Origin of the sequence: Methylocystis sp., assembly GCF_051062815.1 — a bacterium.
In the GTDB taxonomy this organism is placed as follows: Bacteria; Pseudomonadota; Alphaproteobacteria; order Rhizobiales; family Beijerinckiaceae; genus Methylocystis.
Map to the genome: position 1 here is coordinate 1 of NZ_JBPFDU010000059.1, position 57,209 is coordinate 57,209.

Annotated in this window: 49 protein-coding genes, 1 tRNA gene and 2 pseudogenes (1 of these 52 running past the window's edge); 24 read left to right on the forward strand and 28 right to left on the reverse strand. The window is 63.0% G+C overall.

Going from position 1 to position 57,209, the window contains the following annotated elements; all coding sequences use genetic code 11:
- Positions 1-382: pseudogene (locus ACR65W_RS08800) on the reverse strand (ISL3 family transposase); the annotation flags it as partial.
- An 84-nt stretch (positions 383-466) separates the two neighbouring features.
- Positions 467-1,594 carry a glycosyltransferase family 4 protein gene (locus ACR65W_RS08805; protein ID WP_434500876.1) on the reverse strand — a complete coding sequence of 376 codons (1,128 nt, stop codon included), beginning with the start codon at positions 1,592-1,594 and terminating at the stop codon, positions 467-469.
- 149 nt (positions 1,595-1,743) lie between these two features.
- Between ACR65W_RS08805 and ACR65W_RS08810 the strand changes: the two are divergent.
- The 8 genes and pseudogenes from ACR65W_RS08810 to ACR65W_RS08845 form a co-directional block, all read left to right on the forward strand.
- Positions 1,744-1,947: pseudogene (locus ACR65W_RS08810) on the forward strand (transposase); the annotation flags it as partial.
- 185 nt (positions 1,948-2,132) lie between these two features.
- The gene (locus ACR65W_RS08815; RefSeq protein ID WP_434500877.1) at positions 2,133-3,506 is read left to right on the forward strand and encodes a hypothetical protein; all 1,374 of its coding nucleotides are present in this window, start codon (positions 2,133-2,135) and stop codon (positions 3,504-3,506) included.
- Between the two features lie 762 nt (positions 3,507-4,268).
- A complete protein-coding gene (locus tag ACR65W_RS08820; RefSeq protein ID WP_434500878.1) occupies positions 4,269-5,201 on the forward strand; it encodes a hypothetical protein in 933 nt (310 codons plus the stop codon).
- A gap of 17 nt (positions 5,202-5,218) precedes the next feature.
- Positions 5,219-5,974: a hypothetical protein gene (locus tag ACR65W_RS08825; RefSeq protein WP_434500879.1), complete on the forward strand. Its 756-nt coding sequence runs from the start codon at positions 5,219-5,221 to the stop codon at positions 5,972-5,974.
- A 153-nt stretch (positions 5,975-6,127) separates the two neighbouring features.
- The gene (locus ACR65W_RS08830) at positions 6,128-6,556 is read left to right on the forward strand and encodes a hypothetical protein (protein ID WP_434500880.1); all 429 of its coding nucleotides are present in this window, start codon (positions 6,128-6,130) and stop codon (positions 6,554-6,556) included.
- Positions 6,557-6,635: 79 nt separating this feature from the next.
- Positions 6,636-6,992: a soluble methane monooxygenase-binding protein MmoD gene (gene mmoD / locus ACR65W_RS08835; protein WP_434500881.1), complete on the forward strand. Its 357-nt coding sequence runs from the start codon at positions 6,636-6,638 to the stop codon at positions 6,990-6,992.
- 10 nt (positions 6,993-7,002) lie between these two features.
- Complete coding sequence (mmoC, locus tag ACR65W_RS08840; RefSeq protein ID WP_434500882.1) at positions 7,003-8,037, forward strand: aromatic/alkene monooxygenase hydroxylase FAD-binding subunit MmoC; 1,035 nt, start codon at positions 7,003-7,005, stop codon at positions 8,035-8,037.
- 119 nt (positions 8,038-8,156) lie between these two features.
- On the forward strand, positions 8,157-8,285 hold the full coding sequence (locus ACR65W_RS08845; RefSeq protein WP_434500883.1) for a hypothetical protein: 129 nt from the start codon (positions 8,157-8,159) through the stop codon (positions 8,283-8,285).
- Between the two features lie 311 nt (positions 8,286-8,596).
- Here ACR65W_RS08845 and ACR65W_RS08850 read toward each other — a convergent pair whose 3' ends face one another.
- The 6 genes from ACR65W_RS08850 to ACR65W_RS08875 form a co-directional block, all read right to left on the reverse strand.
- On the reverse strand, positions 8,597-9,592 hold the full coding sequence (locus ACR65W_RS08850; RefSeq protein WP_434500884.1) for a polysaccharide deacetylase: 996 nt from the start codon (positions 9,590-9,592) through the stop codon (positions 8,597-8,599).
- Positions 9,589-10,701, reverse strand: coding sequence for a hypothetical protein (locus ACR65W_RS08855; protein ID WP_434500885.1), 1,113 nt, complete (start codon positions 10,699-10,701; stop codon positions 9,589-9,591). The genes ACR65W_RS08850 and ACR65W_RS08855 overlap by 4 nt, the downstream gene beginning before the upstream one ends.
- A 118-nt stretch (positions 10,702-10,819) precedes the next feature.
- Entirely contained in the window at positions 10,820-11,407 is a 588-nt protein-coding gene (locus ACR65W_RS08860; protein ID WP_434500886.1) for an Isoquinoline 1-oxidoreductase subunit, read from the reverse strand.
- Between the two features lie 45 nt (positions 11,408-11,452).
- Entirely contained in the window at positions 11,453-11,953 is a 501-nt protein-coding gene (locus tag ACR65W_RS08865) for a (2Fe-2S)-binding protein (RefSeq protein ID WP_434500909.1), read from the reverse strand.
- A gap of 11 nt (positions 11,954-11,964) precedes the next feature.
- A complete protein-coding gene (locus tag ACR65W_RS08870) occupies positions 11,965-14,790 on the reverse strand; it encodes a xanthine dehydrogenase family protein molybdopterin-binding subunit (protein ID WP_434500888.1) in 2,826 nt (941 codons plus the stop codon).
- Positions 14,791-15,060: 270 nt separating this feature from the next.
- Positions 15,061-16,296 carry a M48 family metallopeptidase gene (locus tag ACR65W_RS08875; RefSeq protein ID WP_434500889.1) on the reverse strand — a complete coding sequence of 412 codons (1,236 nt, stop codon included), beginning with the start codon at positions 16,294-16,296 and terminating at the stop codon, positions 15,061-15,063.
- 340 nt (positions 16,297-16,636) lie between these two features.
- On the opposite strand from ACR65W_RS08875, the gene ACR65W_RS08880 reads away from it, so the two are divergent.
- From ACR65W_RS08880 to ACR65W_RS08890, 3 genes are all read left to right on the forward strand, one after another.
- The gene (locus ACR65W_RS08880) at positions 16,637-17,038 is read left to right on the forward strand and encodes a DUF423 domain-containing protein (protein ID WP_434500890.1); all 402 of its coding nucleotides are present in this window, start codon (positions 16,637-16,639) and stop codon (positions 17,036-17,038) included.
- Between the two features lie 32 nt (positions 17,039-17,070).
- Positions 17,071-17,508, forward strand: coding sequence for a response regulator (locus ACR65W_RS08885; protein ID WP_434500891.1), 438 nt, complete (start codon positions 17,071-17,073; stop codon positions 17,506-17,508).
- Positions 17,509-17,707: 199 nt separating this feature from the next.
- Entirely contained in the window at positions 17,708-19,516 is a 1,809-nt protein-coding gene (locus ACR65W_RS08890) for an AsmA family protein (protein WP_434500892.1), read from the forward strand.
- A 10-nt stretch (positions 19,517-19,526) separates the two neighbouring features.
- On the opposite strand, the gene ACR65W_RS08895 is transcribed toward ACR65W_RS08890, so the two are convergent.
- From ACR65W_RS08895 to ACR65W_RS08905, 3 genes are all read right to left on the reverse strand, one after another.
- Entirely contained in the window at positions 19,527-19,820 is a 294-nt protein-coding gene (locus tag ACR65W_RS08895; protein WP_014892642.1) for a hypothetical protein, read from the reverse strand.
- Positions 19,821-19,916: 96 nt separating this feature from the next.
- A complete protein-coding gene (locus ACR65W_RS08900) occupies positions 19,917-20,123 on the reverse strand; it encodes a hypothetical protein (RefSeq protein ID WP_434500893.1) in 207 nt (68 codons plus the stop codon).
- A 159-nt stretch (positions 20,124-20,282) separates the two neighbouring features.
- Positions 20,283-20,353, reverse strand: a tRNA-Cys gene (locus ACR65W_RS08905).
- A gap of 101 nt (positions 20,354-20,454) precedes the next feature.
- Here ACR65W_RS08905 and ACR65W_RS08910 point away from each other — a divergent pair.
- From ACR65W_RS08910 to rnr, 3 genes are all read left to right on the forward strand, one after another.
- On the forward strand, positions 20,455-21,180 hold the full coding sequence (locus ACR65W_RS08910; RefSeq protein ID WP_434500894.1) for a ZIP family metal transporter: 726 nt from the start codon (positions 20,455-20,457) through the stop codon (positions 21,178-21,180).
- Positions 21,181-21,290: 110 nt separating this feature from the next.
- Positions 21,291-24,212 carry a type I DNA topoisomerase gene (topA, locus tag ACR65W_RS08915; RefSeq protein WP_434500895.1) on the forward strand — a complete coding sequence of 974 codons (2,922 nt, stop codon included), beginning with the start codon at positions 21,291-21,293 and terminating at the stop codon, positions 24,210-24,212.
- A gap of 143 nt (positions 24,213-24,355) precedes the next feature.
- Positions 24,356-26,644: a ribonuclease R gene (gene rnr, locus ACR65W_RS08920; protein WP_434500896.1), complete on the forward strand. Its 2,289-nt coding sequence runs from the start codon at positions 24,356-24,358 to the stop codon at positions 26,642-26,644.
- A 70-nt stretch (positions 26,645-26,714) separates the two neighbouring features.
- Here the strand turns inward: rnr and ACR65W_RS08925 are convergent, their stop codons facing one another.
- Positions 26,715-27,710, reverse strand: a complete 996-nt coding sequence (locus ACR65W_RS08925) for a hypothetical protein (protein ID WP_434500897.1) — start codon at positions 27,708-27,710, stop codon at positions 26,715-26,717.
- A 369-nt stretch (positions 27,711-28,079) separates the two neighbouring features.
- Here ACR65W_RS08925 and rpmG point away from each other — a divergent pair, with 369 nt between their 5' ends.
- From rpmG to ACR65W_RS08950, 5 genes are all read left to right on the forward strand, one after another.
- On the forward strand, positions 28,080-28,247 hold the full coding sequence (rpmG, locus tag ACR65W_RS08930; protein WP_014892635.1) for a 50S ribosomal protein L33: 168 nt from the start codon (positions 28,080-28,082) through the stop codon (positions 28,245-28,247).
- A 459-nt stretch (positions 28,248-28,706) separates the two neighbouring features.
- Positions 28,707-29,120 (forward strand): hypothetical protein, encoded by a 414-nt coding sequence (locus ACR65W_RS08935; protein WP_424375773.1) that lies wholly within the window; start codon positions 28,707-28,709, stop codon positions 29,118-29,120.
- Positions 29,121-29,124: 4 nt separating this feature from the next.
- On the forward strand, positions 29,125-29,871 hold the full coding sequence (locus ACR65W_RS08940; RefSeq protein ID WP_434500898.1) for a 3-deoxy-manno-octulosonate cytidylyltransferase: 747 nt from the start codon (positions 29,125-29,127) through the stop codon (positions 29,869-29,871).
- Positions 29,868-30,731: a prephenate dehydratase gene (locus ACR65W_RS08945; protein ID WP_434500899.1), complete on the forward strand. Its 864-nt coding sequence runs from the start codon at positions 29,868-29,870 to the stop codon at positions 30,729-30,731. The genes ACR65W_RS08940 and ACR65W_RS08945 overlap by 4 nt, the downstream gene beginning before the upstream one ends.
- Before the next feature lie 168 nt (positions 30,732-30,899).
- Complete coding sequence (locus ACR65W_RS08950) at positions 30,900-31,334, forward strand: HIT family protein (protein ID WP_434500900.1); 435 nt, start codon at positions 30,900-30,902, stop codon at positions 31,332-31,334.
- A 66-nt stretch (positions 31,335-31,400) separates the two neighbouring features.
- On the opposite strand, the gene ACR65W_RS08955 is transcribed toward ACR65W_RS08950, so the two are convergent.
- Both ACR65W_RS08955 and ACR65W_RS08960 read right to left on the reverse strand, forming a co-directional pair.
- The gene (locus ACR65W_RS08955; RefSeq protein ID WP_434500901.1) at positions 31,401-32,999 is read right to left on the reverse strand and encodes a DEAD/DEAH box helicase; all 1,599 of its coding nucleotides are present in this window, start codon (positions 32,997-32,999) and stop codon (positions 31,401-31,403) included.
- Positions 33,000-33,240: 241 nt separating this feature from the next.
- The gene (locus tag ACR65W_RS08960; protein WP_434500902.1) at positions 33,241-33,597 is read right to left on the reverse strand and encodes a hypothetical protein; all 357 of its coding nucleotides are present in this window, start codon (positions 33,595-33,597) and stop codon (positions 33,241-33,243) included.
- Between the two features lie 267 nt (positions 33,598-33,864).
- On the opposite strand from ACR65W_RS08960, the gene clpS reads away from it, so the two are divergent.
- Positions 33,865-34,224 carry an ATP-dependent Clp protease adapter ClpS gene (gene clpS, locus ACR65W_RS08965; protein WP_434500903.1) on the forward strand — a complete coding sequence of 120 codons (360 nt, stop codon included), beginning with the start codon at positions 33,865-33,867 and terminating at the stop codon, positions 34,222-34,224.
- Between the two features lie 9 nt (positions 34,225-34,233).
- Positions 34,234-36,672, forward strand: coding sequence for an ATP-dependent Clp protease ATP-binding subunit ClpA (gene clpA / locus ACR65W_RS08970; RefSeq protein WP_434500905.1), 2,439 nt, complete (start codon positions 34,234-34,236; stop codon positions 36,670-36,672).
- Positions 36,673-36,783: 111 nt separating this feature from the next.
- Here clpA and uvrA read toward each other — a convergent pair whose 3' ends face one another.
- Complete coding sequence (gene uvrA, locus ACR65W_RS08975) at positions 36,784-39,816, reverse strand: excinuclease ABC subunit UvrA (protein ID WP_434502519.1); 3,033 nt, start codon at positions 39,814-39,816, stop codon at positions 36,784-36,786.
- A 436-nt stretch (positions 39,817-40,252) separates the two neighbouring features.
- Here uvrA and ACR65W_RS08980 point away from each other — a divergent pair, with 436 nt between their 5' ends.
- The 3 genes from ACR65W_RS08980 (at position 40,253) to ssb (ending at position 42,882) form a co-directional block, all read left to right on the forward strand.
- The gene (locus ACR65W_RS08980; protein WP_434502521.1) at positions 40,253-40,675 is read left to right on the forward strand and encodes a type II toxin-antitoxin system VapC family toxin; all 423 of its coding nucleotides are present in this window, start codon (positions 40,253-40,255) and stop codon (positions 40,673-40,675) included.
- Between the two features lie 181 nt (positions 40,676-40,856).
- The gene (dctA, locus tag ACR65W_RS08985) at positions 40,857-42,167 is read left to right on the forward strand and encodes a C4-dicarboxylate transporter DctA (protein WP_434502523.1); all 1,311 of its coding nucleotides are present in this window, start codon (positions 40,857-40,859) and stop codon (positions 42,165-42,167) included.
- A 211-nt stretch (positions 42,168-42,378) separates the two neighbouring features.
- Positions 42,379-42,882 carry a single-stranded DNA-binding protein gene (gene ssb / locus ACR65W_RS08990; RefSeq protein ID WP_434502525.1) on the forward strand — a complete coding sequence of 168 codons (504 nt, stop codon included), beginning with the start codon at positions 42,379-42,381 and terminating at the stop codon, positions 42,880-42,882.
- A 23-nt stretch (positions 42,883-42,905) separates the two neighbouring features.
- Here ssb and lpxB read toward each other — a convergent pair whose 3' ends face one another.
- The 13 genes from lpxB to tsf form a co-directional block, all read right to left on the reverse strand.
- Positions 42,906-44,045 (reverse strand): lipid-A-disaccharide synthase, encoded by a 1,140-nt coding sequence (gene lpxB, locus ACR65W_RS08995; RefSeq protein WP_434502527.1) that lies wholly within the window; start codon positions 44,043-44,045, stop codon positions 42,906-42,908.
- Positions 44,042-44,842, reverse strand: a complete 801-nt coding sequence (gene lpxA / locus ACR65W_RS09000) for an acyl-ACP--UDP-N-acetylglucosamine O-acyltransferase (protein WP_434502529.1) — start codon at positions 44,840-44,842, stop codon at positions 44,042-44,044. The genes lpxB and lpxA overlap by 4 nt, the downstream gene beginning before the upstream one ends.
- A gap of 136 nt (positions 44,843-44,978) precedes the next feature.
- Complete coding sequence (gene fabZ, locus ACR65W_RS09005) at positions 44,979-45,443, reverse strand: 3-hydroxyacyl-ACP dehydratase FabZ (RefSeq protein WP_196401663.1); 465 nt, start codon at positions 45,441-45,443, stop codon at positions 44,979-44,981.
- A 54-nt stretch (positions 45,444-45,497) separates the two neighbouring features.
- The gene (lpxD, locus tag ACR65W_RS09010; protein ID WP_434502532.1) at positions 45,498-46,568 is read right to left on the reverse strand and encodes a UDP-3-O-(3-hydroxymyristoyl)glucosamine N-acyltransferase; all 1,071 of its coding nucleotides are present in this window, start codon (positions 46,566-46,568) and stop codon (positions 45,498-45,500) included.
- 82 nt (positions 46,569-46,650) lie between these two features.
- On the reverse strand, positions 46,651-48,972 hold the full coding sequence (gene bamA, locus ACR65W_RS09015; protein ID WP_434502534.1) for an outer membrane protein assembly factor BamA: 2,322 nt from the start codon (positions 48,970-48,972) through the stop codon (positions 46,651-46,653).
- A 414-nt stretch (positions 48,973-49,386) separates the two neighbouring features.
- On the reverse strand, positions 49,387-50,541 hold the full coding sequence (locus tag ACR65W_RS09020) for a M50 family metallopeptidase (RefSeq protein ID WP_434502536.1): 1,155 nt from the start codon (positions 50,539-50,541) through the stop codon (positions 49,387-49,389).
- Positions 50,542-50,596: 55 nt separating this feature from the next.
- Positions 50,597-51,844 carry a 1-deoxy-D-xylulose-5-phosphate reductoisomerase gene (dxr, locus tag ACR65W_RS09025; RefSeq protein WP_434502538.1) on the reverse strand — a complete coding sequence of 416 codons (1,248 nt, stop codon included), beginning with the start codon at positions 51,842-51,844 and terminating at the stop codon, positions 50,597-50,599.
- An 11-nt stretch (positions 51,845-51,855) separates the two neighbouring features.
- Positions 51,856-52,734 (reverse strand): phosphatidate cytidylyltransferase, encoded by an 879-nt coding sequence (locus ACR65W_RS09030; RefSeq protein WP_434502540.1) that lies wholly within the window; start codon positions 52,732-52,734, stop codon positions 51,856-51,858.
- Complete coding sequence (locus ACR65W_RS09035; protein ID WP_434502542.1) at positions 52,731-53,510, reverse strand: isoprenyl transferase; 780 nt, start codon at positions 53,508-53,510, stop codon at positions 52,731-52,733. The genes ACR65W_RS09030 and ACR65W_RS09035 overlap by 4 nt, the downstream gene beginning before the upstream one ends.
- A 51-nt stretch (positions 53,511-53,561) precedes the next feature.
- Positions 53,562-54,122, reverse strand: coding sequence for a ribosome recycling factor (gene frr, locus ACR65W_RS09040; protein ID WP_014892614.1), 561 nt, complete (start codon positions 54,120-54,122; stop codon positions 53,562-53,564).
- A gap of 170 nt (positions 54,123-54,292) precedes the next feature.
- Entirely contained in the window at positions 54,293-55,021 is a 729-nt protein-coding gene (gene pyrH / locus ACR65W_RS09045) for a UMP kinase (protein ID WP_434502544.1), read from the reverse strand.
- A 206-nt stretch (positions 55,022-55,227) separates the two neighbouring features.
- Entirely contained in the window at positions 55,228-56,217 is a 990-nt protein-coding gene (locus tag ACR65W_RS09050; protein WP_434502546.1) for an SDR family oxidoreductase, read from the reverse strand.
- 114 nt (positions 56,218-56,331) lie between these two features.
- On the reverse strand, positions 56,332-57,209 hold the 3' portion of the coding sequence (gene tsf / locus ACR65W_RS09055) for a translation elongation factor Ts (RefSeq protein ID WP_434502548.1). 49 nt of this gene lie beyond the right edge of the window; the window shows 878 of its 927 coding nt (coding positions 50-927); its start codon lies off the right edge, out of view; the stop codon is at positions 56,332-56,334.

Consider the following 57,209-nt stretch of genomic DNA (forward strand, 5'->3'; position numbering starts at 1 on the left):
TGAGCTTTGTGATCTGACCTTCGGTCTGTCCGTTCGACCAAGCGGATATGATTGCGGCGCGCACAGCAGCCCTGTCTTTTATGACGCCGTTAGCCAAGGACGCGACGAGACTCAATTTTGCGTGCTCAATCCAGGCGTCGAACTCCGCATCATGCTTCTTTCGGATCATGGCGTGGAAAGCTGCGATGACGCTTCGCGCTTCGACGAGCAGCGGGACGCCGCTTTCTATCGCCACAATCGTTACGGATTCTGACTTGGAGAGCATGTCGCGACCTGTCGTCATCAGCCGCGCAATGGTTCTGGCGGAAGGGACGCGGCGCAAGCTTGAAGTATCAGCTTTCTCGGCCCGACGCCGCCGTCCAGCCCATTCGGAAACAACCCGCAAAAAGCTCCCCTTGAGACGCCCGATCATAAAAGAATTACTCCTGTCGACGGCATTCGTTTCCAAGCAGCGGGATGGTGAGCGTCAAACATCACCACTATAGGTGTCCGGTCGGCAAAGACTGCGCCCGCAAACGATGCGTTGCGACTCGTGGCAGGAAAGAACGCGGATGTGCTCTGAAACGCGGGAGGCGAACGCTGAATAGCGGAAATGTTTCCGCCATCGTCGCCGGCCAGCAGCGCCCATTTCGGCACACTGGGTCGGATTTCCAAGCAACCGCGCCAGACGATCGACGAGCTCGGCCGGCCGATCGAGATCGACGTTGAAGCCGGTTTCGTTGTCGACGTTCACTTCTTGTCCGGCGTCGTGCCGCGAAGCGATGACGGGAAGACCACGCCGCATCGCCTCGATATAGACCATACCAAATCCTTCTTGACGGCTCGGCATGGCGAGTAGATGGGCTTGACCCCAGACGCGGTCTATCTCCGCCTCAGGCACGTAGCCCGTAAATTCGATCTGTCGCGATGCAAGAGATCGTCCCGCGGCCGCCTCAAGATTCGCACGGCCCTTGCCGCCGCCAACGACAAGCAAACGAGCATTCGGGATACGGGCGAGCACGTACGGCCAACATCCAATGAGTTCCGCATGGCCCTTCCGCCCTTCTTCTTCCCACATACGCGCGAGAATGAGCGCGGTGGGCGGACCGGCGAATTCTGGCGCAGCGGGCTCATCATCATCCTCCGTACCGAGCCAACATACCTGTGCCTGCGGGAGCGGGCCTCGGAGAGCCTCGAAGCGAGCCAGAGCATAGTTTGAGATGGCGAGCACGAGATCCGCGCGTCTCAACGCCCTATCGATCTCAGGCCGGATGCTCTCGCATGCCTCCAGCCCAGCCAACCAAACCGCATAAGGGCGAGAAATGAAGTGCGGATGAGCACGGGCGACGCCCGGACAATCATAGACGAAATGTGTCTTCGATAGTGCGGCCATTTGACAGTGTAGCCAAAAACGCAGCTTGCTGCCGCGCGCAATTGTTGCGGAGCACCCCATAATTTCTGGCGCCTCATAATCGCCTAAAGACAGCAATCGAACGTCGGCGCCGGTATCCAGCAGTGCTCGCGCGGTCAACCGACCGACGCGCGCAATGCCCCCATTTCCCGCACGCAGTGTTGCGGAGCCGAGTAGAAAAGACGGCGGAATCTGCTTCAGCATAGGCTCCTTGTTTTCAACAAGGTTGAAACGCCATCGCGCATCGCATTGGAATTCATCGACGCTCGCCAAGGCGACATTATGCTACCCAATAACGCAGCGAGGTCAATGAAGGCCTCATTGAACTCCGCCTTCAACATCGTGGCATTGCGTGGTGTTGGCGCACCACATCCGGCGCTCGGCTGTTCCCCCCTTTCACGCGCTTTCCCAAGAGCCAGGGATGTTCGATTTGCACCACGAACGCCATGGAGAGGCTGCGCGAGGAGTTCAAGCGCAGGATCAAGAGGCAAACCGTGTTGCCCTGCGCGAAAACCGCAGCAATGGGCCTCTTGGTGCTTCTCGCCTTCGGCCTAATCACCAATGCAAGATCGAGCGATCGGAGGCTTCGCCGAGAAGCCTTCCGATCAGTTCATTGACCTCGCAGCGTGATCGGATACTCTCATGTAGCTCGGAGCCTCATCAGTCAACTCCAACACAAATCGCGACGGCATCGAAGTTTATTTGATTGGCTTTGAATGTTGACGGGGACGAAGATGTCACTATGCAAGATCAGCAACGCGTAAATCTTGCCAGTGAGACGCTGCTCGGCGCGCTGATAGTGGGCGGTGGACCAGCGGGAGTAGCCCTTTTACTGGCTGCTCGGCGCATTGGTCTGCTGCGCGATCTGCTTTCCGCCGGCCTAATAATAATCGAGCGAACCGCCGCGGTGGGACCAGGCGAAATCGGCAATTATGCGATCCGATCGGATAGCCTCGCCGACAGTTTCTTAGCGCCCGTCACCCTCGAGATCGCTCCGCCTCTGCAGCACTTATTGGAAAGTCCTGCCGGTAAACGGCTCAATGCAATGCGCGGAAGCGCCGTAGAGCTCACCCTCGTTGCGGATTTCCTCGCGGACTTGAGCACCGAGCTTCAGCGTTGGCTTGTGGGCAATGAGGTCGACCCATTTGTCACTTGCACGGAGGCGCGGCATTCGCGCCGCCAGCGGGATGGCACTTGGGTTACCGAGTGCTGGAGAGCCAATAAGGGCGTACAACTGCTTCACTCGCGAACGCTCGTTCTTGCGACTGGCGCAGAACAGCCGATTCGACGGCTATTCGAAGAGGAGGTAGCCGGTCTACCTCTGCTGCCGCGCTTCGTTGACAAAACCATACAATCGGGAGAGCTACTCGGTCATGGAGGTGCAAAGAAGATCGCAAGCGCACTGAGTGGTCGCTCGTCTCCCAAGGTAGCAATCGTAGGCGCTTCTCATAGTGCGATTGCCAGCGCGCATGTGTGCCTGGAATCCAGCGGCGTCGAGTTTGGACCTTGCGCGGTCACAGTGCTTCACCGCGAAGATTTTCGCCTGACCTATGGGTCGCCGGCGAAGGCGCTGGAGGATGGCTATCACGCGTTCGGCGCCCTCGACATTTGTCCAAAGACGGGTCGTGTCTTTCCACTAGCAGGCTTACGAAGCGATTCCCGTGATCTCATGCGCCGATTCTGGGGGCTGGGTGGATTAGCACCTGAATGTCGTCTGCAGCTTCTCAAGCTGGAAGAGAGCCGGTATGCAGAGGCAAATCAAATTCTGGAAGAAGCGCATCTCATCGTTGCAGCACTCGGCTATTGTCCACGCGCCTTGCCCCTCTTCGACCAGACAGGCGAAAAAATCCCGCTACTTATTGATCTGAAAGGTCCCCTCGTCGATGGGCACAGTCGAGTTCTCGACGCCGCACGACGTCCGGTTCCCGGCGTGTTCGCCATGGGCTTGGCCACCGGTTACCCGCTTGCGAGCACTCATGGCGAGCCCAGCTTCGCGGGCCAGGCCAATGGAGTGGCGCTATGGCAGAGCGACGTCGGCGAAGAACTCATATTGCGACTGCTGGATGAGATTGGGGTGGCGCACGGTTATCTGAGACATCCAGCTGCCGTGAGCTGAACTTGGTCGCCGCGGCGCCTCGGGGCTAGCGAAGGAGACTCCTACGAGTTCCAACAGGAGAAGCGGCTTTCCGTTAAGCGCAAAACATCGGCGGGACGCGGCTCACGCGTGGCGAGCCGTTGGCGGCCTCGAAACAAATGTCCAAATGACTCCATTTGCTGCTTTACGGGCGCGAGCGCGACGAGTGCGACGAAGAGACATGGCGCCAACCGTGACGAACAGGCGAAGATTCAGAGACAATCAATCTATTGCTAAAAAATCGCAGGACATGTGATTGGAGCGCGATCGTGGCGCAACTTTAGTCCGCGCGCCACGCCGGAACGCTTCAAAGCGATTTTGGCCGAACGCGCCGCGTGACTGTCAACATTCCGCATTCGCGTGTTCGACATTTACAAAAACGTTGAGACTTGCCCCTTGAGAGTGCGGAGGAAGCGCTTGGCCGCGCCATCGCCTTCCGGCTCATGCATGAACGATGGCGAGGCGTCGTGTGGGGTGAATGACCTTCGATTCGAACGAAGAGCACATCTTGCTTGATCGAATTCCGGAACGCTATAATCGGACATGGCTCGTCAGTCGACATGGATTTGAAATGCCGGCCGCCGTTAGAGCGGCTCAGGTGGAAGCACAATCCATGGTTGACCCAATTATCGCGGTGAGTCGACCATTCGCGGGCTGAATAGTCGCAGGCAGGTTGTCTCAGAAGCGTGCTGCAGTACAGCTCAGCGCATGAGGCCTAAATGTTGAAGCGCAGCGGAGCGGAGAATGCCATTCGTTACTGTCACATCGGAACTCACAAAGGGGCGGGCCCTCTTCAATCACATCGACGAGTCAATGCCGTATAGATCCGCTCGAGCAATTCGTGATCCGAAGGTCATCGCGTTCCTACAAGAGATAGATGCACAGAGGCTCCTGCTCTCTTCGCTGGAGAGCGCCGATATTTGCATCAATTTCTTGCGCGCCTTTCCGAAGTGGCTGCTCTCTTCCAAAGAAAATCATCTCGAGAATCTAGACAAATTTCGATTTGTTTCATTTACACATGGTACGATTCAGTCCTTCGACGCCTTTTACGCGGAATACCGCGATCGACGTTTTAGGTGCTTCAAGGGCGAGTTCATGTATCACCGCGCCGCTTGGCGTCACGGGTATTCCCACGCTTTCTTAGAGGACGCAGAAGTCGAGCGGAATGATGCTGTCGTTATCTCTTTGCCCTTTTCTGACAACGGCGGCCGGCACCCTCTCATGGACGATGTTATATTTGCATGTAACCAGTTGAGTGTGCCAGTATTGCTCGACTGCGCTTACATGAATATTGGTACTGGAATTCATTTCGACTTCGATCAACCATGTGTGAAGGTGGTCGCGTTCAGTCTTAGCAAAACTTTCTATGGACTGAACAAGATGCGTATAGGCGTACGATTTAAAAGAGAATTCGACGATGACTTTATCGACGTCTTCAACGCGGCCGGTATGGTCAGCCAGTATGCCTGCGCTTGCGGCTTAGAATTTATTGAGAAGTTTGACGTTGACTACAACTATACGAGGTATCGGGAGCGGCAGCTGGAGGTGTGTCGGCGATTGGACATAGAAGCAAGTAACTGTGTGATTTTTGGTTTAGGAAACAAAGAATGGGCGGGCTATAACCGCGGCGGAAAATATAACCGACTTTGTATCAACAGTCTCCTTGAGCAATTTTAATCCGGGAGTATGGTGTTATGGATAAGCCATGGTTAAAAAGGCACACTAAAGCTCTTGATAGAATTATGGACGAAGAATTGGCGCAATGGCATTTCGATCCTACGAAGAAGGTAACTGAATATATTGTTGTTGGTAATATAAAGAGCGCTGTCGGCCCCGAATGGGATAGAATTGTTCGTTTTGCATATGATATGGATTTGACAATTGAGAAGAGTTCAATTTTTGATTTTACGCGCTCTGAAGATGAAGATGAAGATATTGAGATAATTCATAACACTGATATTATTGAATTAATGGGGTATGACAAGAGCAGCGCCTCGCAATTCAAGACATACTCGGATATTTATCCAGATTTATTTTATCCAATTCTAAGAGAGTTCGACTTAGATGGCCCCACCGGGAGCATTATACACCAGAAACCTGGATGGGTGTGCCCGTGGCATTACGATATGTTCAATTTCTATGTTCGCAAATACCGCGTAAGCGATCCAAAATTGGTCCGACGCTATCTGATCTTCATGGAAGATTGGATTTGGGGTCACTACTTTTTAGTCGGCAATTCGGTTGTGCATCAATGGCGTGCTGGCGACGTGATCACCTGGCCTTACCGGATGCGTCACGTCAGCGCCAACGTAGGGCTGACCCCCAAACTTACGCTACAGGTGACCGGCGTATGCCGCGAGGATAGCGCTGTGCTCACAAGGTCTGCTTCGCTTGCCGGATGCCCCGCTTCGCCGGACCCCGCAGATGGGGATGAAAGTCCGTCGAGGTAAACTTCAGCTGCGCTCTGGCATTCGGCAGGGCGTTGGAGCGATTGATTCACAATCGACTCACATGCGTCCTCTTCGGTGGGCGATTTCCGAAAGCGGAGGCCGGCGCTCACCTCTCAGGCGCTCGCCACATTCGCGCGGCAGGCACGCAAGCGGATGCGGGACGCCAAAGCGGCTACCGGCGGGACCATCTACGCGCGCTCGCCCAGCGGGTTGATGTCGACGAGCAGGAAGTCCACATCATCGGCCACAAGAGTGAAGCTCTCGCAGCTCAAAGTCGGCCACCTGCCCGTCAGCGCGCTGATGACGAAAACATCGGCAGGCGAGGACGCCGCCGCCGTCGAGGCGACCTGGATCGGCAAGATGAAGGCGGCGAAGAACAAGTATGACGCCGAGCGCATCCATGTCGAATTCCGGCAGCTCTACAAGCCGCCGGTGATGCCGGTGAATGGCTTCCTGCGCACTGACGCGGCGCTCGGCACCCTGCTCATGGAAATGCGCAACACCGACTATTATGCGACGCCGCTGGCAGGCTTGCGCAAGGAGCGCGGCGTGAAAGTCCTGCATCTGCAAAAGGCGTCCTGATCGCATCGTCGATCGATGGATTTTGAGGGCTCGGGCGGAAGCGCCCGGGCTCCTATCCATGGCTGCAATGGAGGCGCGAATGTTTAGCTTGGATTTTGAAGCTCGCGGCGAGGGTCGCGATCCGGCTGCGGACCCGAATGCGATGCTGCTTCATGCATCGACGCTCTATGCCGCGTATGGCCGAGATCTCGAATATATGTGGCACTGGGAAATCCTGCGCGACGGCGAGTTCGTGCAGGAAGGATGTTCATTGTCGGAGCGCTCCGCGCGCGAAGCCGTGGCGCTCGTCGTCCGATTTTTCGAGCGTCAGGATTGCGCGAGCGCATCCGGCGTGAACGTAGACGGAATCCGGAACTTGCTCAGAGACGCTGGTCTCGGCGCGCCCGAAGTCGTGCGCGGCGCCGAATCCGTGCAGCGAGGCAAAGATAATCCTTAGGGCGACTGAAATGTACCAGATCACTATCGAAACCGAGGAAGGGGAAACCTGTTCCTTCGAATGCGGGCCCAACGAAAACGTCATTTCCGCCGGCCTCCGCCAAAGCGTCATTCTCATGTCCTCGTGCCGGGCGGGCGGTTGCGCGACATGCAAGGGCGAATGTACGGATGGCGACTACGAACTCTTCGACGTCAGCGTTCAGGCCCTGCCGCCCGACGAAGAGGAAGACGGCATGGTGCTGCTTTGCCGCACCTTTCCACGAAGCGACCTGCACATCTTGGTTCCCTATACCTATGATCGCATTTCCTTCGAGGCGATCCAGACCAACTGGGTCGGCGAGATCAAGACCTGCGACAAGGTGTCGTCCAATGTCGTTCGACTGGTCGTGCAGGTCCTCACGTCCGATGGCGCGTCGCCGATTTCGCTCAACTTCATGCCGGGTCAGTTCGTCGACATTGAAATTCCCGGCACCCACACGCGGCGATCCTATTCGATGGCGTCGCTTTCCGGCGACGGCGCACTCGAATTCTTCATCCGCATTTTGCCTGACGGCGCCTTTTCGAAGTTCCTGACGAATGACGCCAGAGTGGGCATGAAGCTGAACCTGCGCGGACCGACGGGCGCGTTCAATTTGCGCGATAGCGGCGCGCGACTCCGCTATTTCGTCGGCGGCGGCACCGGGTTGTCGCCTGTATTGTCGATGGTCCGGCACATGAAGAGCTGCGGCGATCAGACGCCGGCGAAGCTTTTCTTCGGCGTAACGCGGCGCGATGAGCTCTTCTATGTCGACGAACTCAAGACGCTTCAGAGCGCGATGCCCAATCTGGAATTGCGAGTCGCCGTGGTTGAAGGCGGCGATGGCAATGGCGTTGCGGGCGGGACGGTGATTGATCTGCTTCGAGCCGAACTGGCGAAAGATGACGCGCAGCCGGACATCTACCTGTGCGGACCGCCCGCCATGATCGACGCCGCCTTCGCCGCGGCCGAGACGGCCGGCGTGCCGAAGCAACAGGTCTATCAGGAGAAGTTCCTCGCTTCGGGTTAGACGCGCCTCTGTGGACAAGGGGTTATCGGGTTCATCGTGCGTTTGTGACGGCGATATGGATCAATCGGTCCATACGAAGCTTGAAACGCCGCCAAACCAGGAGATTTCAGGAGTTCGCAATGAAACAGGCGGCAAGCTACAAAATTCGCGCTGACTTCCATCTATTTTTTATCGCGATGGCGGCGGCGACGTGGATCGTGACGGAAAGTGGAAAGGTGCGCCTTCAGCGTGACTTCGATTTTTTGTAAGCCTCGACGACGGCATTGATTGAAGTCCCCCGAACGCCGAAGCTAGAAGCCGGAGGCTTGCGGCGATTGTGAGCGGATCGCCGTGAGAGCGCCGTGAGGTGAAGTTTGGGCAGTTTATGAATTTGCCGCGGTGGGTTGGATTTCATAAATATGCGGAGCCGCCTTCATTACTGCCCTTCTATTTCAATTACATAGGTGTTCGCATCTTTGTCCTGACCGGCGCGCCAAACGGCGTAGCGTCCTGTTCCGGACGATTGGTCGGGATCAAGCGAGCGAATACGCGTGAAGGTCGTCCGAATCGACGGCTTCGTTCATCTCAGGCCCGCCGCCTTCAAAATGGCGTCGGCGTCAGCCAGCCATACTGCGTCGTCCGCCTTCAGGCGCAAAAGAACGCGCCGCAGCGCGAAGGCTCCGTCAGGCGTGCCGACGACAAAGGGATGAATTCCGATGACCACAGTCGCGGCGCCTCGCGCTGGGTTGGCGCGCGCCTCAACGACCAGTTCCGATACATAGTCCAACCAGAGCGCCTCGATCTCTCTGGTCGTCTTCATCCGCGCCAGATATTGCCCCATGTCGACGGTTACGGCCGGATAGGGCAGCAGGATGAGCGAGCCTTCCGGCGTCTTCAAACGTGAAATGACATCCGAATCCATCTGGTCGAGCGTATAGGCGACGCCTTCGGCGGCCAACGCACGCATCGTGTCGCGATTGGCGTAGACGCCCGGACTCGACCAGCCCGTCGGCCTGACGCCCGTGGCTTCGGCGATGAGATCCAATGTTCGGCGAATGTAGGCCTTCTGTGCGGCGATCCCGCTCCGGAGCGGCAACATTCGGCTTGTGTTGTTCAAGCCGTGCGCGACGAGCGGCGCGTTCGGCAGCATCGAACGGAACTCCTTCCATACCGATGGATGCTTGCCGAAAAACTCCGCATTCACCACGATGGTGAGCGGCACATTCAGTTCTTTGAATAGCCGGCCGACGCGGACAACGCCCCAGTCGATCGCATATTGACGGAACGCCTCGTTCACGAGGTCAGGCTTTCGCGACGCAAGATCTGGACGGAAGATCGGACCTTGTCCGAAGCCGAACTCCTCCACGAAGAACGCAAAGCTGACTGCGACCTTTTTGCCAGCCGGCCAGGCGGCGGTGTGGATCGCTTCGCGCTCGAAACCCGTGACGCGATCCATTCGATCTTGCGCGCCGCTCTCGATGGGAAGCAGAGCGGCAAAAAGGAGCGCGACTCCGACGATAAGGCCAAACTCAAGAACATTTCGCGCCGTGATCGCGGCTGCGGAGTTCAGGTTCACGGAAGATCGCTCAAGCTCTTAGCGCCGGGCCCCGGCGTGATCAGCGTCGGCCATTGACGCGAGCCGAACGGCACTTGCGGCGGCAGGACCACATTCATCTTGCGCTTCGCGTCTTCGTCGATGATCGCTTGCCGCGCGTCTCCGCCCATCAATTCGAAATCCATGAGATGGTAATCGCCGAAGAATGCGGCGCCCACCGATCGGTCGGCGATGATGCGCGTCAGCGATTCCAGCATATCGTCGGGCGTCGTGGTGAAGGATATTGTCTCGATCAGCATCAAGCGATCATTGATGGCCTCGGGGCCGAAGAACTGCGCGAGCACGCTAAACAGGACATTGTTCTGGCGGGCGACATAGATCGTATTGCTGGCCGCATAGGTTTTGTCCCAGTCGGCGCCAAGCGTCTCTTTCCAACCGGCAATGACATGCATCCAATGGGCGACCTGGGTTTGCGCCGCCCAAGCGATATTTTTCTTCAGCAGCGGCGACTGCTTCTTGGCGAATTTTTGCAGGCCTTCCGCTGAGATCGCGTTGTTCTTCAGGCACTCGTCCATGAACGCGATATTGTTTTGCAGAATGCTTCGATTGTTTGCTCGCCAGTCTTTTTGCATGCCGCTCGCGTCAAGCGTATCGAGCGCGGATTGCATGCGGCTCCTATACGCCGCCAATGCGCCGCGCCATGTCGTGTCCTTGGGACTGTTCAGATACGGAACGACGACTTCGGCCAACGCCATGGTGCTGTGGCCAACCGATTTCAGCAACTGATAGACGATCGGCGCCTGCGGCGCCTCAATCGGCGCCATGCCGGGGCGATAAAGGATAAATCGCCCGCCGGCGCCCGAAAAGAGTCCGAGAATGACCGGATGCTTGGCGAGGATGTTTTTCTTGAAGATCTGCGCGGCGTCGCCGTAGAGCTGGAACATCGTCGTATTCAGCTGCAGTATATTTTTATTGGAGATTTCGGCCGGGCTCGCCGTCTCGACGCCGACAAGTCCTGTGAAGTAGCTTGGCGACTCCGTCGCGCGCGCGGGCGAAGCCGATAATCCAAAGACGACAACCGATGACAGCAGCGTGCAGAGACGGCTTGTCGTGAGCGTGGTGGGCATCATGAGACTCTCCAGTGAGATGAGGACAGCAAAGGCGCGTCACGGACGGGCGACTGTCTCGACGATAGATCCGGTGGCGTCGATCACCGCCTGAAAGCGCGCCGGGTTCGCTTATCCTCCGCTATTTCGGGCATACTGCCCCGGTGTTGATCCAAGCTTCGACGAGCGCCCCCGCCTCCTTCTGCGTTCCCGGCGCGGGTTGGCGGCCAAATCCGGGCGACCAGGCCCAGCCTACGAGCGTGTCGCCGCCAATGTGACGTGCAAGCGCGTCCAGCGAACGGCCGCCATTGCGCGCGGGATCTTTGATCTGCGCACAGATTTCACCGAGCGTTTTGCCCTCCCAGCCCATCTCACGCGGCGCGAGACGCCATTCGTGGTGACCGGGAACGCGGCCGGGATCAAAATTGGCGTCCTGATGGCAGATCGGACAGCGCATCGCCGTGAGCCCTCGGCCATCCGGTCCCCGCTCGACCGGCGGCTGGTGACTCCGGCCCAGTTCACCCTGATGCGGACGATCGCCGGCGGGATGGCAATTGACGCAGCGTGGACTGGTCAGGACTTTGCCGAGTTCGGTAAACAAAGCTGCGGACCGCGCCGCGACGTCGTCGATGCCGGCAAATGTTTCTGGAGTTGCGAGCGTCGCCGATCGGCTGTCGGACGTCACGCATGTCATCAGTCCCACGACCGCTGCGAGAACCGCAAATTTCATCTTCGGTCCCCCTCCTCCGCCGCACTCATGCGAAACGCCGTTTCGCTACATCAAATATCGTCCCGGATCGGCGAGAATGACGTCGCGCACAGCCTCGTGATATTTGAAGTAGCCCGTGCACCGGCACAAATGGCCGTCAAACGCGTCAGCGATCGTTTTCTCGAGATCGGCGCGCGCCACCGGCGTCTTCGCCAGACGCTCGAGCAGAACCTGTCCCTCGTTCAAGAAGCCGGCTGTGCAATAGCCGCATTGGAACGCGAAATGGTCGATGAACGATCTTTGCAGCGCAGTGAGTTCGCCGTTCGTCGCATGGCCTTCCACGGTCCGAATGGATTTCCCGTTGAAGCTCGCCGCCGGAACGATGCAGGTTGGACTGGTGTGGCTCGTCCCGTCCGGATCGTCGATGATCACCGCGCAACTGAGGCACTGCCCGGCGCCGCAGCCAAACTTTGTGCCCGTGAGCCCAAGGCGCTCGCGCAAAAAATCATTCATGGTCAGTTCGTCGCGCACCTTCACCGGGCCGTATGCGCGCCCATTGATCGTCATGCGCACGATCGTCACGTGAGCGCTCCCTTGAGCATTTGTTGAGTCACCGGCAAGGCGTGGAAGCGACGCCCGGTCGCGTCGAAGATCGCGTTCAACAACGCCGGAACAATGGGAATCATAACGACCTCAGCCATACCCTTTGGCGGATCGTTCGGCAGCGGAGGCAACACTTCGATCTCGAGTCCCTGCAAAGGCAGGTCCGACCCGCGCGCGATCAGGTATCGCCCGAGATTCCATTGCCCATTGCCGGGTCCATCTTCATAAAGCGGCAGCGATTCGAGCAGCGCGTAGCCGACGCCCATCGCGAACCCGCCCTGCGCCTGGCCAAGCACGACTTCAGGCGTCAGCGCGCGACCACATTCGAGGACGGTATATGCCCTGTCGATGCGCAAGGCGCCGGTGGCGCGCTCGATCTCGACACGGACCAGCGCGCCGCACAGCGATGTGTAGGAGGTCCCGATCCGGTTGAACACGGTGGGCGGGTATTTGACGTCGACGCGATCTAAGCGAACAAATTTTCCTGAGCTTTTTCGCACGGCCAGCGCATCAATTTCCGCCGTCCACTCTTGTCCGTCGATCGCAAAGGTCGCTTTCGACCACGCCCACCGAGAGAAGCTGTGCGCCATCGCCGCGGTCACGCCTTTGCGCGCATGGGCCCTTGCGGCGATCTCAGATAGCGGCAAGGATCTCAACTCCGGCATCATGAGCCGCCCCTGCTCCCAACGCGCCGCCTCCCATTTCGCGGCTCTCGGATCGGTTGGCGCGAGTCCCCACAGTTCGAGCGCGGCGGGCCACAACCCGAACCGGAAGATGACGCGGGCCGCTTCGGACGCCGAATGAGTCCCGACGTGCGCGCCAATCGAGGAACTGGTTGGCGAACTGATCGCCGGAACCCAGCGCGGATCGCGTTGCGCGGCGTCCTGCGTCGCCTGGTCCATCGTGTAAGGGTCGCCGGAGGTGATGAGCCCGAGTGCGGTGTAGCGGTCGACTTCCGCGACAGCGACTTCGTCGGCGACGGCGCCGAGATGGGCCGCGACCCGGTTCGCAAGCGCCGTCCCTATGCCGTTCCCCATCTCGACGTGATCGCAGTGGATGGAGATCCGACCCTCTGGGTCGATGTCCACCGACGACAATGAAGTGTCGGCTCCACTGCCGTAATCCTTGGTGACGCAAGCCACGCCCGTGCCGACAACGTTCCCTGCGCGCCGTCCACGCGCCTTCTCTTCGGCGCGGCGTCGCCAGATGGCATGCTGTTCCAGTCGGTCAAGGATTTCGGGCGTGCGAACCACGACGTCATAGGTGTTCCCCGCCATTGTCCGACCGCCGGTCTTCAGCGCGTTGCGTCGGCGGAATTCGATCGGATCGATCGCCAGCGTCGACGCCGCCTCGTCGATCAACACTTCCAGCGCCGTCATCGTCTGCAGCGTGCCATAGCCCCGCATCGACCCTGCCGTCACGCCGCGTGAATGCAGCGCGACTGTGGTGACGTCGACTTTTGGAACATCGTAGATGCCTATCGCGGCGTTCGCGGAAACCGCCGCCACGCTGGCCGAATAATTGGCGAGGCCGCCGCCATCCAGCTCATGGTCAGCGGCGAATGCGGAGATTTTGCCTGTTGCTCGATCAACGCCGATGCGCGTGTGGATCTTGAATGCATGCCGCTTAATTCCCCCCTGGAACTGCTGATAGCGATCTTGGGCGAGCCGCACGGGGCGACCGCGAAGGAACATCGCCGCCAGTGCGACGTAAAGCGGAAACGGCGTGTGGTCGCGCCCGCCAAATCCGCCGCCCATATAAGCGAAATGCGCGTTGATATGCGCCGGCTTGAAGTTGGCGCGGGCGTTGCCCAGAAGAGTTGCGACTGAGGTTGCGGCGTCGTACGGCGACTGCACGCCGAGCACGAGCTCCAGGTTTTTGCGGTCGGCGTCATACCAAGCAAGACCGCATTCCGGCTCGAGAAACATTGGATCAACGGATTGGGTCTCGAATTCGCGGTCGAGAACGAGAAGGCTTGGAGTGTTGGCGTCTAGTTCGGCGCGGATCTGTTCGCCGTAGTCCGCCGTTTTAACGTAGGCGGCCCCCGTCGGCACGGGGAGCCGCGCCCATAATGGTCGGCCCCCGTCTTGAAAAAACCCCGGACTGACCCACCCATCCTTGACCGGCGAACAAACGTCGGGCGCGTCAGGTGTTGCGCCGGCGATGCGCGTGAAACGGAACGCGCCGTAATCGCGCTCGACGACGGGGCCGGTTTCGGCGCCGAATTTCAGGAGCGCTTGATTGCGTAACGCGAGCCGCGCCTGATCGAAAGCGTCGAAGCTTTCATAAATCAACAGAGCCGCCGGCTGACCGAGATACAAGGGCGTCTTGCCCACCGGGCAGAACAGGTCGCCGGAATAGAATTTGGGAACGCGGGCGCCGATGCGCGCGAGATCCGTCGCGGTAACGACCACGGAAGGCTTCAGCGCGCCGCTCAAGCGCGCGAGATCGACGCCTTCATATATGTGCGTGGCGTTCGCGGTCCGGATGAGCATGGCGTGCGCGGTATGCGCCGGCCATCCCGGGAGATCCGCGGCGCGGAAATCGGACGCGTACAGCTTCGCCCCTGTGACTTTGGCGACTCCATCAATCCGACCCGCGCCCGTGGCGGCCGGATTCCAGCGCTGTCTTCCAGGCAGCGTCTCGCGTGCGGCGAATCCAGGTTCATTGGCTAGGGCGAGACGCGACAGGCTGAGCGCAATGCCGCTCGCGGTGACCAATTTGGCGAACTCGCGTCGAGAAGCTTTCACGCTCCGACCTCTTGGCTCCACCTCGGCGATCGCCAACGGCGATGCTTTCATTCGCACGGGCATAGACCGCCGGCAAGCTCGGCTCTCCGCGCCGTGGTCTTTACAGGCGCTGATCCGCCAGAGATCAACCAACCAAATTGACGATGCAGTCGCCGTAAGCGCTTTGCGCGATTAGCTTCTCACCAACCGCATCGCAACGCCATCGCGCTGAGCCGCCCGACAGGTCAGCCGTCGTTCACTGCGACGGCGTTATCGCAGCCGTCGATTACAGCGAAGGGATCGCCGCCGTGACGAAGTCGCCGCCAACGGGCGTCGCGCTCGCTACGCCGCGGCGCGCAGGTGCGCGACCCGCACCGGCACGGGCGGATGCGAGAAATAGAAGGTGGCGTAGAGCGGGTCGGGCGTCAGCGTTGCGAGGTTGTCGCGCGTCAGCCGCGTCAGGGCCGAGATCATCGGCTCCTTGCCGACGATCTCGCGGGCGAAGGCGTCGGCTTCGAACTCCGCCCGGCGCGACCGCCACGCGAGCAAGGGCGACAGGACATGCGAGATCGGCTGTCGCGCAAGCAGCAGCGCGACGAGCACCACGCCGGGGTCGTTCGGCAGGCCGAACCAGCCGGCGAAGACATCCGAGCCGAAGGCCCACCACAGCACCGCGAAACCGACGAAGGCGATCGCGGCCGCCAGCGCCAGCATCTGCCGCACATGGCCGAATTTAAAGTGGCCAAGTTCATGAGCAAGAATCGATTCGATCTCGTCGGGCGAATGTTTCTCGAGCAGCGTGTCGAAAAAGACGATGCGCTTGGCTTTGCCGAAGCCGCTGAAATAAGCGTTGCCATGCGTGGAGCGCGTTGAGGCGTCCATCACAAAGAGGCCTTTCGACTCAAAGCCGCATCTGGCGAGCAGCGCCTCCATACGCCGCTTCATGGCGCCGTCTTCAAGCGGCGAAAATTTATTGAAGAGCGGCGCGATGACCGTCGGATATAGCACCGTCATCGCAATCGCGATGGCGATGAAGGCGACATAGGCGATCAGCCACCATGTGTCGGGGGCGGCGCCCAGAAGCCAGAACATGCCGAAGAGCAAGGGCGTCGAAATGGCGAGTTCCAGCGCGCCGGACTTTGCTTGGTCGACGAGAAATTTTTGCGGCGTCAGCCGATTGAACCCGAACCTTTCTTCGAGCCAGAAGGCGCGCGCTGCGGCGAAGGGCATGTCGATCAAACTGCCGATCACGCCGAAGACGAGAACGAAAAGAACGCTGCGAACATGGCCAGGTTCGACGAAGGCGGCGATCGCCGCATAAAGCGGCGCGAGCCCCAGCGCCAGCCACGCGATAGAAATCGCGGCGTCGAAAATCGTTTCCGCGACAGAAAATTCTGTTTTTGCGATCGTATATTCGGCGGCGCGGCGATGATCGTCGAGCGTGACTTCATGCGCGAAATCCGCCGGCACCTGATCGCGATGGGCGTTTACCGTCGCCGTCTGCCGCATGCGCAGATACACGCCAAGGCCGGCCGAGGCGGCGATCGCCAGACAAATCACGACGCCCATTGCGCTCATTCTTCTCTCCCGCCAACTTTCATGCGGCAATATAGGAAAGGGCGGCCTGCTTTGCGAGAGCGCCGCCTTATGTCGCCGCCGAGCTGGGCCGCTGTGCGCGCGCGCCGTCGATAACGCGCATCTCACGTTTCATGCAGACGAGGTCTTCTCCTGACCGTCGCATGGACGAAAGCCTGGACACAGTCGCCAATCCGTCTGCGGCACGACGATTTGAACGGGTCGATCCGCCATAAAGAACGCTGGTCGAGTCTGCTCGAGGTCTATAATTGGGCGATGAGCCTGCGACTCTTCTTAAGGCTGAGAACCGCCATCCGGCGGAGGCGCGAAACGGAGTTTGCCATTGAGACTGTCGTTCGCCATCGCGACCATCGCCGCTCTTCAAGGAGCGGCCGGCGTATCTCTCGCCGCCGCCGCGGCCCATGCCGACGCGAGTCCTTTTCTTGCGACCGCAAGCCAGTTTCTCATGATCCACGCCGCCGCCGGCGTCGGCCTCGCGGCGCTTATAGGCACGACGCCGAAACCGACGGCGAATTGGCTCGCCGCTATCGCGCTGGCGCTCCAGGCGGGGGTCACGCTGTTCGCGGGCGACCTTGCCGCCCGGGTCTTTTTATGGGGGAGACTGTTTCCTCTCGCCGCGCCGATCGGCGGCGGGCTGACGATCCTGAGCTGGTGCGCTCTCGCCGTCTGGGCGGCGTTCGCCATGTTTGCAGCAAATTCGCTGCAAAAGCCGCCCGAAAGCTAGACAACTGCGGCATTCCGCCCCACCATTTATTCATGTCGGTTTCCAGCTCCGGCCTTTCGTCCTCGGCCGCTCCAAGCGAAGACCCCCAGCGCACGAGCGATCCTTTGCTCGGGCGACGGCTGTTGATTGTCGAAGACGATCCCTATATCGCGCTGGCGCTGGAAGAGACCCTCGCGGAATTCGGCTTAGTTATCGCGGGGATGGCGCGCAGCGTCGACGAAGCGGTGCGGCTCTCCCGCGAGGATGGAGTCGATCTGGCCTTGCTCGACGTCAATATCGGCCACGAGAAGATCGATCCGGTCGCCGACGCGCTCGCCGCCCGCGGCTGCCCCTTCATTTTCACGACGGGGTGCGGGCGCGCAGGACTTCCCGAGGCGCATCTTGAGCACGCCATGGTCGAAAAACCGTTCTACGTCGAGGAAATCCTGACCGCGCTCCGCAGCGAACTGTCGCGCGCCGAAGAGCGCTAGGCCCAGCCTTTTCGTCACTATCTTTCGCCACTATATCGCCGCCCTTGACCGCGACAAGCGACGTCTCAAGACTCGCTTCAGGAGCACGCGGCTGCTGCCCTCCGCCATAACCGACAAGCCCTCCGCATCGCTGAGAGCGCGCCGCCCGTCAGGCGCTGCGCTTCGGCTGTTGGCGACGGCCTTGGCGGCGGGGGCGGCTATGGCGGCGATCGCCGCCGTTGTTGCGCCGTGGCTGTTCTCGCCCGGCGCTCTCATGGAGGCCGTCACCGATCAGCTCCAAGGCTCTTCGGGGCTTTATGTCGCCGCGCGCGGCCGAACGAGCTTCTCGCTCTTTCCGCGTCCAAGCATCGCGGTCGAAGGCGTCGCTTTCGCCGACCGCAATGGCGCGCTGCTCATCGAGTCGAGCGAGCTGCGCGGCGACGTCGACGTTCTGCCGCTGATCGCGGGGCGCCTCAGAGTCGCGTCGGTGAAGCTCGTACGGCCGCGCGCCCACATCGATCTTGACAGAAAGCCGGCCGGCGCGCCCGGCGCCGCCGCCCGAGCGGCCGCCGCAAAGCCGGCGACGCTCGAAGCCGCGGCGGCCGATAACGTGCGGTTTGGCGTGGTGTCGATCGTCGACGGCGACGCACGGATCACCTACCGCGGCCGCGTCTATGCGCTGGAGCGAATCAACGCGAATTTTGAATGGCGCCGCATCGGCGAAGCGGCCGCCCTGACCGGCGCGTTCGATTTCAACGGCGAACGGCTCGAGGCGATCTTATGGGTCGCGCGTCCGGGAGCGTTGTTGCGCGGAGAACCCTCCGTTGTGACGACCCGGCTTGACGGCAAGAGCCTTCGGGCTGAAGCGCAAGGCGTGGGACAACTCGGAGCCAACGCCCGCTTTGAGGGGCGCGCAGCAGCCAGTGCGCCATCGGCGCAACAGGCGCTGCAGCTCTTCGGCGTCGCCGCGCCCCTGCCCGGCGCCTTCGCCGACGCGCAATTCTCCGCGCAAGCGACGCTCGCGCCCGGAGAGGCGCACTTCAAGGGGGCGCGTCTCTTTGTCGACGGAAACGAGTTTCGCGGCGATATCGACCTGCAGAAAGACGATGGCCGCCCGACGCTGACGGCGGCGCTCCAAAGCGAATTCCTCTCCTTGCGGCCGTTTCTCGCCGACGCGCCGCCGCTCGTCGCCGCGAACGGACAGTGGAGCGATCAGCCGTTCAATCTCCCGGACCTCTCCGGCGCGGACGTTGATCTGCACCTCGCCGTCGGCCACGCCAGGCTTGGCCGGCTCAAGGTCGAAGACGCCGCAATCGAAGTCAGTTTGCGCGACGGCGCCGCGGAGTTCGCGATAACGCAGGCGCACGCCTATCGCGGCGGACTCAAGTTTCGGGCCTCGATCGCGCCTTCGCCCGATGGGCTGGCGCTGCGGGTCGATGCGCAAACAACGGCGGTCGAAGCAGGCCCGCTGCTCTGGGACGCTTATGGAAAACCTGTTCTGGCGGGAGCGCTTAACGCGACTCTCGCAGTCGACGGCATGGGCGATCGGATGGCCACGCTGATGCAGAGCCTGAACGGGCGCGCCAGCGTCGCTCTCGTCGACGGAGAGATATCCGGCGTCGATCTCGAGAAAGCGCTGCGCCGATTGGAGACGCGGCCGCTATCGAGCGCCGTCGACATCCGCTCGGGCCGCTCAGCGCTCGTCGCCGCGAGCGCCACCGTAAAAATAGAAAACGGCGTCGCCGACATCGCCAAAGGCGTCGCGCGAGGACCTGGCTTTACGCTTGCCTTCGGCGGCTCGGCGCGCCTTCCGGAGCGCAGTCTCGCGGTCAGAGCCGTGGCGCGCGAAGCCGACAGCGCCGGTCTGACCGCCGAGTCGGCGCCAAGCATCGCCCTCGACCTCGCCGGCCGCTGGGACGAACTTGCGTTGGGGCTGGACGCGCAAGCCTTCATCCGCCGCTCCGACGCGGCCGCTCCGCTGCTGCCGCGACTGGATCCGCCGCCGCAGGACGGACCGGCGGCGCAATGACGCGAGAAGGTTAAACGTCCTCCAACTGCGTTTCGTGCAGCAGCCTTGTCAGTTCGTCAGGGATATCGAGATATCGAAAGCGGCGAAGCTCGAAACCAACCTCGACGACGCCCCAGGGAGGCGCATAGGTTCGCCAGGGCGACACTTCCCCAAGAATGACGACGTGACCGCCGTCGATGCCGCGGGCGATCCGCGCGACCGTATAAATGGCGCCACGGGCCAAGCCCTCGCAACGACCATAGGGGCCCGCGGTCGCGTCTACGCAAACCACCTCGGCGCCAGGAGGCGTTTCAGGACTGATCATTTAACGACCTCGTTCTGCGGCGCGATGAACGCGCGCTCCTAATTCAATTATGGAGCGCGCGTCGGCGGACGAAAGAGCCGACGCGCCGCATAGCGGTCACCAGACTTTCAAAAAGCCGAAAATGCCTCTCTTCAGCTTCTTGCGGTCAAGCGCGCTGAGTTCGTCATAGACGCGGCGCGCCGAGGCCCGCAGTTCCAGGAGCCTGTCATCCGAGACGTCGAAATCAAGAACGGCGGATTTCAACTCGCGGCGCGCCTGGTCCAGCCGCGCCTGCGCATCCGCAATCAACGCATTCAGCATCATTACCCTCTTCGATGGTGACGTCGCCCCGAACTATAGCGCAACTGCGGAGAAAACGAATCCGAATGCGGCGCCTGTGGGCCGCGCGGTCCGCTTCTTCTGCGCTATCGTTAAGCGCGCGCCTTCAAATTGACGGCGCCCATTTCTCGCGTGAAAAAGGCGAGGCCTCGGAGGGAATCGAACCCCCGTACAAGGATTTGCAGTCCTCTGCGTAGCCACTCCGCCACGAGGCCTTAGCACGGCGTGCGCCGCGTGGGCTCGCTCATACAGGAGGGCGTCATGGCGAGCAAGCGCTCCGCACGGAACCAAATGGAGCGGTCGGGCTTTCTACCCGATGACCGACTATCCGATCGTTCTTTTGCTCGCATTGCTGCCGACGCTCGGCAATTTCGTCGGCGGCGTCGTGGCTGAACTCGTCGAAACCTCTCCGCGCATGCTGAGCCGCGCGCTGCATGTCGCGGCAGGCGTCGTGAGCGCGGTCGTCGCCGTCGAGCTGATGCCGACCGCCCTCTCCGGCGGCGCTTCGATCTGGGCGATTGTGCTGGCGCTGCTGGCCGGAGGCGGCTTCTACATGCTTCTGGTAATGTCGGTCGACAGACTGGTCGGCGGCGACAGGGCCGACGCGTCGATGGTCTATGCCGCGGTCGGCGTCGATCTCTTCGCCGACGGACTCATGATCGGCGTCGGCTCGGTCGTGTCCTTTAGCCTAGCTTTAATCCTGGCTGTGGGTCAGTCGCTCGCCGACTTCCCCGAGGGCTTCGCCGCCATCGCCAATTTGAGAAGCAACGGCGTGAGGCGGTTCTGGCGTCTGACGCTCGCCGGATCCTTCATCGTCTTCTGTCTTCTCGGCGCGACGATCGGCTACTGGCTCCTGCGCGGCCAAAGCGAGGCGCTGAAACTGTCGGCCCTGGCCTTTACCGCCGGAATTCTGCAAATCGCGGCGGTCGAGGACCTGATGAAAGAGGCTCACGAGGCTGCCGAGGACACGCGCTGGTCTTCGATTTTTTTCATCGGAGGCTTTGCGCTTTTTACGGCGCTCACCGGTTATTTCGACCATTGAGCGGCGCGGCGCCGGCTTCCCCCTCGGGGTGGCCAATTTGACAGCGGGCGCCCATTTTGACCATCTTCCGCCGCTCGCCAAGCCGGCGCGCCTCCTGGAATTATCGCGAAATGAATGTCGTAATCGTCGAATCAGCGGCCAAAGCGCAGACGATCAACAAATATTTAGGCAAGAATTTCAATGTGTTGGCCTGCTACGGCCATGTTCGCGATCTTCCCGCCAAGGACGGATCGGTCGACCCCGACCAGGATTTTCTCATGGTCTGGGAAATGGACGCCAAGGGCGCAAAGCGCGTCGCCGCCATCGCCGAGGCGGTGAAGGGCGCCGACAAAGTCATCCTGGCGACCGACCCCGACCGTGAGGGAGAGGCCATCTCCTGGCACTTGCTCGACATTTTGAACAAGAAGCGCGTGCTCAAGGACAAGAAGATCGAGCGCGTCGTCTTCAATGCGGTCACCAAGGCCGCGATCCAAGAGGCGATGGCGCATCCGCGCGAGATCGATCAGGCGCTGGTCGACGCCTATCTCGCGCGCCGCGCGCTCGACTATCTCGTCGGCTTCACCCTGTCGCCGGTGCTGTGGCGCAAGCTCCCCGGCGCCCGTTCGGCCGGCCGCGTGCAGTCCGTCGCGCTTCGCCTCGTCTGCGACCGCGAGCTCGAAATCGAGAAATTCGTCGCGCGCGAATATTGGTCGCTCGTCGCCCATCTGAAGACCCAGGCGGGCGAACCCTTCACGGCGCGCCTCGTCGGCGCCGACGGCAAGAAGATTTCGCGGCTCGACATCGGCGCGGGCCAGGAGGCCGAGGACTTCAAGAAGGCGCTGGAGACCGCCGCCTTTGTCGTGCGCTCGGTCGAGGCAAAACCCGTCAAGCGCCACCCTTACGCGCCCTTCACGACCTCCACCTTGCAGCAGGAGGCCTCGCGAAAGCTCGGGCTCGCGCCGGCGATCACCATGCGCATCGCCCAGCGGCTCTATGAAGGCGTCGACATCGGCGGCGAGACGGCCGGTCTCATTACTTATATGCGAACCGACGGCGTCGACATGGCGCCCGAAGCGGTCGCCAGCGTGCGCGGCGTGATTGGAAAGACATACGGCGACCGTTTCGTTCCCAAGGTTCCTCGCAAATATACGACGAAGGCCAAGAACGCGCAGGAAGCCCATGAGGCGATCCGCCCGACCGACCCCACGCGTCTGCCCAAGGAAGTGGCCAAATATCTCGAACCCGAACAGGCCAAGCTCTATGAGCTGATTTGGACGCGCACCATCGCCAGCCAAATGGAGTCGGCCGAGATGGAGCGAACCACCGTCGACATCGACGCGAAAGCCGGAGACCGCGCGTTGGAGCTGCGCGCGACGGGTCAGGTCATTCGCTTTCCAGGCTTCCTTGAGCTCTATCAGGAAGGCCGCGACGACGGCGAGGACGAGGACGGCGGTCGCCTGCCGGCGATGGCGCAGGGCGAGCCGTGCACGCGCGAAAAAATCGACGCAACCCAGCATTTCACCGAGCCGCCGCCGCGCTTCACGGAAGCGACGCTCGTCAAGCGCATGGAGGAGCTCGGCATCGGGCGCCCCTCGACCTACGCCTCGACGCTCGCCGTGCTGCGCGACCGCGACTATGTGCGGATCGACAAGAAGCGCCTCGTGCCCGAGGACAAGGGACGCCTCGTCGTCGCCTTCCTCGAAAGCTTCTTCTCGCGCTATGTCGAATTCGACTTCACCGCCGACCTCGAAGAAAAGCTCGATCTCGTCTCCAATAATGAGATCGACTGGAAACAGGTGCTGCGCGACTTCTGGAAAGATTTCTCGGCGGCCGTCGACGGCACCAAGGATTTGCGCGTCAGCGAGGTGCTCGACAGCCTCAACGAGCTGCTGGGTCCCCACGTCTTCCCGCCGAAGGAGGATGGAAGCGATCCTCGGCTCTGTCCCGCCTGCAACAGCGGTCAGCTCTCGCTGAAAGTCGGCAAATTCGGCGCCTTCGTCGGCTGCTCCAACTATCCCGAGTGCCGCTACACGCGAACCCTGTCGCCGCCGACGGGCGACGCCGCCGACGCGGCGAGGCCGGGCGTGAAGGTCCTGGGCGTCAATCCTGAAACCGGCGCGGAAGTCACGCTGCGGGATGGCCGCTTCGGCGCCTATGTGCAGGAAGGCGAGCAGGAAGAAGGCGGCGAAAAGCCCAAACGCGCGTCGCTCCCCAAGAGCATCAGGCCTGACGATCTGACGCTGATGCAAGCCATCGCCCTGCTCGCGCTGCCGCGCGAAGTCGCGAAACATCCGACGAGCGGCGATCCGATCGTCGCCGGCATCGGGCGCTTCGGGCCCTATGTCCAGCACGGCAAGACCTACGCCAATATCGGCCGCGACGACGACGTGCTGAGCATTGGCGCAAACCGCGCCATCGATCTCATCGTGCAAAAGGAATCGGGCGGCGGGGGCTCCCGCTTCTCGCGCGGGTCCTCGGAGCCGGCGCGCGTGCTGGGCGATCACCCTCAAGGCGGATCGGTGACCGTCAAGGCCGGCCGTTTCGGTCCTTATGTGAACTGGGGCAAGATCAATGCGACGATCCCGAAGGGCAACGACCCCGCGGCGCTGACGCTCGAACAGGCGATCGAGCTTCTCGCCGAGAAGGCCGCCGGCGGCGGCGGCGCGACGGGCGGGGGACGCGCGCTCGGCGAGCATCCCGAGGGCGGCAAGGTCACGGTTCGCCCCGGCCGCTTCGGCGCTTACGTCAATTGGGGCAAGATCAACGCGACGCTGGCCAAGGGCGCTTCAGCCGAGGACGTGACTCTCGAAGAGGCCCTGCGACTGATCGAAGCCAAAGGCGGCGCGCCGAAGAAATCGGCGAAAAAAGCGCCTGCCAAGAAAGCGCCCAGTAAGAAAGCGCCGACCAATGCAAAAAAGAAAATCGAAGACAGCGATGAGACGCCTTTTGACGAATCCCAGCCCGTAAAGGTCGCCGGAACGGTCGCAAAGAAACCTGCGGCGAAGAAGGCGCCCGCAAAAAAAACCGCGACGAAAAAAGCCGCGGCGAAGTAGAGGAAAGCCTTCTCGAATTTCGCCGATCTTGAAGGAGCGTTTCAACTTTGCCGCCAGCGTCCTATATGTGTGATGCCGAGTCCGGTTGAAGTGCACGCCCGCCGCGTCGAACGGCGATTTTCTTGCCTCTTTTGAGCGAGCCCTTGGCGAAAGAAGACAAAGCAAAACACTCGGCGAAACACGCGGCGAAACACGCGCCCTCTCGCGAAGACATTCTCGCCTTCATCTCCCGCGAAACCGAGGCGGGCGGCCCGCGCAAGATCGGCGTGCGCGAAATCGCCCGCGCCTTCGGCGCCGCCGGCGACGACCGGATCGCCATCAAGCGCCTGCTCGCCGAGATGGCGGATGAAGGCCTCCTGGAAAAGCGCGGCAAGCGCGTGAACCGCAAGGGGACGCTGCCGCCGGTTGCGCTCGTCGACATCATCGCGCGCGACCGCGACGGCGAGATGATCGCCGCGCCCGTCGAATGGGACGAGGACGAGCTGGGGCCGGCGCCGCGCATCCGCATCCACGCGCCGCGTCGCGCCCGGCCGGGCGAGCCCCTGCCCGGCGTCGGCGATCGCGCGCTCGTTCGCGCCGAGCCCGACCGCGACGCCGGACCGGACGAGCCGCCCTATGTCGGACGCGTCGTCAAACTCCTGTCGCGCCAGCGCCAACGCGTGCTCGGCGTGCTGCATATCGAAGCGAATGGCGCCGGCCGCATCGAGCCGATCGACAAGAAGCAGGCCGGACGCGAACTCGCCGTCGCGGCGGCCGACATCGGCGCAGGCAAGCACGGCGACCTCGTCTCGATTGATCTCATCGGCAAGACGCGTTTTGGCGCGCCGCGCGCCCGCGTGCGCGAAACGCTCGGCTCGGTGACGGGCGAAAAGGCGGTGAGCCTCATCGCGCTGCGCGCGCATGACATTCCGGATGTGTTTCGCGCCGAGGCGACGGCGGAGGCCGAACGCGCGCAGCACGCCTCTCTGCACGGCCGCGAAGACTGGCGCGATCTGCCGCTCGTCACCATCGATCCGCCGGACGCCAAGGACCACGACGACGCGGTGCACGCCGCGCCCGACAGTGCGCCGGACAATGACGGCGGCTTCGTCCTTACGGTCGCGATCGCCGACGTCGCGCATTATGTGACGCCGCGCTCGGCGCTCGACCGCGACGCCTTGGAGCGCGGCAATTCGGTCTATTTCCCCGACCGCGTCGTGCCGATGCTGCCCGAGCGCATCTCCAACGACCTCTGCTCATTGCGGCCCAATGAAGATCGGCCGGCGCTCGCCGTGCGCATGCGCGTCACCAGCAAGGGCAGGAAGATCGATCATAGTTTTCATCGCGTGATGATGCGCTCGCACGCCAAGCTCGCCTATGCGCAGGCGCAGGACGCGATCGAGGGCCGCACGGATGAAACCACCAAGCCGCTGCTCGCCCCGGTGCTGCGGACGCTTTACGCCGCGCATGAAGCGCTGCAGCACGCCCGCAATCTGCGCGCGCCGCTCGATCTCGACCTGCCCGAGCGCAAGATCCTTTTGAAGAAAGACGGCTCTTTCGATCGCGTCATCATTCCGCCGCGGCTCGAAGCGCATCGGCTGATCGAAGAATTCATGATTCTGGCCAATGTCGCGGCGGCCGAAACCTTGGAGCAGCATCGCCAGCAGCTGATCTATCGCGCCCATGACGAACCTTCGCGCGAAAAGGTCTCGGCCCTCTCGGAGTTCCTGGCGACGATCGGCGTCAAGCTCGCCAAGGGCCAAGCGCTGCGCCCCGCGCATTTCAATGTGATCCTTGATCGCGTGAAGGGCTTGGAGCACGAGAACATCGTCAACGAGATCATTCTGCGCACGCAGGCGCAGGCCGAATACACGCATGAAAATTACGGGCACTTCGGCCTCAATCTGCGCCGCTACGCGCATTTCACCTCGCCCATTCGCCGCTACGCTGATCTGATCGTGCATCGCGCGCTCATTCGCGCGTTGAAGCTCGGCGAAGGCGCTTTGCCGGAGATGCCGGTTGGCGAACTTGCGGAGATCGCCGCCCGCATCTCGGCCGCCGAGCGGCGCGCGATGGCGGCGGAGCGCGAGACCGTCGATCGGCTCATCGCGCATCATCTCGCCGACCAGATCGGCGCGCGCTTTTCAGCGCGCATTTCCGGCGTGACGCGATCGGGGCTCTTCGTGCGCCTCGCCGAGACAGGCGCCGATGGATTCGTGCCGGCGGCGACGCTGGGCCGTGAATATTACGCCTATGACGAGGCCGCGCATGCGCTCACCTCGCGCTCCGGCGTCAGCTACCGGCTGGCGGATATTATAGAAGTGAAGCTGATCGAGGCGGCGCCGATCGCCGGCGCTTTGCGATTCGAAGTCGTGAGCGGCGGCGAACGCCGCGCGCCGTCGCCGCGGGCGAAAAAGGAACGTGAGCGAAAGCCCGCGCGCCGCAAACGATAGTCTGACGGTCGAGGCTTACGTTTGGGCGGTCACAACACTCTCGATTTCTCGCCAAGAGGCCCGGCGCGCTTCAGGCGCCCTTCGCGCAGATGAAGACCTGTCGGCGCCGGCCCCAGCACTCGCCTGTCCGATAGACTTTGCCGAGGCTGCGGCCGCCGAGGCTCGCCGTCCACGTCCGTCCATGATCTTGCGTCAGAACAACGGCGTCGTCCCCGGCGTTGAGCGTCAGCGTCGAGCGCCCGGGCTGGCGCAGCAGGCAGCTGCGCTCGAAGAGAACCCGTCCATCGACCTTGACGAAACACTTTGCGCGGCGGCCCTCGTTCGCGGGCGCGTCCTCGCGCTGGCTTTCGCGCGCCGCAGTAGTCCGCGCCGCTGGCGCCTCGTCGTCCGGCTCCGCCGTCGCGGCCGTATCAATTGGCGGCGCGTCGTCGAAGGCGGTTTTCGGCAGCGCCGCTCCGAGCGGCGGAACCGTCGCCGCGCCGAGCGCTGGCGCGGCGGCGGGAACGTCGGTTTTTTGGGGCGGCGGCAGCGGCTCGGGCAAGGGCTCCGCCGCGGCCTGAGCCTCCAGAAGCCGCTCTTTCAGCTCCTTGGACTCGGGCGTCGACGGCGTGGGTGGCGCAATTGAGTCCGGCGGGGCGCTAACCGTAAGCGCCGAGGATGGCGCGACGTCGGCGGCTTGCGCGGCCTCGGTCACGGGCGCCGGCGGCGGCGGCTCGATCCGCACAGGCGTCGTCGGCGTTTCGACCTGACGCAGCGTCGCGCCGTCAGCGCGCGGCGCGCCTCTCGAGGCGAAAGTCGCGACGACGCCGACGCCTCCCAGCAGGACGGCCCCGGCGACGACATAAAACCAGATCGGCGCTCTGAATGACGCGGCGCCCTGGACCGCGCGCCACTCGCCAGCGACGTCGCTCGAAACATCCTTGATCCAGCCCATCGCGCGCGTGTTGCGGAAGGGCTTCTCCAAGCTTTCGAGCTCTCTCAAGAGGCGCCGCTTCTCTTGGAGTATCCGCCGTTCAAAATTCTCCAACTCCGCGACTTTGCGCCGCTTTTCGAGTGTTACGCTCATACTACTCACTCCAAGCGCGTTCGCGTGAAGGCGAAGGAAGCACTTCTTCACGTCGATACATGCAGGCGCTGCGTTCGACGGCGCGCGCGAGCGCCAGCTACTTACGAGATATTTCTCCCCGCCCGAGAATTGCCGCGCAATTCGCCAGAGTCGTTCCAGCCACACGCCGCTTCTCTTGTGGATTAACCAACAAAATTATGGCTGTTCTTTGCCGTATCCTCTTGACGAGGCGCGAATCGCGCTGGACTCAGACTGGCCGGGCGCGCCTTCTTGACATCGTTCGCGCCGCACGTATGTTGCCGCCCAATTCGCTCCCGGCGCGCTCAGCGACCGGGACGATTTCATTTCTCTGATAGACTGGGATGAACGATGGCCAAGTCCGCCATGATCAAGATCAAGCTCCTGTCCACGGCGGATACGGGCTATTTCTACGTGACCAAGAAGAACGCGCGCACCAAGACGGAAAAGCTCGTCTTCAAGAAATACGATCCCGTCGTGCGCAAGCACGTGGAATTCAAGGAAACCAAGATCAAGTAAGCGCGCGCAGAAAAAGCGCGCGCCCTGTCGAGGCGTTCGTCACAATCGCTGGTCTAGCCAGAAGGAGCGCCGCCGCAGTGACGCTCCGATATTTTTTGGCTGGAGAAGAAACCGCCTTGGGGAAGGCGGCCGACTGACGATGGCTTCAAGGAGGCCACTCCAACCACCGCCAGTCGGCCAACCCCACGGACCCAGGAGATGCGGCGGACCTGAGCACTCCGCAGGGTATTCAAAGTTGTGCCGAATACGCATCAAACGCTTACGCACGCCATGGGTCTTCTTACAGGCCCTTCGACGCCGCCAGACGCGCAACTCATTTGGCGCAGTCACGTTACTCCGGCTGCACAAAAATGCAACTATCTGATATGAAATTTCACAGATGGGGAGTTGCGAGGGCGTTTCGACGACCAGCGTAACCAATAACATCGCGCCCTGATGAACGTGGCGCTGGAGGAGTAGATGGCATCTGGATTCCGCTTTGTTCTTGGGCTTGTGGCCGGCGTCTCGGTCGCCCTAACGCTTTCCGCTTGCGGCGAACATATGCCCGGCGACGCCACGGGCGCGAAGGTCTTGCGCAATCTTCTGGAGAAGAACGGCGTCGACGCCAAGCTCGTCTCCTTCAAGAAGGTGCAGGGTCGCGAAGTGAAGCGCGAGAACGTCGACGCTTACGAATTGATGTATGAGGCTGAAATTCTGTTTCCCGAGGGTTTCGAAGCCAAATGCGCGGATGAGCGCGAGCGCGGAACCTGCGCCTTTCTCGGCCTCGACGACAACCGGACATTCGCCAAGGCCGAAGTGCACACGAGCGAAGGCACGCTGCATTTCGTGAAGAGCGAAAAAGGCTGGATGGCCGAGGATAGCAACGCCTATTAGCGCCGTGCAGGCGCTCGCGCCGATCGTCATTATTCCGGCGCGTCTACGCTCGACGCGTCTGCCCGGCAAGGCGCTCGCCGAAATCGACGGTCGGCCCATGATCGTCCATGTCTGGGAGCGCGCATGCGCCGCAGCGCTCGGACCTGTCGTGGTCGCGACCGACTCTCCCGAGATCGCGCGCGCCATCGAATCGGTCGGCGGACACGCGGCGCTCACGCGCGGCTCTCACGCCTGTGGCAGCGATCGCATCGGCGAAGCCTTGCGGGCGCTCGACCCGAAAGGCCGCCATGGCGCCGCCGTCAATCTGCAGGGAGACCAGCCCTTGCTTCCGGACGGGGCGCTCGAAGCGGCGCTCGCGCTTCTCGACGATCCAGCCGTCGACATCGGCACTCTCGCCTGCCCGGCGCGCGCCGAAGACGCCAGCGATCCCAACGCCGTCAAGCTCGTGGGAGCCTCGCTCGCGCCTGGACGGGTTCGCGCGCTTTACTTTACGCGCGCCCCGGCGCCTTATGGCGAGGGGCCGCGATTGAAGCACATCGGCGTGTACGCCTTTCGCCGCGCCGCGCTGGAACGATTCGTCGCGCTTGCGCCCTCTCCGCTCGAATTGCGTGAGCGCCTCGAGCAGTTGCGCGCGATCGAGGCCGGCATGCGCATCGACGCCGCTGTGCTGGACAAAGGCGCCCCATCGGTGGATACGGAACGCGATTTGACCGCGCTGCGCGCGGCGGCGCGCGAACAGGACCCAAAGTGACGCAATATATCGCCTATCAGGGAGAGCCCGGCGCGAATTCCGACCTCGTCTGCCGTCAGGCCTATCCGCATCTGACGCCGCTCCCTTGCGCAAGCTTCGAGGACGCCTTCGCATCGGTGACCGAGGGGCGCGCCGCGCTCGGCATGATCCCAATCGAGAATTCGATCGCCGGACGCGTCGCGGATATTCATCATTTCCTGCCGCATTCGGGTTTGCATATCGTCGGCGAACACTTCCTGCCGATCCATTTTCACCTGATGGCGCCCAGGGGCGCGACGCGGCAGGGGCTCAGAAGCGTCTACAGCCATGTCCACGCGCTGGGTCAGTGCCGCCGCGCCATCCGCCAACTCGGCCTCGCGGCGCACACCGCCGGAGACACTGCCGGCGCCGCGCGCGAAGTCGCCGAATGGGGCGATCCGACGAAGGCCGCGATCGCGCCGCGACTCGCCGCCGACATCTACGATCTCGACGTGCTGGCGGAGAACATCGAGGACGAGGCGCATAACACGACGCGTTTCATCGTGCTGTCGAAGACCAGGCATTGGGCGGCGCCGAGCGCGGGGTCGACCATCACCACCTTCATCTTTCGCGTGCGCAACGTGCCGGCCGCGCTCTACAAGGCGCTTGGCGGCTTCGCCACGAATGGCGTCAATATGACCAAGCTCGAAAGCTACATGGTTGACGGCGAATTCGCCGCGACGCGCTTTCTCGCCGACGCCGACGGACATCCCGAGCAGCCGGCGATGGCGCGCGCGCTCGAAGAACTGCAGTTCTTCTCCAAGGAAGTGGAGATTCTCGGCGTTTATCCGGCGAGCGATTTTCGCCTCACCAATATCCGCGCCTTCGCCTTTGGGGATTGACAGGCCTCAAGCGCAATTGCTTTCCTTGCCGGCCTTCTTCAGCGGGAACGGGACTGTCGCCGCCAGGCGACGCTTCGTTCGCGCCATGAGCGACGTCCCTCGAGACGCAAGCGCCCGTCAGAACGGCCAAAACGATTTTAAGGAGCAAGCGCTCGAAGGGAACAGCCCATGGCCGTCGCCTATGACTCCAATAATATTTTCGGCAAGATTCTGCGCGGAGAAATCCCCGCGCATAAGGTCTATGAAGACGACGTCTCGCTCGCGTTTATGGACATCATGCCCCGCGCCGAGGGCCATGTTCTGGTCATTCCAAAGGAGGGCGCGCGCGGACTCCTCGACGTCTCGCCGGAAACGCTCGGCCAATTGATGAAGCGCGTGCAGCACGTCGCGAAGGCGATCGAAAAGGCGTTTGCCGCGGACGGGCTGACGCTGCATCAATTCAACGAAAGCGCCGGCGGACAGGTGATTTATCACCTGCACTTCCACCTGCTGCCGCGTTGGGACGGCGTCGCCTTGCGCCCTCCGGGGACCATGGCGGACGACGCTAAGCTCGCTGAACAGGCGGAGAAAATTCGCGGCGCAATGGCGCCGTTCGAAGGATGAGTCCGCTGCGGGGCCGGCTTGCCTGATCGGGCAAGCCTTTGACCAGGCAAGCCTTGCCGAAAAAAACTATTCTTCGCCGACCTTCGCCGGCCTCAGCGCCACCGGGCGCAACAGGAAGGACGGCACGTGGTCGCCCAGTCCAATGACGGGCGGCCCATCGTCTTCATGATGGCGCGGGCGGCGCTCACGGCGCTCTGCGGCCGGCGGCCCGGCCGGCGCCCGATAGGCCGGAGGCCGCACGCCTTCTCCGTCAGCCTTGACGCGGCCGCCGCGGGACCGGCCGATGCTGACGGGCGCCTCGCGATCGGCGGCGGCTGACGGCGGCGGCCGGCGGCTTACAGGCGTTTCGCGTTCAGCGGCTGCTGGCCGGCGGTTGACCGGGGCCTCGCGTTCAGCGGCGGCGGCTGTCGGCCGGCGGCTGATGGGCGCTTCGCGCTCGGCCGCGGCTGGTCGGCGGCCGCGCTCCCGGCGCGGCCCGCGTTCGGCGCGCTCGCCGCGGCGCTCTTGCGGGCGGCTCGTCTCCATCGGCGGCGGCAAGGCGTCGAAGCCCGGCCCTTCCCAGTCGATCGCCTTGCCGATGAGGCTCTGAATCTGGTCGATATATTTCATGTCGTCTTCGGTGACGAGCGTGATCGCCACGCCCGACCGGCCGGCGCGGCCGGTGCGGCCGATCCGGTGCACGTAATCTTCGCTGTGCGTCGGGACGTCGAAGTTGAGCACATGGCTCACGTCCGGAATGTCGAGGCCGCGCGCCGCCACATCCGAACACACGATCAGCGACACATCGCCAGTCTTGAACGCGTCGAGCGAGGCCATCCGCGCGAGCTGATCCATGTCGCCGTGCAGGGCGCCGGCGGAAAAGCCGTGCTTGACGAGCGAGCGATGAAGGGTCGCCACGTCGCGCTTGCGGTTGCAGAAGATGATCGCGTTCTTGAAGTTTTCGGCGTCGCGAATGAGCGTGCGCAACGTCTCGCGCTTATCGGCGTGGCCCCGCGAAGCGACGAGAACCTGCCTGATCGTGGTCGCCGTCGTCGCGGCGCGCGAGACTTCGCAACGGATCGGATTATGCAGAAAGGCTTCCGTCAGCCGCGTGATTTCAGGCGGCATCGTCGCAGAGAAGAAGAGCGTCTGCCGCGTGAATGGCACCAGTTTGCAGACGCGCTCGATATCGGGAATGAAACCCATGTCGAGCATACGGTCCGCCTCGTCGATGACGAGAATTTCGATGCCGGTGAGCAGCAGCTTGCCGCGATCGAAGAAGTCGAGCAGGCGACCCGGCGTGGCGATCAGCACGTCGGCCCCGCGCATGATTTTGGTTTCCTGCTCGCCGAAGGCGACGCCGCCGATCAGCAGCGCGACGTTGAGCCGATGGTTCTCGCCGTATTTGGCGAAGCTTGCTTCGACTTGCGCGGCAAGTTCGCGCGTCGGCTCCAGAATAAGCGTTCGCGGCATTCTGGCGCGGGCGCGGCCGCTTTCGAGACGGCTCAGCATCGGCAGGGTGAAGGCGGCTGTCTTGCCGGTGCCCGTTTGGGCGATGCCGAGAATGTCGCGCCCCTGCAAGGCGGGTGGAATGGCCTGCGCCTGAATTGGCGTGGGGGTCGTATAGCCGGACGTTTGGACGGCCGCGAGAACCTTTTGGGAAAGGCCCAGTTCTTCGAATGTCATTAATTATCCTGAATTACGGCTCGCATGTGCGGAAATTCCGCTTGCGCGCCAGCCGTAAAGAAGCGCGCGTGGATGTTGAGAGAAGTCGCCGTCGACGCCGCGACAGCTATCTGGCCCGCCGACGGTCCGCCGCAAAGAAGCGCGGGCGATAGCCACGGGAATGCTTTAAGGGCAATTGCCAGATTGTCAATAAATATATGCGCACGTCGGGCCGCGCATACGAGGGTTGGTCGCAAAAAAACTAATGATCGGCGATTTCGCCAGCTTCGCCGCAAGGCGTTAACGCCTGACGCCCTTTGCGCCTGTCTGGGATCGTGCCTGTCGGCAAACGGTCGACGTCGGCCTCGCGTTGTCCGGTCGGCGCCGGCGCCTCGGGTTGCGGCGCCGCCTTGGCAAGGCCTCGCAGATCGGTTTCTGCGCCCGTGGAAAAGCGCGCCGGCGCTCGCGTTTCGGGAGGCTCAAACATATTTGAGAGCAGCTTGGCGCCGAGCACGCTGCACAAACAAGCGGCGATCGACAGCGCCGCGAGACTCCAGACGCCCGCCGGAAGGCCGGCGCGGGGTTGGCTTAAACGGCGAGGCTCGAGGGGTCGACGCACTTGAATGCCTGAAGGTTAGCAGTGTGACGCTAATCTAGCGGAGGTGAATTTTTTATTGATGCGGCTTTCGACAAAACTCGGCGACGGCGCGTCGCGCGACCCCTTGCCAAGCCGCAGGGAAAGCTCAAAACTAGCGATGTTCTTGATTTCCCTCACCGTGGAAATGGCCCAGATTCTGCGAGGCGACCCTAAAAGAACCACTGTGCCGACCTACATGAAAAGGATCGAAAGGGTGAAGACGTGGCGGCGGAGGATTTAACGCTAGCGATGGCGGCTAGTGCGCCGCGAGCGGCCAAGGAGCCGCGCAAGGGGGGAGGCGACGTCGGTCCTGGGGCCGGAACCGCGCTCGTCACGCGAACGCGTCCTCAGACGCGCAAGCCCAATATGTATCGGGTGCTTTTGTTGAATGACGACTACACGACGCAGGAGTTCGTGGTGATCGTGCTGCGGAAATATTTCAACAAGTCCGTCGAGGAAGCCACGCGCATCATGCTCCACGTCCACAATCACGGCGTCGGCGAATGCGGCGTCTACACCTACGAGGTCGCTGAGACCAAAGTCACCCAGGTCATGGATTTTGCAAGGAAGCATCAGCATCCTCTGCAGTGCATCATGGAAAAGAAATAGGACGAGCGCATGCCGACCTTCTCGCGCAATCTCAAGCAGACCCTCGACCGTGCGCTCGCGTCCGCCCGCGAGCGGCGCCATGAATATGCGACGCTCGAGCACCTCCTGCTGAGCCTCGTCGAGGACGTCGACGCGTCGGCGGTGCTCCGCGCCTGTTCCGTGGATCTCGACGTGCTGACCAAGAATTTGCGCGACTACATCGATCGCGAACTCGACAACCTCGTCAACGAAGATGCGGATGAATGCAAGCCGACCGCCGGGTTCCAGCGGGTCGTGCAGCGGGCGATTATCAGCGTCCAATCGTCCGGCCGCGAAGACGTCAGCGGCGCCAATGTTCTTGTCGCGCTGTTCGCCGAGCGCGAAAGCCACGCCGTCTATTTCCTGCAGGAGCAGGACATGACGCGCTATGACGCCGTCAATTTCATCAGCCATGGCATCGCCAAGCGCCCCGGGCTTTCGGACGCCAGCCGGAGTCCGCGCGGCGTCGAGGAAGATGGCGAGCGCAGCGAAGGCCGCGAGGGCCGCGACGGCGAGAGCCGCAAGAAGGAAGGCGCGCTCGAGGCCTATTGCGTCAATCTCAACAGGAAGGCGCGCGACGGCCGCATCGACCCGCTGATCGGCCGCGAGCCGGAAGTGCTGCGCACGATTCAGGTCCTATGCCGCCGGCAAAAGAATAATCCCCTGCTCGTCGGCGATCCCGGCGTCGGCAAGACCGCGATCGCCGAAGGACTCGCGCGTAAAATCGTTTCCAACGAGGTGCCGGAGGTTCTCGCCGGGGCGACGGTGTTCGCGCTCGACATGGGCGCGCTGCTCGCCGGCACACGCTATCGCGGCGACTTCGAAGAGCGCCTGAAGCAGGTCGTGAAGGAAATCGAGAATCACAAGAACGCGATTCTCTTCATCGACGAGATCCATACGGTCATTGGCGCGGGCGCCACCTCGGGCGGCGCGATGGACGCCTCGAACCTTCTGAAGCCCGCGCTGGCGCAGGGGGTTCTGCGCTGCATCGGCTCGACGACCTACAAGGAATACCGGCAGTATTTCGAGAAGGACCGCGCGCTCGTTCGCCGCTTCCAGAAGATCGACGTCAACGAACCCTCGATCCCCGATGCGATCGAAATCGTGAAGGGACTCAAGCCCTATTTCGAGGAGTTCCATAAGATTCGCTACACCAACGACGCGCTGAAGGCGGCGGTGGAGCTCTCGGCGCGTTACATTCATGACCGCAAGCTGCCGGACAAGGCGATCGACGTGATCGACGAAACCGGCGCGGCGCAGATGCTGGTCGCGGAAAACAAGCGCAAAAAGACCATCGGTCTGAAAGAGATCGAAACGACGATCGCCACCATGGCGCGCGTGCCGCCGAAGACCGTCTCCAAGGACGACGCCGAAGTTCTCGCGCATCTCGATGAGACGCTGCGGCGCGTCGTCTATGGGCAGGACAAGGCGATCTCGGCGCTGACTTCGGCGATCAAGCTCGCGCGGGCGGGTCTGCGCGATCAAGAGAAGCCGATCGGCTGCTATCTCTTCTCCGGACCGACCGGCGTCGGCAAGACGGAAGCCGCGCGCCAGCTGGCGACATCGCTCGGCATCGAACTCGTGCGCTTCGACATGTCGGAATATATGGAGCGCCATACGGTGAGCCGGCTGATCGGCGCGCCTCCCGGCTATGTCGGATTCGATCAGGGCGGACTGCTGACCGACGCCATCGACCAGCATCCGCATTGCGTGCTGCTGCTCGACGAGATCGAGAAGGCGCATCCCGATCTCTACAACATCCTGCTGCAGGTGATGGACCACGGGAAGCTGACCGATCACAACGGCAAGACGATCGACTTCCGCAACGTCATCCTCATCATGACGACGAACGCCGGCGCGCAGGATCTTGCCCGCACGCCGATCGGCTTCACGCGCACGCGCCGCGATCTCGACGACAGCGAAGCGATCAATCGGCTTTTCGCGCCGGAGTTCCGCAATCGCCTCGACGCCATCGTGCCTTTCGGTCATCTGCCGGTCGACGTCATCAAGCGGGTCGTCGACAAATTCATCATGCAGCTCGAAGCGCAGCTTGCCGACCGCAATGTCACGATCGAGCTCACCGACGAAGCGCGCAGCTGGCTCGTCGAGCACGGCTATGACGAATCGATGGGCGCGCGGCCGATGTCGCGGGTCATTCACCAGCACATCAAGACGCCGCTCGCCGACGAGGTGCTGTTCGGCCGCCTCAAGAACGGCGGCGCTGTGCGCGTCGTCGTCGTCGGCGACGACACCGGAGCGAAGTCGCTTGGCTTCGTCTTCCCGGAGGGCCCGGTGTTGCCGCGGCCTGAGCGCGACATCTTCGAGGCCGGCAAGAAGCGCGCGGCGGAGGAAGCCGCGTCGGGAGATGACGCGCCGATTCGCGGCGCCGATGTGGAACGCGACGAACGTCCGGCGCCGCTGAAGAGCTAAACGCCAACGGGCGCGCGCCGCGCAACAAACATGGGCCGCTTCGCATGCGCTGCGAGGCGGCTCCTGCTTTTTTGAGGAGAAGGCGTGGCGGCAGCGCTTCTGTGAGGGACCTTAAACCGTCCGCGCTTTCTTAGGTTTCGCCGGCGCGGTCGCCGCCACGGATGGTTTGCGCGCCATCGCCTCAGCGAGATAGCGCCCCGTGTGGCTGCGCGTCTCCTTGATGATCTGAGACGGCGGCCCCGCCGCGACGATTTCGCCGCCGCCGTCGCCCCCCTCCGGTCCCATGTCGATGATCCAGTCCGCGGTCTTGATGACTTCGAGATTGTGCTCGATCACGACCACCGTATTGCCCTGCTCGACGAGTTCATGCAGCACTTCGAGAAGCTTGGCGACGTCATGGAAATGCAGTCCCGTCGTCGGCTCGTCGAGAATATAGAGCGTGCGGCCTGTGGAGCGGCGCGACAGCTCCTTGGAGAGCTTGACGCGCTGGGCCTCGCCGCCCGACAGCGTCGTCGCCTGCTGGCCGACATGGATGTAATCGAGGCCGACGCGTTTTAAGGTTTCCATCTTGTCGCGAATCGACGGCACCGCCTTGAACAGATTCGCCGCCTCCTCGACCGTCATGTCCAGCACGTCGGCGATGGATTTTTCGCGATATTTCACTTCAAGCGTCTCGCGATCGTAACGCTTGCCCTTGCACACGTCGCAGGTCACGTACACGTCCGGGAGAAAGTGCATCTCGATCTTGATGACGCCGTCGCCCTGGCAGGCTTCGCAGCGGCCGCCCTTGACGTTGAAGGAGAAGCGTCCCGGCGCATAACCGCGCGCCTTCGCCTCGGGGAGGCCCGCGAACCATTCGCGAATGGGCGTGAAGGCGCCGGTGTAGGTCGCGGGATTGGAGCGCGGCGTGCGGCCGATCGGCGACTGGTCGATGTCGATGATCTTGTCGATCTGCTCGAGTCCTTCCAGGCGATCGAAGGGCGCCGGGTGCTCATGCGCGCCGGAAAGCCGACGGGCGACGGCCTTGTAGAGCGTCTCGATGACGAGCGTCGACTTGCCGCCGCCCGAGACGCCAGTAACGCAAGTGAAAAGGCCAAGCGGCACTTCCGCCGTGACCTCCTTGAGATTGTTGCCGCGCGCGCCGAAGAGCTTGAGCCAACGCCCGGCCGTCGGCTTGCGCAGCTTGTGACGAAGGATCACCTGTTTCTCGCCGGTCAGATATTGCCCGGTGAGCGACGCGGGATCGTTCATGATCTCCTGCGGCGTCCCCTGCGCGACGATTTTGCCGCCGTGAATGCCGGCGCCGGGTCCGACATCGACGACATAATCCGCGGCGAGAATCGCGTCCTCGTCGTGCTCGACGACGATGACGCTGTTGCCGAGATTGCGCAGCCGCCGCAGCGTGTCGAGCAGACGGTCATTGTCGCGCTGATGCAACCCGATCGACGGTTCGTCCAGCACATAGAGAACGCCGGTCAGTCCCGAGCCGATCTGCGACGCGAGGCGGATCCGCTGGCTTTCGCCGCCCGACAGCGAGCCTGAATTGCGCGACAGCGTCAGATAGTCGAGGCCGACGTCGACGAGAAAATTTAGCCGGTCGCGAATTTCCTTCAAGATGCGGAGGGCGATTTCATTGCGCTTCTTGTCGAGCGCGTCGGGCAGCGCGCGAAACCAGTCGAGCGCGGCGCGCACGGAAAGCTCCGAGACTTCGCCGATATGTTTGCGCGCGACTTTGACGGCGAGCGCTTCGGGCTTCAAGCGAAAGCCTTCGCAGGCGAGGCACGGCGTCGCCGACATATAGCGGCCGATCTCGTCGCGCGCCCATTCGCTGTCGGTTTCGAGATAGCGCCGCTCCAGATTGATGACGACGCCTTCGAACGGCTTCTTCACGTCATAGGCGCGAAAGCCGTCGTCATAGGAGAAGCGGATCTCCTCGTCCCCCGAGCCGTAGAGAATGACGTTTCGCGCCTTGTCGGAAAGCGTCTCCCACGGGACGTCGAGCCGAAACTTGTAATGCTTGCCGAGCGCTTCGAGCGTCTGCTGATAATAGGGCGAAGTCGATTTCGCCCAGGGCGCGATCGCGCCTTTGCGCAGCGTCAGCTTTGGATTGGGCGCGACGAGGTCGGCGTCGACCTTCTGCTCATGGCCGATGCCGCCGCAAACCGGACAGGCGCCGAAGGGATTGTTGAAGGAAAACAGCCGCGGCTCGATCTCGGGAATCGTGAACCCCGACACCGGACAGGCGAATTTCGACGAGAAGACGATGTGGCCGGGCGCGTAATGGGTTGAGACATTGGCGACGGCAGTCGGCAGGTCGGCAATCGGCAGTCGGTCGTCATCCCTCGACCGCCCACTGCCGACTGCCGACTGCCGATCGGCGAATTCGACGACGGCGAGGCCGCCCGACAAATCGAGCGCGGTCTCAAAACTGTCGGCCAGTCTCGCGCTCATGTCGGGACGCACGACGATGCGATCGACCACGACATCGATGTCGTGCTTCAACTTCTTGTCGAGCGCCGGCGCGTCGACGATCTCATGATAGGCGCCGTCGATCTTGAGTCGCTGGAAGCCCTTTTTGGTATATTCGGCGATCTCCTTCCGGTATTCGCCTTTGCGGCCGCGCACGACCGGCGCGAGCAGGTAGAGCCGCGAGCCTTCGGGAAGCGCCAACACGCGATCGACCATCTGCGAGACGGTCTGGCTCTCGATCGGCAGCCCTGTCGCTGGCGAATAGGGCACGCCGACGCGCGCCCAGAGCAGACGCATATAGTCGTGAATCTCGGTGACTGTGCCGACGGTCGAGCGCGGATTTTTCGAGGTCGTCTTCTGTTCGATCGAGATCGCCGGCGAAAGCCCGTCGATCTGATCGACGTCGGGCTTCTGCATGATCTCCAGAAATTGCCGCGCATAGGCCGACAGCGACTCGACATACCGGCGCTGGCCTTCGGCATAGATGGTGTCGAAGGCGAGCGAAGATTTGCCCGAACCAGACAGGCCCGTGAACACCACGAGCTTATCGCGCGGAATCGTCAGATCGACGTTCTTGAGATTATGTTCGCGCGCGCCGCGAATGGAGATGGATTTGGAGTCGCTAGGCTTAATTGATGCGCCCGCTCGCGCGTCCTTTTGCTTGATGATCGCCATTCACAAAGGCCGGAAGGAGAGTGGAAGCGTCATTTAGGCGCTGAGCAAGGCAAATGCCACGCGCGGCCGCATAAATCCATCTGAAGCTCATCCGATGCTCGATCAGCTCGCTTGCATGTCGGCCTTGAGATCGCGCCCGCATAGCGATATCATTGATATCAAACTTGGAGGCTGGCGTGCCTGACATTCTGTTGAGAGACGTTCCCCCGGAAATGAAACGCCAGATCGAGGATCTGGCGCACGGGCATAAGCGCAGCATTTCGAGCCAGGCGAAATTGTTGCTTGAACGCGCTTTATCGCAAGCTGTCCGGCCAGAGCGCGCCCGAGCGGCCGGAGGACTTGGAACGCGGCTCAAGGGTCTCGTGTCGCAAGAAGATTGGACGGACGATTTCATTCAGCCTCGTGATCAAAGCGACCGCGCCCCGCCAGATTTCGAATGATCCTGCTCGACACGAACATCGTCTCTGAAATGATGAAGCCGACGGGCGACGGTAACGTGCGGCGCTGGATGGACTCCTATTCTGAGCTCGATTTCTTCATCGCGACGCCAGTCATCGCCGAGCTTCGTTTTGGTCTGGCGCTGCTGCCTGAGGGGCGAAATAAGGAGGCGCTGACCAGGGCTTGCGATACGATCGAAGCGGAGATTTTCGCTGGCCGGATATTCACCTTCGATCAACGTGCGGCGCATGCCTTCGCGCGGCTGCGGGCGAAGCGGCAGGCGCTCGGCAAACCGCTCAATGTCATGGACGCGCTGGTCGCGAGCATCGCCTCGGCGCACGCCATGACTCTCGCGACGCGCAACGTCGCGGATTTCGTCGATCTCGACATCGCCGTCGTCAATCCGTTCGAAGCGCGCTAGCGATACGCTTTGGAAATCCCCCGCCGTCATTGCGAGGAGGCGCAGCCGACGAAGCAATCCAGAGGCGGCGGCGGACGGCTGGATTGCTTCGCTTCGCTCGCAATGACGGGCGGTTTTGATGCGAAAGGTGATACTAAAGTATGCGTTGCTCCCGTTACGCGCGGCAGGCGCCAATACCCTCATGACCGCCAATCCCTCCGCCACCCGCAAGCCCTTTTACCGCCTCCTCTATGTCCAGGTGCTCGCGGCGATTGCGCTGGGCGCGCTGTTCGGCGGGCTGGCGCCGGAGGCCGCCGCGCAGGACTGGGTGAAGGCGCTCGGCGACGGCTTCGTCAAGCTCATCAAGATGGCGATCGCGCCGATCATCTTCTGCACGGTCGTCTCCGGCGTCGCCCATATCGAGGACGCGCGCAAGGTCGGCCGCGTCGGTCTGAAGGCGCTCCTCTATTTCGAGATCGTCTCCACATTCGCCCTCGCGCTTGGCCTGCTGATTGGAAATCTTGCGCAGGTCGGCGCTGGCTTCGCCGGAAAACCCGACCCTGCCGCCATCGCCAAATATACGGCGCTCGCGGAAAAGCGCGGCGGCGTCGATTTTCTTCTCGATATCATTCCCGACAGCGCGATCGGCGCCTTCGCCAAGGGCGACATTCTGCAAGTTTTGCTATTCTCGCTGCTGTTTGGTTTCGCGCTCCTGGCGCTCGGCGAGCGCGGCCGCGCGCTGCGGGTGATCATCGACGACGTCGGCCACGCCATGTTCGGCGTCATCGCCATCATTATGAAGGCGGCACCGATCGGCGCCTTCGGCGCCATGGCCTATACGGTGGCGAAATACGGCTCAGCCGCGCTTCTGTCGCTCGCCGGACTCGTCGGTCTGTTCTATCTCACGGCCGGGCTCTTCGTCGTCTTCGTGCTGGGCCTCATCGCGCGCGCGGCCGGTTTCAATATCTTCAGCCTTATCGCCTATCTGCGCGACGAGCTGCTCATCGTGCTCGGCACATCCTCATCGGAAAGCGCCCTGCCCGCCCTGATGGAGAAGCTGCAATGGCTCGGCTGCTCGAAGTCGGTCGTCGGACTCGTGGTGCCGACCGGCTATTCCTTCAATCTCGACGGCACCAACATCTATATGACGCTGACGACGCTGTTCATCGCGCGCGCCATGGGCGTCGAGCTTGATCTGTCCCATCAGGCGACCATCCTCATCGTCGCCATGCTGACGTCGAAGGGCGCGAGCGGCGTTTCCGGCGCGGGGTTCATCACCCTGGCGGCGACCTTGATCGCGGTCGATCCGCAGCTGGCGCCGGGCATGTCGCTTGTGCTCGGCGTCGATAAATTCATGAGCGAGTGCCGCGCCTTGACGAACTTTATCGGCAATGGCGTCGCCACCATCGTGGTCGCCGCCTGGGAGGGCGAGCTGGATCGCGCACGGCTGACGGCGGGGCTTGCACGCAAGATTGATCCTTCCGATGTCGCGATCGGCGTCACGACGGAGTGAGACCGGGAGCCCGCAGACGCGCGTAACCACTAAGCTTCGGAAAAGAGAACAAAATTCCGCTGTGCTTGCATGACGTTACGACCAATGCTAGAACAAAAACTGAACATTAAGAGTCTCCTGGCGCCACATCAGCTGTGGACAAGCCCAGCCGGCGCGCCCCAGGAGCGGCCTTTGCACTAGAGTGCCACGCGTCAAGCAAGCGGAGAGCGACATGGCGGGCAGCGTCAACAAGGTGATCCTGATCGGCAATCTCGGCCGCGATCCTGAAGTGCGGACGCTGCCGTCCGGCGATCGCGTCGTCTCCTTCTCGGTGGCGACCACCGAGTCCTGGCGCGATAAGAACACCGGCGAGCGCAAAGATCGGACCGAGTGGCACAATGTGTCGATCTTCAACGAAAATCTCGGGAAGATCGCCGAGCAATACTGCCGCAAGGGCTCCAAGATCTATCTCGAGGGCCAGCTGCAGACCCGCGAATACACCGACAAGGACGGCAATCAGCGCAAGGCGACCGATGTCGTGCTGCAGCGTTTCCGCGGCGAACTGACTCTGCTCGACAGCAAGGGCGGACGCAGCGAGGGCGACAACGACAGCGGCTATAGCCAGAGCGGCGGATCCTTTGGCCGCTCCTCGCCGATGGAGCGCGGTCCCGCCGAACGGCGTCCCGCCCCGGCCGGCAAGCTTTCCGACCAACTCGACGACGACATTCCCTTCTGATCCCGAACGCGCCGCGCGCTCGTTTAAGACCGCCCGCGCGACGCATATTCGAGGATGATGTCAGCCGCCCGAGCGCTCGGCGTCTGGCCTGCCTCGAGCAGGCGCGCGCGGACGCGCTGGAAGGCCGCGAGCTTCGCTTCGCGCGCGACGCTCTCGCGCAAGAGCGGCCTCAGCGCCTCGGCGAGCGCGCGCGGCGTCGCGGCCTCCTGCAGGAATTCCGGCACAATATTCTCGCCGATGATGAGATTGGGCAGCACGATTGATTCGACTTTGACGAGAAAGCGCAGCAGCGATTCGGCGCGCGAGACCTTATAGGCGACCGCCATCGGAACTCCGGCGAGCGCCAGCTCCAGCGTCGCGACGCCAGACGTGACGAGCGCGGCGCGCGCGTTTCGGAAGGCGGCGAATTTCTCCGCCTGGCCAATCAGACGCGGCGTCAGCGGCCATCCCAGCAGTTCGCGTCGCAAGGTCTTCTCGACATTCGGCGCGACAGGAATGGCGACCTCGAAGTCGGCGCGTTCGCGCAAGAGAAGTTCGAGCGCCTCGCCGTAGATCGGCGTCATGCGCCGCACTTCCGCCAGACGCGACCCGGGCAGAACAAGCAGCGAGCGCGCGCCGCGATCCTGATAAGGCCGCGTCAGTTCGTCGAGACGCTCGACGAGCGGATGGCCGACGTAGACGCATCGCGGGCCGCCGAGGCGAACATGCGCCTGCGGCTCGAAGGGCAGCAGCGCCAGCAGGCAATCGACATAATCACGCATCGCGCGTGCGCGCGCGGGCCGCCACGCCCATACGGTCGGGCTGACATAATCAACGATCGGCAGGTCAGGTCGGGCGGCCCGCACCCGGCGCGCGACGCGATGGGTAAAATCCGGCGCGTCGATGATGACAAGACAATCGGGCGCCTCATCGACGACCGCGCGCGTCGTCTGTGCGATCCGCCGGACAAGACGCGGCAGCCGCGCCAAGACAGGAACGAGGCCCATCACCGCGATGTCTTCGAGCGGAAACAGTGAAACGAGGCCTTCGCGCGCCATCGCCTCGCCCCCGACGCCGGCGAAATTGCTCTCCGGACACGCGGCGCGCAAAGCCCGCATCAGCGCCGCGCCGAGCTGATCGCCAGAGGCTTCGCCGGCGACAAGGAAGATGCGCGGCGCGCTCATGGCGATTCAGCGCGCGCGCGAGGCGCGCAAAGCGGCCGCGTCGAGGGCGCGCGCAGAAATTCGACGATCGCCGCAATGTCTGCGTCGCCGGCAAAATCTCGTGACAGACAGTCGATGCGTTCGCTCAGCGCGCGCGCCTCTCGTGCGAAGAGCAGGCGATACGCCTGGCGCAGCCGTTCGATGCGCTCCGGCGCGAAACCGCGCCGCCGCAAGCCGATGCGGTTGAGGCCGAAAAGATGCGCGCGATTGCCTGACGCGAGCGCGAAGGGGATGACGTCGCCTTCGACGCCCGAGAGGCCGCCGACGAAGGCGTGCGCGCCGATGCGCACATTCTGATGCACCGCCGTCGCGCCGCCGATCATCGCATGGTCCCCAATCTCGACGTGCCCGCCCAGCAGAACCTGATTGGACAGTATCACGTCGTCACCCAGCCGACAGTCGTGAGCGACGTGCGAAGCGGCAAGAAATACGCAGCGCGCCCCGATGCGCGTGCCCTCCCCCGCGCCTGCATTGATCGTCACGCCTTCGCGAATGACGCAATCGTCGCCGATCGTCAGCGCGCCCTGCGCGAGCGCAGCCTTGATATCCTGCGACGGCAGTCCCACGGCGGCGAAGGGGAAAATCCGGGCGCGCGCGCCGATCCGCGTTCGCCCGCCGACGACGACATGGGAGAGGAGAGTCGCGCCGTCGCCGATCTCGACGCCGGCGCCGATATGACAGAAGGGGCCGATGGCGACGCCGGCGCCGAGCCGTACGCCGTCTTCGACGACACTGGACGGATGAACCGAAGGGTTCATTGTCGCACTCGCCGCGCCGGCGCTAGAGCGCGTTGCGAAAAAGTGGGAACCGGTTTTTCGCATAGAGCGCGCTCTAAACTTTGGGAATCGATCACGATATCTGCATTTGGGCGATTCCGCCCAAATGCAGCGTGATCTAGGCGCCCATCATGACGCTGATCTGCGCCTCGCAGACCAGCGCGCCGTCGACCATCGCGCGCCCGGAATACCACCAGATGTTTCGCTTCTGCGCGGTTTTGGCCATGTGGAATTCGACGCGGTCGCCGGGCGTCACCGGCTTGCGGAATTTCGCATTGTCGATCGTGACGAAATAAACGAGACGCGAACGGTCCGCGCCTTTCAGCGCGCGGATGGCGATAACTCCGGCGGTCTGCGCCATCGCCTCGATGAGCAGGACGCCGGGCATGATTGGACGCTCGGGAAAGTGCCCCTGAAACTGCGGCTCGTTGATCGTGACGTTCTTCACGCCGACGCATGATTCGTCGCCGCGGATGTCGAAGATGCGATCGACGAGCAGGAACGGATAACGATGCGGCAGTTGGCTCATGATCTGCAAAATGTCGGCGCTCTCCAGAGTCGCGCCGGCCGCGGCCTCGGGCATTTCTTCCTCCTTATCGAGGGCATGGCGAGCGCCATCCCATGTGTCTTGATTGTCTTACGTCGGCTTGTCCTTGCGCGCGAGTCGGTCGAGCAGCGCCGCGCCGCGCAAGAACCGCCGCAACGGTCGCGCTGGCGCGCCGCCGACCCGCGCCCCGGCCGGCAGGTCGCGCATCACCCCGGACTTGGCCGCAATCGCTGCGCCTTCGCCGATCGTGAGGTGGCCGGCGACGGCGGATTGTCCGCCAAGCGCGACGAAATCGCCGATCTCACAGGAGCCGGCGACGCCCGATTGGGCGACGATGGCGCAAAAACGGCCGATCACCACATTGTGGCCGATCTGCACGAGATTATCGATTTTCGTTCCCTCGCCGATAATCGTGTCGCGCGACGCGCCGCGATCAATCGTCGTATTGGCGCCGATCTCGACATCGTCCTGCACGATCACGCGACCGACCTGCGGCGTCTTGAGATAGCCTTCGCGCGTCGGCGCGAAGCCGAAGCCATCCTGCCCAAGCCGCGCCCCCGGGTGAATGACGACGCGGTCGCCGATCAGCGCATGCGTGAGGCTTGCATGTGCGCCAATCGAACAGTCGCGGCCGATGCGCACATTCGGACCGATCACCGCCTGCGGCGCGATAATCGTTCCGGCGCCGATCTCGGCGCCCGGCCCGATCACGGCGCCGGGATCAACGACCACGCCCGGTTCGAGTCGCGCCTGCGGATGCACCGCCGCTCCCGGAGAAACGCCGCTGGATTGGAATAAGGAGCCGGGCCGCAGCGCGTCCGGAAAGAGATGCGCGGCCGCGAGCGTCATCGCGCGCTGCGGATCGTCGACGAGAAGCGCGACGACGGCGTTCGGCAGCAGATCAAGATGGCGCTCGCGCAGAAAGCAGGCGGTCGCTCGGCATTCCGAGAGCGCCTTGCGATAGCGCGGGTTGTCGTAAAAGCAGAGGTCGCCTGGCCTGCTCCAATCGAGCGGCGCGACGCTAATGATGAGGGGCGGCGGCGCAAGCTCGCTCGGCGCGGCCGCGCCGTCGGGGCCGCCGCGAATTTCTGCGCCGGCGATCCGCGCAATCTCGCTCAAAGGCGCGGGTCGCGCCAACGGAAAGAAGGCCGCTGCGCTCACGCTGTAAGGACCTGTGCGGCAGCCCAAGCCGGCCCTTGAGCCGTCCGCCGGGCGTGGTTCGCCCGGCGATCGTCTCCGATCATTAGAAGTTGGTGCCGCCGCTGAAGCGGAAGTTCTGCGTGATGTCGCCATAGACCTTCGAGGTCACGACGGCGTAATCGAAGCGGATTGGTCCCATCGGCGAATTCCACAGCACCGAAGCGCCCACCGACGAGCGGATCGCGAATTTGTTCGCGATCGGCACCACGCAATTGCCCTGGCCGAAGCCCGCCTGCGCCGTATAGGCGCCGATGCAGGTCACGCCGGGAATCGTCGGCATATTGTTGGCGTAGTTCGTCCGGCCGCTGAAATTCCACAGCGAACCGGCGTCGGCGAAGAGCGCGCCTCTCAGCCCGAGATCCTTCGGCAGGTACCAGAACGGGAACTGAACTTCGAGCGACGCGCCGACATAGTTGGAGCCGCCCAGCGAGTTGCCGCGGTTGTTGTTGAAGCTCGTCAGAATGTTCGAATCGCGCGGGCCGATGCCGCCCGGCGCGAAGCCGCGCACCAGGCTGGGGCCGAGGTTGAAATTGTCCTGAATGCGCGGCTTGTAGCCGCCGAAGGTCGACAGATCGCCGCCCTGCAGACGGGCGATGCCGACCACATCGTCGAGATAGGGAATCTCGCGGAAGTAGCGGATGTCGCCGGTCGTGCGCAGGTAGCGCGTTCCGCCGCCCAAACCCGCCACGTCCTGATTGAGCGAGGCCAGCCAACCATTATGCGGGTTCTTGAAGTTGTCGATGGTGCTGTAGTTCAGCGAATAGCCGACGAGCGACGTCAGTAGCCCTCCCTGCGACGACTTGATCGCGAGCGAGGCTTCGCCGTTCGATTGGCAGTTGACCAGGAGGTTCGGATAGCCGGCGGACTGCGGGTAGAACGGACTGAAACCAGGCGTGTAGCCAAACACCGGCACCAAACAGTCGTTGTAAGGACGATTCTTGTCGTTCGGGATTGAGATTGTCGTCTGATAGATCGAGTAGTGCGGCGAGAAGCTGAGCTCTTCGGTGATCGGTATGCCGAAGCGCAACGTGCCGCCGTAGGACGTCGAGCTGTAGATCGAGTAGTTATAAGCGTCCTGTCGACGCACGAAGACGTCGAAGCCGGCGGCGATGCGCTGGTCGAGGAAATACGGCTCGGTGAAGCTGAACGTCACGCCGCGGGCGATCTGGCCGCCCTGCACCGAAAGGCGAACCGCCTGGCCGCGACCCATGAAGTTGCTTTCCGACACGGACACTTCGGCGATGAAGCCCTGGTTGGTCGAATAGCCGCCAGAGACGCCGAAGTTGCCGGTGGGCTGATCTTCAACGTCGACGTTCAGGATCACGCGGTCGGGCGATGAGCCAGGTTCGTTGGTGACCCGAACCTTTTTGAAATAGCCGAGGCCATTCAGACGGCGTTCGGCGCGGTCGATCAGGACGCGGTTATAGGCGTCGCCCTCGCCGATATCGAACTCGCGGCGAATGACATAGTCTCGCGTGCGCGTATTGCCGCGAATGTTGATGCGTTCAATGTAGACCCGGGGTCCTTCCTCGAGCAGGAACTGGATCGCGACCGTCTGATCGGCCGGATTGCGTTCGCCGCGCGGGCGCGCCTGGGTGAAGGCATAGCCCCGCTTGGCGATTTCGCGCGTCAAAGCTTCGACGGTCTTCTCGACCGCGTCGCCGTTGTAGACGTCGCCCGGCGCAAGCCGCAGCAAATCGTTCAACGCCGCGCCGTCAACGTCGGGCAGATGGGATTCGACGCCGACGGATGACACGCGATACTGCGGGCCTTCGTTCACGGCGATGGTGATGATGTAGCCGCCAGCCGTCGGATCGAACTGCACGTCGGAGCTGATCACGCGGAAATCGGCGTAGCCGTTCTTGAGATAGAATCGACGAATGCGTTCGAGGTCCGCGGCGATGCGGTCGGGATCATAAACGTCGCTCGTCTTGAGGAACGACAGGAAGTTCATTTCCGTCGTCTCCATCATCCCAACGAGACGGCGTGTGGAATAGACCTCATTGCCGATGAATCGGATCTCCTTAACGCCGGTCTTGTCGCCTTCGACGATGCTGAAGACCAGGTCGATCCGTCCGTTCGGCAGATCAACCGTCCGATAGCTCACTTTCGCCGCAGCGCGTCCCGACCGGCGATAGACTTCCGTCAATCGCGCGACGTCGGCCTCGGCCAGCTGCGGGTTGAATTCTGTGCGGGCGCGCGAGCGCACCTGCTCCTGCAAGGTGTCAGTCTTGACCTTGCTGTTGCCCTCAAACGCGATGCGATTGATGTCGGGCGCGGCGAACGCGGGAACGCTAAACGCCAGCAGAGCGGCCACAACCGCGAATAGGAACGATGATTTCCAAATGCCGCTGATTGAGCGCATAAAGTGCAGGTCCTCGTCGCAACGTCGCCGCCCGGGCCGCGGCGCGAAACTCATGTAAATTCGCCGACGATCGGCGCTTCGCCGGCGTTGAGCGATTCTTTCTACAAGGTTTGCCCGACCCTGCAAATGCAGAATAAATGGTGGTTCCGCAATTTGTCGAAGGCGTGACGTGAAAGCCACGATTCATGGTCAGCGCATGGTTAAGACGTGGCGCCGCAAGCGTCATCATGTCCAAATTACGTCAGGAATGGCGCGCTTACACGGCGTCCTGCGCGCCGCATAGTTACAACGGCTGCGTGCGCGCCAGAGCGCGTCCCGATCACATGGAATCATGTGATCGATAAGGAAGCTCAAAATCAAAATGGTGGAGCCGGTTCTCATCGAAAAAGCCTGTCGACTTTTTCGGAACCTGCGCTACGAGCCCGAGCCGGTGAGCTTGTGAATGAGCCGCGCGATGTCGTTATAGGTCGAGAAAATCATCAGCGCGCCGACCATCGCGAGACCCACTCGGAAGGCGACTTCCTGCGCGCGCTCGTTGAGCGCGCGGCCGCGCGCCGCCTCAATCGCGAAGAACAGCAAATGTCCGCCGTCAAGCAGCGGCACCGGCATAAGATTGAGCAGACCAATCGAGACTGAGAGAATCGCGATGAGGCTCAACAGCGGCGCTATGCCCACCTTGGAGACCGCCTGCGCCATTTGCCCCGAGACTTGCGCGATGCCAATCGGTCCGGAGAGCTGATCGGCGCTCTCCCGTCCGGTGACGAGTCCGCCGATGTAATTTCCCGTGCGGCGCACGACCGTCCATGTTTCCTGCACGCCCATCGCCACCGCGTCGGCGGGTCCGTAGCGTTCCTGGCGGATGTCGGCCGCGGCCTTCGACGCCTGAATGCCCAGCATGCCGATTCGGATTTTGCCGATCGCGCTTTCGACTTCGCGCAGGGCGGGAACGACCGGAAGCGTCAGCTGCTGATCGCCGCGCTGAATCACGAAAATGAGTTTCTTGTCGGCCGAACTCGAAACGATTTCCTGCAGATTCGAAAAGGAGTCGACCGGCGCGCCGTCGACGGTCAGCACCAGGTCGCCGGCCCTGAAGCCGGCAGCGGCGCCGGCCCCGCCAGGCGTCAGCGCGCCGACGCGCGGCGCATAGATCGTGCGTCCGTAAACCCCGAAGAGAATGGCGAAAATCGCGATCGCCAGAACGAAATTCGCGAAAGGACCAGCGAAGACTATGGCGGCGCGCTTCCATACCGACTGCGCGGCGAAAGTCACTGCGCGCTCGGTCTCCGGCATCGCGCGCACGGCTTCGGGGTCCGGCGCGCTTGCGGCGTTGGCGTCGCCATGGAAGCTGACATAACCGCCGAGCGGAATGCTGGCGATGCGCCAGCGCGTGCCGAGACGATCCACCCGAGACCACAGCTCCGGTCCGAAGCCGATGGAAAAGGCGTCCACCTTCACGCCGCACCACCGGCCGACGATGAAGTGCCCAAATTCGTGCACAAACACGACCAGCGTGAGAACGAGCACGAAGGGGATGAGATAAAAGGCGGAGGTCGTCAGGAAGTCTAGCAAAGCGCTGTCTCGCAGGTCTCGCTTGCGCCAAGCCTGCCGGCGGCGCGCGCCATGATCACTGAAGCAACATGCCCGAAGCGGCATGCCCGGCCAAGGCCGATCGTGATCTTTCTCTCACAATATGGTCCACCGCGAGGGCGTCCTCAACTGTTGCGGGCGCATTTGCGGTTCCGTCGCGCAAAGCGGCCTCGCAGGCCTCGGCCACATGGCGAGCGATCCCGTCGAAGGACATGCGGCGATCGAGGAAGGCTTCGACGGCGATTTCATTGGCGGCGTTGAGCACGGTCGGCAGGCCGCCGCCGGCGCGCAGGACCTCGAGCGCCAGTTTGAGCGCCGGAAACCGTTCAAAATCAGGCGCCTCGAATGTCAGCGTGGCGATTTTCGCCAGATCGAGGCGCGGCGTTGGGGTCGTCAGCCGATCAGGATAGCCGAGACAGTGGGCGATCGGCGTGCGCATGTCCGGCACGGCGATTCCCGCGGTCACCGAGCCGTCGGAAAAGGCGACGAGGCCGTGGATGATCGACTGCGGATGGACCACGACTTCGAGCTTTTCGGCCGGAATGCCGAAAAGATGATGAGCCTCGATCAGTTCGAGCCCCTTGTTCATCATGCCGGCCGAATCGACGGTAATTTTCGGGCCCATCGCCCAATTGGGATGATTGAGCGCCTCCTCGACGCTCGCCTCGGCGATGCGCTCCTTGCTCCAGGTGCGGAAGGGGCCGCCGGACGCCGTGACGATCATGCGTTCGATGCGGGAGGGGTCCTCGCCGCCAAGCGCCTGGAAAATGGCGTTGTGCTCGCTGTCCATCGGCAGCAGTTGCACGCCCATTTCCGCCGCCTTTCGCATGAAGGGCACGCCGGCGCAGACGAGACATTCCTTATTGGCGAGCGCCACGTCGCGGCCGGCGGCGAGCGCCGCGTAGGTCGGCTCGACGCCGGCCGCGCCGACAATGGCCGAGACCACGAGATCGGCGTCGCGCAGCGCGGCCTCGATGATCGCCTCGCGACCCGCGGCGACCTGAGTGTTGGTCCCGGCGAGCGCCGCCTTGAGCGCCGCATAGGCGCTCTCGTCGCGGATCGCGGCGAATTCGGCCCTGACCGCGCGGGCGACGCGCGCGAGCGCCTCGACATCGCGGCCGCCCGCCACCGCCGACACCGAAAATCCTTCCGGATCGCGTTCGAGAAGGTCGACCGTCGAGCGGCCAATCGAGCCCGTCGCGCCCAGCAGCACGATGCGGCGCGGGACCGGCGCCGGCGGCTGGGTCGGGGCGTGCGCGTGAAACTGTCCGTTTGCTAATGCCATTGGGTCCCGCCCTACCAGAAGAAAAGACCGGCCGCCACCGACGGCGCGCCGCGCAGCAGGCCCACCGCCGCCGCGAAGGCGCTGGCGAAGATGAAGCCGTCGAGCCGATCCATGGCGCCGCCATGGCCGGGAATAAGCTGGCTCGAGTCCTTCACGCCGAAGCGGCGCTTGACCGAAGATTCGAAAAGATCGCCGACTTGCGAGAAGGCGGCGGCGGCCAGTCCGACCAGGAACACACGCCAGTTCGCAAGTTGCGGGCCGGCGCCGAGATAGACGGCGACGAGGCCCAGGAATGCGCCGCAGAGAACGCCTGTGATTGTGCCCGACCATGTCTTGCCGGCCGAGACGCGCGGCCAAAGCTTCGGTCCGCCGATCAGCCTGCCGCCAAAATAGGCAAAGACATCGGTGCCCCAGACCACGGCGAACAGGAAGGCGATCGCGAGCGCGCCGAAATCGGGCGACTCGCGCAAAAGGCATACGGAGAAGGCGAGCGCGCCGGCGTAGACGACGCCCGTCGCCGCCCAGAGGCGACGCTCGGCTCCCGCCAGCGCCGCGCCCGCAAGGGCAAAAACCGCAATCGCGAGCGCGGCGGCGCCCGGCATGAAGACGCGTCCGAACGCCGTTGCGGCGGCGACCGCCGCGCCGCCGACGGCGATTCTGGCGGCGCGCGCCTCGCCGCCGATCAGGCCCTGCCACTCCCAATTCACCGCGAAGGCGGCCGCCAGCCAGAAGAACGCGAAGACGTCGCCGCCAAGATAGAGCGCGCCGAGGGCGGCGATGACCATCGCCGCAGCGGACGCGAGGCGCGGCCCAAGGTCGGCGAAGCCTCCGGCAGATGGCTTTTCAGGAGACTGCCCGGCGCGGCTTATGTCGCTTCGATCCGCCGTCATGAAGCGGTCTTGGCGCTGCGCGCCGCGGCCTCAAGCCCGCCAAACCGGCGATCCCGATGGGCGTATTCGGCGATCGCCGCCGAAAGCGCCGCTTCGTCGAAATCCGGCCAGAGAATCGGCAGGAAGACGAATTCGGCGTAAGCCGCCTGCCAGAGCAGAAAATTCGACAGCCGCTGTTCGCCCGACGTGCGGATGATCAGGTCCGGATCGGGAATGTCCGCGGTGTCCAGCCGCCGCGCGATCGCGTCGGCGTCGATCTCCTCGGGCGTCAGTCGGCCCTGCGCCACCATTTTCGCGAGCGCGCGGGCCGCCGCCGCAATCTCCTGCCGCGCGCCGTAGTTGAACGCGACGACGAGGGTGAGCCCGGAGTTCGCCTGCGTCATCTGCTCGGCCTCGCGCAGCAGGTCCGAGATGTCGGGCGCGAGCTCGGCGCGCGCGCCGATGACGCGCACGCGCACATTGCTCGCGTGCAATTCCGCCAGATCGTTGCGGATGAAGCGGTGGAGCAGCGAAAGAAGGCTTTCCACCTCCTCGCGCGGTCGCGACCAGTTTTCCGCCGAGAAGGAATAGACGGTCAAATAGCCGATATTGAGCTTGATCGCCGCCCGCACCGTGCGGCGCAGCGCCTCGACGCCGCGCCGGTGTCCTTCGAAGCGCGGCAGGCCCCGCTTCGCCGCCCACCGGCCGTTGCCGTCCATGATCAGCGCGACATGACGCGGCGCCGTGCGCGCGCGCTGAGCGTTCGTTTGCGCCTCCAAAATGTCGCTTTCCGTCATACTCGGGTTCCAAACGGCCATAGGACCTGCGCCAGACGACGCCGCAGCTTCCTAGACCTGCATGATTTCCTTTTCCTTGGCGGCGAGCGCGGCGTCGATCTCCTTCACCGTCTCGTCCGTCGCCTTCTGCACCTCTTGTTCGTGGCGCTTCTCATCGTCCTCGGGAATCGCGTGATCCTTTAGCAACTTCTTGAGAATGTCGAGGCCGTCGCGGCGCACGTGGCGCACGGAGACCCGCGCCTCCTCGGCGTATTTATGCGCGACCTTGACGAGTTCCTTGCGGCGCTGCTCGTTCAGCTCCGGCATGCGGATGCGCAAATTTTGACCTTCCACCGTCGGCTGAAGACCGAGATTGGCCTCGCGGATCGCCTTGTCGACGGCGATGACCAACGCCTTGTCCCATACCTGCACCGAAAGAAGGCGCGGCTCGGGCACGCTGACGGTGGCGACCTGATTGAGCGGCGAAACCTGCCCATAAGCTTCAACATGAATCGGATCGAGCAAGCTCGTCGAGGCGCGTCCCGTGCGAAGCCCGCCGAATTCGTGCTTGAGCGTCGCGACCGCGCCCTGCATACGGCGCTTCATATCGGCAAGGTCAAAAGTTTCCGCCATGTGAACAACCTGTCTTTGATCTGTCGCCGCTCTCACGAACTCTCGCGCGGCTCGGCTTCTTATATTTCGAACGTGGCGTGGCAAAAAGGCGCACGCCGCCGCCTTCGCCGGCGCTCCGGCTCCGCGGCGCAAGATTTATTGCACGATTTATCGTCGGGCGCGAAAGGGTCTTACGGCGCAACGAGGGTCGCGCGCGCCCGACCGGAAAGCGCCCCGTCGATGGCGCCGGCCTCGGCGATCGAAAAGACGAGAATCGGGATCTTGTTCTCGCGGGCGAGCGCGAAGGCCGCCGTATCCATCACCGCCAGATTTTTGGCGATCGCCTCGTCATGGGTCAAACGGTCGTAGCGCTCGGCGGTCGGATCGCGCTTGGGATCGGCGGTGTAGACGCCGTCGACCTGTGTGGCTTTGAGCACCGCGTCGGCGGAGAGCTCCGCGGCGCGCAACACCGCGCCGGTGTCCGTGGTGAAGAAGGGATTGCCGGTGCCTCCGGCGGCGATGACGACGCGTCCCTTGGCCAGATGATGCAGGGCGGCGCGGCGCGAAAAGGATTCGCATATGGACGGCATCGAGACCGCGGACAGGCAGCGCGCCTGCCGCCCCTGCCCTTCGACCGCCTGCTCCAGCGCCAGCCCGTTCATCACCGTCGCCAGCATGCCGATCGAATCGGCGCGCGCGCGCTCGATGCCGGTTTCGGCGCCCTTGATGCCGCGAAAGAAATTGCCGCCGCCGACGACGACGGCGATCTCATGTCCCGCCGCCGCGGCGGCCGCGAGGTCGGCGGCGATTCGGGCGATCGTGACGGCGTCGAGACCATGCGGCGCCGAGCCCTGCAGGGCTTCCCCGGACAGTTTGACGACCACACGCTTGAATCGTCGCGTCGACGTGAGGTCGGACATGAGGCGGATCTCGCTGGCTGAGGCGGGGCGCGTTCTTCATACGGAGGCCGGGCGGCGCCGGCAAGTGAGGGGCGTCACCCAAGCTCTGGATGAGGCCCGTGTATCGAGCCCGTGGGAGCCGCCGACGCTGCAACCCTCGCCGACCCCCACACGCGATTGCAATCGAATCGCTACGCGTCGGTCAGGGCATTATTCACGACACTTGATTACGGCCCCACCTCCCCGCCCGTCGCGCCGAACACCTGGCCTGTCGCGAAACTCGCTTCGTTTGATGCGAGCAGAACATAAAGCGGCGCGATCTCCGCCGGCTGTCCCGGCCGGCCCAGCGGCGTGTCGGCGCCAAATTCGGCGAGGTGATCGGGAAATTGTCCGCCGCTCGGCTGCAGGGCCGTCCAGAACGGGCCCGGCGCGACGGCGTTGACCCTGATGCCTTTGTCGGCGAGCTGCTTCGCCAGACATCTGGTGAAGTTGAGAATGGCGGCCTTGGTCGCCGAATAATCCAGAAGCTGCGGCGAAGGATCGAAAGCGACGATCGAGCTCGTATTGATGATCGACGATCCCGGCCGCAGGTGCGGCAGCGCGGCTTTCGTGATCCAGAACAGCGCGTAAAGATTGGTTCGAAACGTCCAGTCGAGATCCTCGGTCGTAATGTCGAGAATCGATTTGCACGCATGCTGGCGCGCGGCGTTGTTGACGAGAATATCCAGGCCGCCGAGATCCCGCGCCGCATCGTCGACGAGCTTGCGGCAAAAGCCTTCGTCGCGAATATCTCCCGGGAGCGCCACCGCATTGACGTCGGCCTCGCCCATAAGGTCCATGACCTCCTTCGCGTCCGCCTCCTCCTCCGGCAGATAATTGATCGCAACGTCGGCGCCCTCGCGCGCGAAGGCGATGGCGGCGGCGCGGCCGATGCCGCTGTCGCCGCCGGTGATGAGCGCCTTGCGGCCAAGGAGACGCCCCGAGCCTCGGTAACTCTCTTCGCCATGATCGGGACGCGGCGTCATGAGGCCGGCGAGACCCGGCCAGGGCTGCGTCTGCTTCTCGAAGGGCGGCTTGGGATAGAGTTCGCGCGGATCGCGCAGTTCCCGCGCGGACGGCGCATCATCGAAGCCGAGCACGGAGGTGGCGGCATCGATCGCGCGCTCAACGCGCGGTCCGCGAATCCTTGCGTCTGCGGCGGTCTTCTTGGCGCGCATGCGCGGCTCCTTCTGCTCGATCTTCGCCCTGCGACGAAAACCAACATCCGGAGCCTAAACGCCGCCCGCCCGCGATTGTTTCGCGCGGGCGGCGCTTTGCGTTAGAGGCGGGCGTCAGCCCTTCACAGCCGCGGCCACTTCCGCGGCGAAGTCGCTCGTTTGTTTCTCGATGCCTTCGCCGAGCGCGTAGCGCACGAAGCCCTTGATCGCGATCGGCGCGCCGGCCTTGCCTTCGATCTCCTTGACCGCTTGGGCGACGCTCTTGCCGCCGTGGTCAGGATGGTTGGAGACCTGATCGAGCATGCAGACCTCCTTGGCGTAGGTCTTGATGCCAGAGTCGATGATCTTCTGCAGCACGTTTTCCGGCTTGCCGGCGTTCTTCTCGGCGAGCAGCTTCTTTTCACGCTCGACCGTCGCCGGATCGAGGCCCGAGGCGTCAAGCGCCAGCGGATTGGCCGAGGCGACATGCATCGCGAGCTGGCGCGCGAGCGTCGCCAGCACGTCCTTGTCGCCTGTCGATTCGAGCGCGACGATCACCGCGATCTTGCCCTGGCCGTCGACGACCTGCGCATGCACGTAACGGCCGACGACGCCCTCGCCGACGCTGAGCGCGGCGGCGCGGCGCAGCGTCAGGTTCTCGCCGATGCCGGCGATCGCATTGGTGATCGCTTCGCTCACCGTTCCGCCGCCGGGATAGGCTTCCTTGCCGAGCGCCTCGACGTCGCTCGCGCCGCTCTTTAAGGCGACTTCGGCGATGTTCTTCACCAGCGTCTGGAAATCGGCGTTGCGGGCGACGAAATCCGTTTCCGAATTCACTTCGACGACGACGCCCGATTTGTCTGATACGAGCGCCGCGACAAGCCCTTCGGCGGCGACGCGATCGGCTTTCTTCGCGGCCTTGGAGAGGCCCTTCTTGCGCAGCCAGTCGACCGCCGCTTCAAATTCGCCGTCCGTCTGGGTGAGCGCCGCCTTGCAATCCATCATGCCCGCGC

What these genes read in the sequence shown, in the direction of transcription:
- ACR65W_RS08805 (WP_434500876.1), bottom strand. Translation starts at nt 1,594, where the DNA reads ATGCTGAAGCAGATTCCGCCGTCTTTTCTACTCGGCTCCGCAACACTG.
- ACR65W_RS08815 (WP_434500877.1), top strand. Translation starts at nt 2,133, where the DNA reads ATGCAAGATCAGCAACGCGTAAATCTTGCCAGTGAGACGCTGCTCGGC.
- ACR65W_RS08820 (WP_434500878.1), top strand. Translation starts at nt 4,269, where the DNA reads ATGCCATTCGTTACTGTCACATCGGAACTCACAAAGGGGCGGGCCCTC.
- ACR65W_RS08825 (WP_434500879.1), top strand. Translation starts at nt 5,219, where the DNA reads ATGGATAAGCCATGGTTAAAAAGGCACACTAAAGCTCTTGATAGAATT.
- ACR65W_RS08830 (WP_434500880.1), top strand. Translation starts at nt 6,128, where the DNA reads ATGCGGGACGCCAAAGCGGCTACCGGCGGGACCATCTACGCGCGCTCG.
- mmoD (WP_434500881.1), top strand. Translation starts at nt 6,636, where the DNA reads ATGTTTAGCTTGGATTTTGAAGCTCGCGGCGAGGGTCGCGATCCGGCT.
- mmoC (WP_434500882.1), top strand. Translation starts at nt 7,003, where the DNA reads ATGTACCAGATCACTATCGAAACCGAGGAAGGGGAAACCTGTTCCTTC.
- ACR65W_RS08845 (WP_434500883.1), top strand. Translation starts at nt 8,157, where the DNA reads ATGAAACAGGCGGCAAGCTACAAAATTCGCGCTGACTTCCATCTATTT.
- ACR65W_RS08855 (WP_434500885.1), bottom strand. Translation starts at nt 10,701, where the DNA reads ATGATGCCCACCACGCTCACGACAAGCCGTCTCTGCACGCTGCTGTCA.
- ACR65W_RS08860 (WP_434500886.1), bottom strand. Translation starts at nt 11,407, where the DNA reads ATGAAATTTGCGGTTCTCGCAGCGGTCGTGGGACTGATGACATGCGTG.
- ACR65W_RS08865 (WP_434500909.1), bottom strand. Translation starts at nt 11,953, where the DNA reads ATGACGATCAATGGGCGCGCATACGGCCCGGTGAAGGTGCGCGACGAA.
- ACR65W_RS08870 (WP_434500888.1), bottom strand. Translation starts at nt 14,790, where the DNA reads ATGAAAGCATCGCCGTTGGCGATCGCCGAGGTGGAGCCAAGAGGTCGG.
- ACR65W_RS08875 (WP_434500889.1), bottom strand. Translation starts at nt 16,296, where the DNA reads ATGAGCGCAATGGGCGTCGTGATTTGTCTGGCGATCGCCGCCTCGGCC.
- ACR65W_RS08885 (WP_434500891.1), top strand. Translation starts at nt 17,071, where the DNA reads ATGTCGGTTTCCAGCTCCGGCCTTTCGTCCTCGGCCGCTCCAAGCGAA.
- ACR65W_RS08890 (WP_434500892.1), top strand. Translation starts at nt 17,708, where the DNA reads ATGGCGGCGATCGCCGCCGTTGTTGCGCCGTGGCTGTTCTCGCCCGGC.
- ACR65W_RS08895 (WP_014892642.1), bottom strand. Translation starts at nt 19,820, where the DNA reads ATGATCAGTCCTGAAACGCCTCCTGGCGCCGAGGTGGTTTGCGTAGAC.
- ACR65W_RS08900 (WP_434500893.1), bottom strand. Translation starts at nt 20,123, where the DNA reads ATGATGCTGAATGCGTTGATTGCGGATGCGCAGGCGCGGCTGGACCAG.
- ACR65W_RS08910 (WP_434500894.1), top strand. Translation starts at nt 20,455, where the DNA reads ATGACCGACTATCCGATCGTTCTTTTGCTCGCATTGCTGCCGACGCTC.
- topA (WP_434500895.1), top strand. Translation starts at nt 21,291, where the DNA reads ATGAATGTCGTAATCGTCGAATCAGCGGCCAAAGCGCAGACGATCAAC.
- ACR65W_RS08925 (WP_434500897.1), bottom strand. Translation starts at nt 27,710, where the DNA reads ATGAGCGTAACACTCGAAAAGCGGCGCAAAGTCGCGGAGTTGGAGAAT.
- rpmG (WP_014892635.1), top strand. Translation starts at nt 28,080, where the DNA reads ATGGCCAAGTCCGCCATGATCAAGATCAAGCTCCTGTCCACGGCGGAT.
- ACR65W_RS08935 (WP_424375773.1), top strand. Translation starts at nt 28,707, where the DNA reads ATGGCATCTGGATTCCGCTTTGTTCTTGGGCTTGTGGCCGGCGTCTCG.
- ACR65W_RS08950 (WP_434500900.1), top strand. Translation starts at nt 30,900, where the DNA reads ATGGCCGTCGCCTATGACTCCAATAATATTTTCGGCAAGATTCTGCGC.
- ACR65W_RS08955 (WP_434500901.1), bottom strand. Translation starts at nt 32,999, where the DNA reads ATGACATTCGAAGAACTGGGCCTTTCCCAAAAGGTTCTCGCGGCCGTC.
- clpS (WP_434500903.1), top strand. Translation starts at nt 33,865, where the DNA reads ATGGCGGCTAGTGCGCCGCGAGCGGCCAAGGAGCCGCGCAAGGGGGGA.
- clpA (WP_434500905.1), top strand. Translation starts at nt 34,234, where the DNA reads ATGCCGACCTTCTCGCGCAATCTCAAGCAGACCCTCGACCGTGCGCTC.
- uvrA (WP_434502519.1), bottom strand. Translation starts at nt 39,816, where the DNA reads ATGGCGATCATCAAGCAAAAGGACGCGCGAGCGGGCGCATCAATTAAG.
- ACR65W_RS08980 (WP_434502521.1), top strand. Translation starts at nt 40,253, where the DNA reads ATGATCCTGCTCGACACGAACATCGTCTCTGAAATGATGAAGCCGACG.
- dctA (WP_434502523.1), top strand. Translation starts at nt 40,857, where the DNA reads ATGACCGCCAATCCCTCCGCCACCCGCAAGCCCTTTTACCGCCTCCTC.
- ssb (WP_434502525.1), top strand. Translation starts at nt 42,379, where the DNA reads ATGGCGGGCAGCGTCAACAAGGTGATCCTGATCGGCAATCTCGGCCGC.
- lpxB (WP_434502527.1), bottom strand. Translation starts at nt 44,045, where the DNA reads ATGAGCGCGCCGCGCATCTTCCTTGTCGCCGGCGAAGCCTCTGGCGAT.
- lpxA (WP_434502529.1), bottom strand. Translation starts at nt 44,842, where the DNA reads ATGAACCCTTCGGTTCATCCGTCCAGTGTCGTCGAAGACGGCGTACGG.
- fabZ (WP_196401663.1), bottom strand. Translation starts at nt 45,443, where the DNA reads ATGCCCGAGGCCGCGGCCGGCGCGACTCTGGAGAGCGCCGACATTTTG.
- bamA (WP_434502534.1), bottom strand. Translation starts at nt 48,972, where the DNA reads ATGCGCTCAATCAGCGGCATTTGGAAATCATCGTTCCTATTCGCGGTT.
- dxr (WP_434502538.1), bottom strand. Translation starts at nt 51,844, where the DNA reads ATGGCATTAGCAAACGGACAGTTTCACGCGCACGCCCCGACCCAGCCG.
- ACR65W_RS09030 (WP_434502540.1), bottom strand. Translation starts at nt 52,734, where the DNA reads ATGACGGCGGATCGAAGCGACATAAGCCGCGCCGGGCAGTCTCCTGAA.
- ACR65W_RS09035 (WP_434502542.1), bottom strand. Translation starts at nt 53,510, where the DNA reads ATGACGGAAAGCGACATTTTGGAGGCGCAAACGAACGCTCAGCGCGCG.
- frr (WP_014892614.1), bottom strand. Translation starts at nt 54,122, where the DNA reads ATGGCGGAAACTTTTGACCTTGCCGATATGAAGCGCCGTATGCAGGGC.
- pyrH (WP_434502544.1), bottom strand. Translation starts at nt 55,021, where the DNA reads ATGTCCGACCTCACGTCGACGCGACGATTCAAGCGTGTGGTCGTCAAA.
- ACR65W_RS09050 (WP_434502546.1), bottom strand. Translation starts at nt 56,217, where the DNA reads ATGCGCGCCAAGAAGACCGCCGCAGACGCAAGGATTCGCGGACCGCGC.